Below are 56,164 nucleotides of genomic sequence, written 5' to 3' on the forward strand. Positions count from 1 at the left end.
GGCTGCGCCGTTGGCTGGAAACCCTATCCCCCGTGCACGGGCCGGTGCCCACGCACCGCCATTACCAGTCCGATGCCGGCCAACAGCGAGACCGCCGATGTCCCGCCATAGCTGATCAACGGCATCGGAATGCCCACCACCGGCAGCAGGCCGGAAATCATGCCACCGTTCACCAGTACGTAAACGAAGAACGCCAGCCCCAGGCTGCCGGCCAGCAACCGTGCATGCGTGTCGCGCGCATGCACTGCGATCCACAGGCAGCGTCCGACCACGAACAGGTACAGCGCGAACAGCGTCGCCACACCGATCCAGCCGAATTCCTCGGCCAGCACCGAAAACGCGAAGTCGGTCGTGTACTCGGGCAGGAAATCCAGCGTGGCCTGGGTGCCCTGCCCCCAGCCACGCCCCTGCCAGCCACCAGAACCGATTGCGATGCGTGACTGCAGGATGTTCCAGCCGGTGCCGAGCGGATCTGCCGCCGGATCGAGGAAGGTCAGCACGCGATCTTTCTGGTACTGACGCAACAGACCGAACCACGCCAGTGGTGCGGCCACCGCCAGCCCCGCCGCGCCGATGGCCACCCAGCCCCAGTGCAGGCCCGCGAGCAACAATGCGAATACGCCACTGGCAGTGACCAGGGTGGCAGTGCCGAGGTTCGGCTGCATCAGGATCAGCACCGCCGGCACGCCGATCAGCACTGCGGCGGCCAGCACCGTGCGTGGCGACGGCGGCAACGGCTGCCGGTGCAGGTACCAGGCCATCATCAACGGCAGGCTGAGCTTGAGCAGCTCCGACGGCTGCAGGTAGAACACGCCGAGGTTGAGCCAGCGCTGCCCATATTTGCCGGTGCCGATGACGTACACCGCCATCAGCGGCAGCATCGACAGCGTGTACAACGCCGGAGTCCACGCGCGCAGGCGCAGCAACGAAACACGCGACAGCAGCCACATCGCCACCAGGCCACCGGCAAAGCGCGCCGCCTGCCCGCCCACCGGGCCGGACACGCTGTGCAGCACCGCCAGTCCCGCGGCCATCAGGATCAACAACGCGACCAGCAACGGCAGGTCGATCGTGCGCACCGCCTCACGGCTGCCGCCAAGCATTCGTTTCCATTCCACGTCCGCCACGGTAGCAACGGGCGCTTGCGTGAAGCTGTCATGGTGCTTCTGCGTTTGTAGCGTCGAGCCATGCTCGGCTTGGGGCCGGCACGCGCTGTACGGAAGGCAGTCGAGCATGGCTCGACTCTACAAAGGCTGCGGAGCCGGGCTCAGCCGTAGCCGCCGTGTACGGGGTTGTGGCTACGCACGGCCATCACCAATCCGAAGCCAGCCAGCAGTGACACCGCCGAGGTACCGCCGTAGCTGATCAGCGGCATCGGCACGCCCACCACCGGCAGCAAGCCGGAAATCATCCCGCCGTTCACCAGCACATAGACGAAGAACGCCAGGCCGGTAGCGCCGGCCAGCAGGCGCGAATAGGAATCCCGCGACTGGCTGGCGATCCACAGGCAGCGCCCGATCACCACCAGATACAGTGCCAGCACGGTAGCCACGCCGATCCAGCCGAATTCCTCGCTCAGCACCGAGAACGCGAAGTCGGTGGTCTGTTCGGGAATGAAGTTCAGGTGTGACTGCGAGCCTTCGCCCCACCCCTTGCCATCGAAGCCGCCGGAACCGATCGCGATCTTCGACTGGATGATGTTCCAGCCAGCACCCAGCGCATCCATCTCCGGGTCGAGGAACATCATGATGCGGTCCTTCTGGTAGGGCCGCAGCAGCCAGAACCAGGCCACCGGCGCGACCGCGGCCACGCCGCCCACACCCAGACCGACCCACCACCACGGCAGGCCGGCCAACAACAGCACGAACACGCCACTGGCGGCGATCAGCACACCGGTACCGAAGTCCGGCTGCAACATCACCAGGCCGGTGGGCACGCCGATGATGACCAGGGCCACGAGCACGGTGTTGAAGCGCGGCGGCAGCGGCATCTTGTGCAGGTACCAGGCCACCATCATCGGCAGACTGACCTTCAGCAGCTCGGCCGGCTGCAGGTAGAAGAACTTCAGGTCCAGCCACTGCCGGCCATATTTGCCGGTGCCCAGCACGAACACCGCCAGCAACGGGATCATCGAGATCGCATAGATCATCGGCGTGGCCGAGCGGATGCGCAGGATCGGCACCCGCGAGATGCCCCACAGCGCGGCCATGCCCACTGCGAAGCGCGCGCCCTGGGCCATTACCAGGCCGTCGCCACCGGCACTCTTCAGCGTGGCCAGGCCGATCACCATCAGCGCGCCCAAGGCCAGGCACAGCACCCAGTCCAGCGTGCTGAAGAAGCGGCGCAGCATGTCGCCGGCCCAACGCAGGAACACTCTCATCGTGCGGGCTCCGCGGTGGTCGGGCGCGGCGTGGCCGGCAGCGCGGCGGCCTGCGAACCCGGCTGCGGCGCAGGCGCCGGTTCCGGTGCGGGTACACCGATCAGCACCGGATGTTCTCCAACCTGTGCAGCGGCAAGGTCGCCGGCCTGGCGCGCACCCGCGTCTTCGTTGTCGAACGCCGTGGCGCCGATGGCGGTGGTACCGCGCTCACTGTCCAGCGGCTCCATGCCCTCCGGCATCTTGCCCAGCAGATACGCATCGAACACCTTGCGGGCGATCGGCGCGGCGGCCGAGCCACCATAGCCACCGCCTTCCACCGCCACCGCAATCGCGATTACCGGGTTGTCCGCCGGCGCGAAGCCGACGAACAGCGCGCGGTGGCGCAGATGCATCGGCAGGCTCTTCGGATTCACTGCGGCGGTGCCCTTGCGGCTGATGACCTGTGCAGTACCGGTCTTGCCGGCCATCACGTACGGCGCACCGACCGCCACGCGCCAGCCACTGCCGCCGGGCCGCATGGTGGCCATCATGCCTTCGCGCACGGCCTGCAGGTTGTTGGGGTTGGGGCTGACCGGCTTGGTCTCGCCAGGCGACGTCGCCGCCCAGTCGCTGTCGAAACCTTCGCGCTGCTGGATCACCAGGTGCGGGGTGCGCAGCTGGCCGTCGGCCAGCGCGCTGACGCCGCGCGCCAGCTGCAGCGGGGTGACCTTCCAGTCGCCCTGGCCGATGCTGATGTTGACCGTATCGCCGGGGTACCAGGCTTCCTTGCGGCTCTTCCGCTTGTAGTCGGGCGACGGCAGGATGCCGCCGATCTCGCCGGTGAGGTCGATGCCGGTCGGCTGGCCGAACCCGTAGTACTCCATGTAGTGGTCGAAGCGCTCGATGCCCAGGTCCAGCGCCAGCTTGTAGTAATAGGTGTTGACCGATTCGGCGATCGACTTGCGCAGGTCGGTCCAACCATGGCCGCCACGGTGGGCGTCACCCCAGCCGCGCGAGGTGCCCGGCAGGTAGAACATGCCGGTGGACAGCACCTTGTCTTCCGGGCGACGCACGCCGGAGTCCAGGCCGGCCAGGCCGATCAGCGGCTTGAGCGTGGAACCGGGGGCGACACCGCCAAGTACCAGGCGGTTGAACTGCGGCCGCGACGGGTTTTCGTTCAATGCCTTGAAGTCGGCATGGGAAATGCCGTTGACGAACAGGTTGGGGTCGTAGGACGGCAGGCTGACCATCGCCAGCACTTCGCCGGTGCGCGGGTCCATCGCCACCGCCGAGCCTTCCTGGTCACCGAAGGCGGCCACCATGGCGCGCTGCAGGTCGGCGTCGATCGACAGCCGCAGGTCGGCACCGGACTGCGCGGCGACGCGGCCGATGGTGCGGATCGCACGGCCCTGCACGTTGGTCTCTACCTGTTCGTAACCGACCTTGCCGCGCAGTTGCTGCTCGTAATAGCGCTCCAACCCCGACTTGCCGATGTGGGTCAGTGCTGCGTTGCCCTCGCCGAGGACCTCCAGATCCTTGTCATCGACGCGGCCGACGTAGCCGATGATGTGCGCGAACAGGTCACCGTAGGGGTAGCGCCGGGTCAGGTAGGGTTCCAGCTCGACACCGGGGAACCGCCAGCGGTCGACGGCGAAGCGCGCCATTTCCTCGTCGCTCATGCGCAGCTTCAGCGTGACCGGCAGGAACTTGCGCCGCGCCTTGCGCGACTTGTTGAACGCTTCCAGCTCTTCCGGGCTGATGCTGATGATCTTTGCCAGCCCTTCGAGGGTGGCGTCCATGTCCTTGACCTTGTCCGGGGTCACGTCCAGGCGGAAGGCCGGCACGTTCTCGGCCAGCAGGCGGCCGTTGCGGTCGTAGATCATGCCGCGCCCGGGCACCACCGGCCGTGGCTTGATGCGGTTGGCTTCCGAGCGCGTGGCGTAGACGTCGTGGTCCAGTACCTGCAGCTTGAAGTACCAGCCGCCCAGGCCCAGCAGGCAGACCAGCACGCCCAGGAAGCCCAGCGCCGCGCGGCGGCGGAACTGTTCGGCTTCGGCGTGCGGATTCTTGACCTGGCGACGCGGGATCATGGCTCAGCGCCCACGCTTGCCGAAGCGCACCGCATCCAGCAGCACGAACACCAGCGGCCACAGGCCCATGCCCAACAGCGGTGCCCACCAGTACGACCACGGCAGGGTGGGTTCACCCACCAGGATGTGCACCAGCGCGCTGACGATGCGGTCGTTGAACAGCAGGCCGCCGATGGCCAGCATCTGCTGCGACATCGGGAAGAAGCGGATGCGGGCGCGGAAGCGCTGCAGGATGAAGGCCAGCATCACCAGCCGCAGTGCCTGTTCGCCAAGCACGCCGCCGTACAGCAGGTCGGCGATGACGCCACTGGTGAAAGCGACGCCCAGGCCGACGCGCTCGGGCGCTTCGATCACCCAATAGGCCAGCACCAGCGCCAGCCAGTACGGGCGCAGCGGCTGCAGCAGCGCCGGCAGCGGCAGCAGGCCCAGCAGCAGCGCCACCACCAGGCTGGCCGGCAGCACCCACGGGTTGTCGCGCAGGCGGCTCATCGCTGGGCCTCCGCAGCGGGCGGGGGCGGTTCAGTCGCTTGCGGCACGGTCGACGCGGCTTTGGCTGGCGATGGGGCAGCCGGCGTTGCCGTCGCAGGCGCAGGCGTTGCCGCCACCGAAGCCGGGCCCGCGGCAGGCGAAGTGGCAGGCGGCGCTGTCGGCGCCGGTACAGCGGCACCGGTGGCCGGGCCACCCGGGGCGGTCTCTTCCAGCTGCAGGCGCAGGTTCGGCGGAATACGGATCGCAGCGCCGGGGCGCAGCAGCAGCACGTCGCGGCCGCGGTCCAGCTGGGCGGCCGGCTTCAGTTCGCCAACCAGGAAGGCATGGGTATCGTCCGGGCGCAGGCCGGTGATGGTGCCGACCGGGAAGCCAGCCGGGAAACGGCCCCCGAGGCCGGAGGTGACGATCTCATCGCCCACTTCAACGCCGGCGCTGAGCGGGATGTCGCGCAGTTCCAGCTTGTCGCCGCGGCCGTAGACGATCAGGCGCACGCCGTTGCGGGCCACGGTCACCGGCACCGCGTGGTCGGGGTCGGTCAGCAGCAGCACGGTGGAGGTACCGCCAGTGACGCTGATCACCTGGCCCATCAGGCCGCCGGCATCGATCACCGCCTGGCCGACGTGCACGCCTTCGCGGCTGCCGGCGTCGAGTACCAGGCGCTGCTTCACCGGGTCCAGGTCGATGTCCAGGATCGGCGCCAACTGCACGTCCAGGCCACTGCGCTCGGCCACGTTCAGCAGTTCGCGCAGCTGGGCGTTGTCCAGCGCGGCGGTCTGCAGGCGGGTCAGGCGCGCGTTGGCCAGCAGCAGCTGGTTGCGCAGTTCACGGTTCTCGTTGACCAGCTGGCCGTGGCTGGCCGCCGAATCCTTGACCTGGTTGCCGAGCTTGCCCGGCAGGCCCGCCAGTGCCCATACCGGCTGCACCAGGCTGTTGGCCTGCCCGCGCAGCTGCGCGAGCCAGCCGGCCTGGTCGTCAAGCACGATCAGGGTGATGGCCAGTGCGAGATAAGCCAGCAGACGCAGCGGGCTGGCGGCATCACCGGATCGGGAAGCAACGGGAGGTCCGGCGTAGGGCGGCACGGCAACGATTCAACTGGCAGAAGGCGGAAGGGAAACACGCGGGCGCCCCGCCGGTGCCGGCCCACCCTCGTGGTGGGCCGCACCCCGGAGGGGCGCTGCGGGCGCAGGCAGCCGGGACGGCTTATTCCGGCGCAAAGAACTCGTTGCCGTGCATGTCGACCAGCTCCAGCGCACGGCCACCGCCGCGGGCCACGCAGGTCAGCGGATCGTCCGCCACCTGCACGTGCAGGCCGGTTTCCTCGGAAATCAGGCGGTCCAGGTCACGCAGCAGGGCGCCACCACCGGTCAGCACGATGCCGCGCTCGGCGACGTCGGCGCACAGTTCCGGCGGGGTCTGCTCCAGCGCCAGCTTGACCGCGCTGACGATGCCCGACAGCGGCTCGTGCAGGGCTTCAAGCACCTCGTTGGAGCTGATCTTGATCATCTTCGGCACGCCCTCGGCAAGGTTGCGGCCGGAGATTTCCATCTCGATCACTTCCGCCTGCGGGTAGGCGCAGCCCAGCTCCACCTTGATGCGTTCGGCGGTGGCTTCACCGATCAGCATGCCGTGGTTGCGGCGCACGTAGTTGGTGATCGATTCGTCGAAGCGGTCGCCACCGATGCGCACCGACGCCGAGTAGACGATGCCGTTGAGCGAGATCACCGCCACTTCGGTGGTGCCGCCGCCGATGTCGATGACCATCGAGCCACGCGCTTCGGTAACCGGCATGCCGGCGCCGATCGCGGCGGCCATCGGTTCTTCGATCAGGAACACATCACGGGCACCGGCTTCCTCGGCCGATTCCTTGATCGCGCGGCGCTCGACCTGGGTCGAACCGGCCGGCACGCAGACCAGCACGCGCGGGCTCGGGCGCAGCACGCGCGACTTGTGCACCTTCTTGATGAAGTGCTTGAGCATCGCCTCGGTATAGGTGAAGTCGGCGATGACGCCGTCCTTCATCGGGCGGATGGTGGTGATGTGGCCCGGGGTACGGCCAAGCATCTGCTTGGCTTCGGCGCCTACGGCTGCCACCGAGCGGGTGCCACCGATGGCACGGTCCTGACGCACGGCCACGACCGATGGCTCGTTCAGCACGATCCCCTGCCCGCGCACGTAGATGAGGGTGTTGGCCGTGCCCAGGTCGATGGACAGGTCGTTGGAGAACATGCCACGGAGTTTCTTGAACATCTGAGGAAGGAGTCCTGAGGGGTGTCGTGCCCGCCGCGGGATGGCGAAAAAATGGGCAGAAATCGAGGCCGACAAGCCTAGCAACCCGCCTGCCGCCGAGCAAGGAAAAAACTAGCTGAACCCGCGTCTTCACAGGCTTTCGGCCTGATCGGGTCTCACCCGCTTCTGGCCCTGAGCGGCACCAGCGGGTAACCTTTGCGCCGTCGGGCGCCCAAGGGCGCCGTTTGCTTGCCCGCCGAACCGGGCCGGCCCACCCCAAAATTCACCGCATAGGCTTACATCGATGTCCGCTCTGATCTGTGGTTCTCTTGCCTTCGACACCATCATGGTGTTCCCGGACCAGTTCAAGAATCACATCCTGCCGGACAAGGTGCACATCCTGAACGTGTCCTTCCTGGTGCCGCGCATGCGCCGCGAGTTCGGCGGCTGCGCCGGCAACATCGCCTACAACCTGCACCTGCTGGGCGGCCAGCCGATCCCGATGGGCACCGTGGGTTCGGACTTCGGCCCGTACCGCGAGTACTTCGAAGGCCTGGGCATCGACCTGTCGCGCGTGCGCGTGATCGATGAGCTGTTCACCCCGCAGGCGTTCATCACTACCGACCACGACAACAACCAGATCACCGCCTTCCACCCGGGCGCGATGATGCGTTCCTACGAGAACCACGTGCGTGGCGTGCCGGGCGTGACCCTGGGCCTGGTCGGCCCGGACGGCCGCGAGGGCATGATCCAGAACGCGCAGGAATTCCACGAAGACGGCATCCCGTTCATCTTCGACCCGGGCCAGGCCATGCCGCTGTTCAACGGCCCGGAACTGCGCGAGTTCATCGAGCAGGCCGACTACGTGGTGGTGAACGACTACGAGTCGAACCTGCTGCAGGAACGCACCGGCTGGGACGAGAAGGAGATCGTCAGCCGGGTCAAGGCCTACATCACCACCCGCGGCCCGAAGGGCGCGGTCATCCATACCCCGGAAAAGAGCTACGACATCCCGCCGGCGCACGAGCGCCGCGTGGTCGACCCGACCGGCTGTGGTGACGCCTTCCGCGCCGGCCTGATCTACGGCATCCAGAAGGGCTACGACTGGCTGACCATCGGCCGCATGGGCAACCTGATGGGCGCACTGAAGGTCGAGCACCCGGGCACGCAGAACCAGCGCTTCACCTTCGACGAGTTCAACGAGCAGTTCAAGCAGCAGTTCGGTTACGCGTTGAACGCGTAAACGAACTGCCCGCGCATCCCACCTTATCCCCGCGCCTTCGGCGCGCCCCCTTGAACAACAAGGGGGCTTTCCACCCGATGTGCTGCCGGGAATGCTGTTGGTAGGTGTCGACCTTGGTCGACACGGCCGGCCAGCGGCCGGCACTGCCGGAACCTCCGACCGGCACGTTGCCTGCGCTCTGTAGAGCCGAGCCCATGCTCGGCTTGCACGCGCCAGCGCGATCTGACCGGAGAGCAGCCGAGCGTGGGCTCGGCTCTACATCGTCAGCCGCCCTGCCAGGCCGCCAGCAAGGCGCGGCAATCGGCGAAATGCCAGTCGGCGCTGCCGGGCCACGGGTTCTCCGGCAGGTTGACCAGCACGGTATGGGCGCCCGCGGCACGGCCGCACTCCAGGTCGTAGGCGTGGTCACCGACCATCACCGCCTGCGCAGCCCCGATGCCCCAGCGACGAAGATGCTGCTGCAGGCCATCCGGCGAGGGCTTGGGCACCGCCTCATCGCGGCCGATGATGTCGGCATCGTCGAACAACGCCCCGACCCCGATCGCCTCCAGCGTCAGCTTCGCCAGCGCATGATCGTTGCGGGTCAGGATGCCCAGCCGGCAGCCCGCCGCCGACAGCGCGCGCAGCAGCTTCACCGCACCCGGCGCCGGCAGCGCCTCCTCGGCCAGCGCGCGCTCGTGATCCAACAGCCACTCGCGCTTGGCCTGCGCCGGCGCTTCCGGCAGCGCTGCGATATGGTCGAGGATGTCTTCCTCCGCGGCGATCTCCAGCGCGCGGCGGATCGCGGCGAAATCATGCACGGCCACAGTCAGCGTGCCATCCATGTCGAACACCCAGTGCCGGATCGCGGACAAGGCGTGCACTGCGATGCCCGCCGCAACCTTCACTGCCACCACTGCGGCATGCGGCTGGCGTCGACGCCACCGGTTTCGAAAACGGCGGTGCGGGTACCACCGGCCTTGACCGGGAACTCGATGCTGATCGACTTGCCCTTGCGCGCCAGCTTCCACAGCGCCTTCTGGTCGGTGATGAACAGGGCAATGGCTTCATCGGTCTTCGGGCGCCACGCCGCCATGGAAATCGGCTTGCCGTCGTCCACGGTCACTTTCACCGTGCACTGCGGGCAACGGAAATCGCCGGCCTGCAGCACCAGATACGCATGCCGCTTCCACTCCGGGTGATCGCGGAACACCAGCTGCACCGGCTTGGCGCCGCTGCCATCCACGTCCACCCGTTCCTTGCTGTAGATCTGCGCCGAAACCTGGTTGCCCTTGTTGCCCACCGGAATCTGGTTGTACTGCCACAGCGCCTGCATGCGGCGCAGGTCGCGCGCGGCATCACCCTTGGCTTTGACCTCGTCGAAGCCTGCGGCGATGCGCTCGGCGGCGGCGGTGTCCTTGTACTGGTCCAGCAGCGAGGCGCCATGCAGGCGCGCACGCTCCCAGTCCTGCGCGGCCACGGCCATGTCGTACTGCTTGGCCACGTCTTCGGCCTTGGCCTCCTTCTGCGCCTGCACGGCGGCCGCGGCGGCTTCCTGCGCCTTGCGCTCTTCCTCGGGGTTGCTGCAGGCGGCCAGGGCCAACGTACAGGCGGTGAGCAGGATCAGTCGATTCATGGTGGAGGTCCTTCGTGTATTCGCGATTCTGTAGAGTCGAGCCATGCTCGACTGCTGTTGAAGAGCCAGTCGAGCATGGCTCGACTCTACAAAAAAAGCGCCGGGGGATGCCCGGCGCGTTTTCTTACTTGGCTTCGGCCTTGGCCAGCATGTCCTGGACCGAGGCGGTGGTGATCGGGTGATAGCCCGGCTTGGCCTTTTCGAAGGCCTGCTTGGCCAGCTCCAGCCCCTTCGGAGTCTTCACCAGTTCGGCGTAGATCGGCAGGATCAGCTTGCGACGGCCAACGCGCTCGATGAACGCGGCCGCGCCTTCATTGGCCTGCTCGTAGCCGCTGCGGATCGCCAGCGGGTACCAGCGCATGGCGATCTCGCCATTCGGGGTGCCGGTGAAGTGGAAGGCCTTGTCCAGCGTGGCCAGCTTGTCCAGCGGCTGGGTCGCACCCAGGCCGTCGATGAAGCGCACCCATTCCTGCGTGCTCCAGTCGGCGATGACCTGGCTGCTCGGCACGGTGCCGGCGCTGGCGAAGGCGATGCGCGCGGTATCGACGCTGCTGAAGTTGCGCGACTGCGCCTTGGCCGCGAACGCCGGAATGCCCGGCTCGTCCAGCCATGCCTTCAGCTCGGCCTCGGTCACTGCCGACGGCTTCTTCGGCAGCAGGTTCTTCTTCATGTACGCGACGAACTGGTCGGTATTCGCGCTCTGGAAGGCGTGGTCATCGAACCAGCCACGCAGGAACGGATCGAAGGTCTCGCGGCCGAAGCGCTGTTCCAGGAATTCCAGGAACCATGCACCCTTGACGTAGGCCACCTGGCTGAGGGCTTCGTCGGGGTCGCGCTCGTTCAGCGGCGGCAGCGCCAGCGCCTGGTCGGCCGGGCTCATGTCCTTCACTTCGGCCAGCAGGTCGGTCTGGTCGATCTGCTTCTCCATCTCGGCCATCTCCTTGCCATACAGCGCTTCGGTGATGCGGCCCTGGACGTAGGTGGTGAAGCCTTCATTGAGCCAGATGTCCTTCCAGCTGGCGTTGGTCACCAGGTTGCCCGACCAGCTGTGCGCCAGTTCGTGGGCGACCAGCGAGACCAGCGACTTGTCGCCGACAATCACGGTCGGAGTGGCGAAGGTCAGGCGCGGGTTTTCCATGCCGCCGAACGGGAACGACGGCGGCAGCACCAGCATGTCGTAGCGGCCCCAGCGGTATTCGCCGTACAGCTTCTCGGCGGCACCGATCATCTTCTCGGTGTCTTCGAATTCCTTGGCGGCCTTGTTGACCATGGTCGGCTCGGCCCAGACGCCGGAGCGGCCGGAGATCGGCTCGAACACCAGGTCGCCGGCGGCGATGGCCAGCAGGTAGGACGGAATCGGCTGCGGCATCTTGAAGGTGTAGTCACCATCACGCGCGGCCTTCGGATCGTTGTCGGCGCTCATCAGGACCATTACGTCCGGCCGCGAGACCACGTGCGCGCTGTAGGTGAAGCGCACGCTCGGGGTGTCCTGCAGCGGCACCCAGGAACGGGCATGGATGGCCTGCGACTGGCTGAACATGAAGGGCAGCTTCTTGCCTTCGGTCATCGACGGCGCCAGCCACTGCAGGCCCGAGGCGGTCGGTGCGGTGTGGTAGGTCACTTCCACCTTGGCCGGCTGTTCCGGGGTCTCGATGGTCAGCTTGCTGCCGAACACCTTGTCGACCGGGGCCAGCGCGAACTGCAGCGGGCTGCGCGCGCCATCGGCACCGACGGCCTCGACCTTGGACACGGTCAGCTCGCGGGTGTCGAGCACCAGCTGCTTGGCGTCCTTCTGCTTCCATTCCAGGGTGTAGGTGGCGGTGCCGCCGATCTGCTTCTGGTCGAAATCCAGCTTCAGATCCAGCGCGATGTCCTTGATGACGACCTTGTCCGGCTCGGCGTACGAGCTTTCGTCGTGGCTGCGGTTCTCGGCGTTCACGGGGGCGGTGGGGGCCTTTGCGGCAGTCGGGGCGGCGGCGGGCGCGGCCGCCTCCTGGGAGCAGCCGGCGGCCAGGGCCACGGCCAGCGGAAGGAGCATCAGCGGATTACGCATGAATCGGGACCGTTACGGGGATCAAACCCCAATGGTACCTCCCTCCGGCCCCGCAGGCGTTGCGCGGTGCGGGGTAATGGCGGACACAGCGCCGGTAGTGCCGGCCGCTGGCCGGCAACCCCGTCGCCCGGTGATTGGCCGCGCAGATGCCGGCCAGCGGCCGGCACTACCGGAACAACGGGCTTACAGCTTGTAGCCGGAGTGGATCGAAACGATGCCGCCGGTCAGGTTCTTGTAGTGGCAGCGCTCGAACCCGGCCTGCCCCATCATCGCCTTCAGTTCATCCTGCGGCGGGTGCTTGCGGATGCTCTCGGCCAGGTACTGGTAGCTGTCCGAGTCATTGGCGAACAGCTTGCCCAGCTTCGGCAGGATCTTGAACGAGTGGAAGTCGTAGATCGGCTTGAACCAGTCTGCGGTGACTTCGGAGAACTCCAGCACGCGGGCCTGGCCGCCGACCTTCAGCACGCGGTACATCTCGCGCAGGCCGGCGTCCTTGTCGGTCACGTTGCGCAGGCCGAAGGCGATGGTGACCAGGTCGAAGCTGTTGTCCGGGAACGGCAGGGCCTCGGCGTTGCACTGCACGTAGTCCAGGCCGAGCACCAGGCCGCGGTTGGTCAGGCGATCACGGCCGACCGACAGCATGCCGGCGTTGATGTCGCCCAGCACCACCGAGCCCTCGGCGCCAACGCGCTCCTTCAGCAGGGCGGCGATGTCGCCGGTGCCGCCCGCCAGATCGAGCACGCGGTCGCCCGGCTTCACCTGCGCGGTGGCCACGTAGTAGCGCTTCCACGCCCGGTGCACGCCCAGGCTCATCAGGTCGTTCATCAGGTCGTAGTTGCGCGCGACCGAGGTGAACACCTGGCCGACCAGCTTCTGCTTGTCCTTGGCGGCGACGTCGCGGAACCCGAAATGGGTGGTACCGGCTTTGTAGGGGGATTCGCTCATGACCCCGATTATCGCACCGCCGGGGGCCAGCGGCACCCCCTGCCCGTATCATGGCGGGCCACGACTTACCGGAGCCCCGCATGATCACCACGCCCGACTACCAGGCCCTGCTGCAGACCGCCATCGCCGAAGCCCGCCAGGGACTGGCCGAGGGCGGCGTGCCGATCGGCGCGGCCCTGTACCACAACGACGGCCGCCTGCTTGGCTGCGGCCACAACCGCCGCGTGCAGGAAGGCGACCCGTCCGTGCACGGCGAAACCGATGCGTTCCGCAAGGCCGGCCGCCAGCGCCGTTACCAGGACACGATCATGGTCACCACCCTGGCACCGTGCTGGTACTGCTCGGGCCTGGTGCGCCAGTTCAACATCGGCACCGTGGTGGTGGGCGAATCGCGCACCTTCCAGGGCGGCATTGACTGGTTGCGGGAAAACGGCGTCAACGTGATCGACCTGGACAGCCAGGAATGCGTGGACCTGCTGGGCGGCTTCATTGCGCAGCACCCGGAGATCTGGAATGAAGACATCGGTGAATGATCACCACGCAGTGTCCTGTTGAACCCGTTTAATGAACGCTTCAGTGCCGGCACGCCCTAGTGCCGGCAGCGTTTGCGGCCATTGCCGTGAACCCGTGCACAGTCAGCTGCGCAGCGTGCACACGCTGCGGTAACACCCCGCCCGGCTGCCGCGCCTAGGGTGGGGTTACCGGGACTTCTTTCCCCGGCGGAGCCAGCCATGTGCGCGCACGCCGTACGACCCACGCCAGACTCGATCCTCGATCCGATCCGCGAACGCCTGCAGCGGCAATATGCACTGCACCGGCGCGGCGCCTTGTTCTGGACCGCCTACCAGCGCATGCAGCTGGAGCTGGTCCATCACCATCCGCTCGACCACGAGCGTCTGTGCAACGCGATGGCCAACCTGGCCGAAGATCTCGGTGCCGTCGAGCATGCGCAGTTGATCGGCCATGCCAACGCCAGCTCCACATCCCGCTGACGCGGCATGCACCGCCACATACGCCACACTCCGATGAACCCCCACTCCCTTTCCACTCAACCGAACTGGATTGTCATGCACGCTGAAGTCCCCACCATTCCTCCGGTCATCAACGTTGACGCCGAGCTGGATCACTGGCGCCGCCAACATGCCGAAGGCGCACTGCCGCACAACTCGTTCGGCTCGTACGTGCCGTGGATCAAGTTCGCCTGCGATTCGCTGATCACCCAGCCGCGCGCCAGCGAGGCCGAACGTGACGAGATGTTCCAGACCCAGTACGCCCTGCAGATCATGCCGCGGCTGAGCGAAGCCCAGGCCCGCGAGTTCGTCGACCGTTGCTGGCAGCACGTCTACCAGAGCAGTCCGGTGCGCAGCCTGCAGGCACCGCGGCTGCAGCGCATGCGGGCCTGACCGCCGCTGCACGGCGCCTGCACGGGCCACTGCCGATCATCTTCGTCACCTGAGTGGGACGACGACGATGAAAGTACGAAACCTGTTCAATACGATCGCCAAGAAGGCCGCGGCCGCCACCGGCTCGCCGTGGACCTTCCTGGCTGCAGTAACGATCGTGGTGATCTGGGGCATCAGTGGTCCGGTGTTCGGCTTCAACGACACCTGGCAGCTGGTGATCAACACCGGCACCACCATCATCACCTTCCTGATGGTGTTCCTGATCCAGCACACGCAGAACGCGGACACCGCCGCGATGCAGATCAAGCTGGACGAGCTGATCCGGGCGACCGCCGAAGCCAACAACGAACTGTTGGATCTGGAAGAACTGGACGAAGCGCGCCTGGAAGAGATCCGCGCGGAGTACGAGCAGATGGCGCGCGAAGCCGGCGATGCGCTGGCGCGCGTTCGCGCCTGCCATGCGGCGCGGCGCGACGATGAAGCGGTGTAGCGGGCCCCGGAATGACAATGCCGGCCAGCGGCCGGCACTACCATCGATCATCAGGCAGGTGCCAACCTTGGTTGGCACGGATGCGTCCGTGCAGGCGCCTGGCCCTGTGCCAACCAAGGTTGGCACCTACAAGAAGAAGCGCGGACTAGCCGCGCTCGTGCCAGCCGCCACCCAGCACCTTGTACAGGGTGATGCGGTTGGCCTGCTGCGCCAGCTGCGCCTGCAGCTGGGTCTGCTGCGCGTTGTAGGCGGTACGCCGCGCATCGAGCAGGGTGACGAAGCTGTCCAGCCCCGCGTCGTAGCGGGCCTGTGACAGGCGGTTGGCCTGTTCGGCCGCTTCCACCAGGCGCTGCTGTGAACTGACCTGCTCGTCCAGGCTGACGTTCAATGCCAACGCATCGGCGGTTTCGCGGAAGCCCACCTGGATCGACTTCTCGTACTGCGCCAGTGCGATATCACGATCGGCGTTGGCGATGGCCAGGTTGGCGCGCAGCTTGCCGCCCTGGAAGATCGGAAGGGTGATCTTCGGCAGGAAACTCCACACCCGCGTTCCACTGTCGAACAGGTTGGACAGTTCACTCGAGCCACTGCCGATGCTGCCGGTCAGCGAGATGCTCGGGAAGAACGCTGCGCGTGCCGCACCGATGTTGGCGTTGGCGGCCAGCAGCTGGTGTTCGGCGGCCATGATGTCCGGGCGCTGCAGCAGCACGTCGCTGGGCAGGCCAGCCGGCGGCGGTGCCAGCGCCAGCAGCTGCGGTTCGATGCTGTCCGGCAGCAGTGCCGGATCCAGCTGGCCACCCGCCAGCAGCGCCAGCGCGTTGCGGTCCTGGGCCAACTGGCCCCGCAGGCGTGCCGCATCCGTCCGTGCGGTCTCGACCAGGGTACGGGTCTGGGTGAGTTCCAACGCCGAACTGCCACCACGCTCGTGGCGGGCCTCGGCCAGGCGCAGCGAATCCTCGTAGGTCTTCAGCGTTGCATCGGCGATCTTCAGCCGCTGCGCGTCGGCACCATAGGTCAACCACGCCGTCGCGGTCTCGGCCACCAGGCTCAACTGCGCGTTGCGGCGGTTGGCGGCCACGGCGAAGTACTGCTGCAGCGCCGCTTCACTGAGATTGCGCACGCGGCCGAACAGATCCAGCTCGAACTCGGCCACGCCGACACCGGCGGTGAACTGCTCGGTGACACCGGCGTCGGTACCACGGCGGTCCATCTGGCCGGTGACGGCCACGCCGGGTACGCGATCGGCGCGCTGCACGCGGTACTGGCCGCGCGCGCGTTCAACATTGAGCACGGCCACACGCAGGTCGCGGTTGTTCTGCAGCGACTGGTCGATCACCTGCTGCAGGCGCGCATCGGTGAAGAAATCGCGCCAGCCGACGGCGGCGACATCGGCCACCTCGCCCTGCGCGGCCTCGGCCGGCCACTGCGCCGGAATCGCCGGAGCGACAGCGGTGTTCTTCGGCACCAGGGTGGAGCAGCCGGCGAGCACGAGCGCTGCGGTAATGGAAAGGAACAGGGATGTACTTTTCATGGGGATGACTTCCATCGGTACTGCCGGATGGCAGGAGGTAGTGCCGGCCGCTGGCCGGCAACCTCGTTAGACTCACATCAAGCGAGCAGTAGGTGCCGGCCAGCGGCCGGCACTACCGTTTCAGGTCACGTCGCGGATTTGCGCTTGAACACGCGCTGCACCACCACGAAGAACAGCGGCACGAAGAACACGCCGAGCACGGTGCCGACGATCATGCCGCCGAGCACGCCGGTGCCGATCGCCTGCTTGGCGCCGGAGCCCGCACCGGTGGAGATCGCCAGCGGTACCACGCCCATGCCGAAGGCCAGCGAGGTCATCACGATCGGGCGCAGGCGGTCGCGCACGGCGTGCATGATCGATTCGATCAGGCTGGCGCCCTTCTCCAGGTTTTCCTTGGCGAACTCGACGATCAGGATCGCGTTCTTGCTGGTCAGGCCCACCGTGGTCAGCATCGCCACCTGGAAGTAGATGTCGCGTTCCAGGCCCTTGAAGGTGTTGGCCAGCACCGCGCCGAGGATGCCCAGCGGGGCCGCCAGCAGCACTGCGGTCGGCACGCTCCAGCTTTCGTACATCGCGGCCAGGCACAGGAATACGATCATCAGCGACAGCGTATACAGCAGTGGCGTCTGCGAGCCAGCCTGGCGCTCCTGGTACGACATCGCCGTCCACTCGATGCCGAAGCCCGCCGGCAGCTGCTTGGCCAGCTGCTCGATCTCGGCCATGGCGTCACCGGAGGCGACACCCGGGGCCGGCTCGCCCTGGATTTCCATGGCCGACACACCGTTGTAGCGCTCCAGGCGCGGCGAACCGTAATCCCAATGCTTGGTAGCGAAGGCACTGAACGGCACCATCTCACCCTTGTCGTTCTTCACGGACCAGAGGTCGAAGTCCTCCGGCACCATGCGGAACGGCTGGTCGGCCTGCACGAACACGCGCTTGACGCGGCCACGATCGACGAAGTCGTCGATGTACGAGCTGCCCCATGCGGCAGCCAGCGTGCCGTTGATCTGGTCGATCGACAGCCCCAGCGAGGTCGCCTTGGCCGCGTCGATGTCGATGCGGAACTGCGGCGTGTCTTCCTGGCCGTTCGGGCGCACGTTGGCCAGCTTCTTGCTGCCGGCAGCGAGGCCCAGCAACTGGTTGCGTGCAGCCACCAGTGCCTCGTGGCCCTGGCCGCTGTTGTCCTTCAGGAAGAAGGTGTAGCCCGATGCGGTACCCAGCTCCGGAATGGCCGGCGGCGGGAAGGCGAAGATGAAGGCATCCTTGATCTGGCCCAGCGCTGCCATGGCGCGGCCAGTGATCGGCATCACGCCATTGTCGGTGTCACGCTCGCTCCAGTCCTTCAGCTTGACGAACGCCATGCCGGCGTTCTGGCCCATGCCGGCGAAGCTGAAGCCCTGCACCGAGAACACCGAGTCCACCGCATCCTTTTCGTTCTGCAGGAAGTGGTTTTCCAGTGCTGCGATCGATTCCAGCGTACGTTCCTGGGTGGCACCGACCGGGGCCTGCACCAGCGCCATCAGCACGCCCTGGTCTTCGTTGGGCAGGAACGAGCTGGGCAGGCGCACGAACAGCACGCCCATCAGCACGAACAGCGCTGCCACGATGCCCATGAAGCGCCACGGACGGTGGATGATGCCGCGCACGCCGCGCTGGTAGCTTTCGCTGGTGCGGTCGAAACCGCGGTTGAAGCCATTGAAGAAGCGACCGGCCAGGCCGCGATGGGCGACGTGGTGCTCGCCCTTCTTCAGCGGCTTGAGCATGGTCGCGCACAGCGCCGGGGTCAGCACGATCGCGACCAGCACCGACAGTGCCATCGCCGAAACGATCGTGGCCGAGAACTGGCGATAGATCACGCCGGTGGAACCGCTCATGAAGGCCATCGGCACGAACACGGCCGACAGCACCAAGCCGATGCCGACCAGTGCGCCGGTGATCTGGCCCATCGACTTGCGGGTTGCTTCAAGCGGCGACAGCCCCTCCTCGGACATGATGCGCTCGACGTTCTCCACCACTACGATGGCATCGTCCACCAGCAGGCCGATCGCCAGCACCATCGCGAACATGGTCAGCATGTTCACCGAGAAGCCCAGCATCGACAGCACGCCGAAGGTACCCAGCAGCACCACCGGCACGGCGATGGTCGGGATCAGGGTGGCGCGGAAGTTCTGCAGGAACAGGTACATCACCACGAACACCAGCACGATCGCTTCGATCAGGGTCTGCACCACACCCTTGATCGACACGCGCACGAACGGGGTGGTGTCGTACGGGACCTCGGCCTTCAGCCCGGCCGGGAAGAAGCTCTTCATGTCCTCCAGCGCGGCATTCACGCCAGCGGCGGTATCCAGCGCGTTGGCGCCGGTGGCCAGGGTGACCGCCAGGCCGCTGGCCGGCTGGCCGTTGTAGCGGGTGACGAAGTCGTACGATTCCGCACCCAGTTCGACGCGGGCGACATCACCCAGGCGCAGCTCGGCACCGTCCTGCGCACCGCGCACGATGATGTTGCGGAACTGTTCCGGGGTCTGCAGGCGCGACTGCGCGTTGATGGTGGCGTTGAGCTGCTGGCCCTTGATCGACGGCGCACCGCCGAGCTGGCCGATGGCGACCTGGGCGTTCTGTGCCTTGACCGCTGCGGTCACTTCCGCAACCGACAGGCCATAGGTATGCAGCTTGTTCGGATCCAGCCAGATACGCATGGCGTACTTGCCACCGAACACCTGGATGTTGCCCACGCCCGGCACGCGGCTCAGACGGTCGACGACATTGGATCCGACGTAGTCGGCGATGTCGTTGGCGTCCATGCTGCCGTTCTCGGACACGAACGCGATGACGTTCAGGAAGCCCGAGCTGGACTTGGCCACGTTGATGCCCTGCCGCTGCACTTCCTGCGGCAGCAGCGGCATGGCCAGCTGCAGCTTGTTCTGCACCTGCACCTGGGCGATGTCCGGGTTGGTGCCGCTCTCGAAGGTCAGGGTGATGGTGGCCTGACCGTTGGACGAGCTGTTGGAGGAGAAGTAGATCAGGCCATCAAGGCCCTTCATGTTCTGCTCGATGATCTGCGTCACCGAGTCCTCGACCACCTTGGCCGATGCACCCGGGTAGGTGGCGCTGATTTCCACCGCCGGCGGTGCGACGTTGGGGTACATCGAGACCGGCAGCTTGAACAGGGCCAGGCCGCCGGCGAGCATAATGATGATGGCGATCACCCATGCAAAGATGGGTCGATCGATGAAAAAGCGTGCCATGGGGTTCTCCGCTTACTTCGCGTCGCCGGCCGGGGCGGCAGGCTGGGCGGCGGCGTCCGGCTTGACCGGAGCAGCGCCCTTCTCGGTGGCCTTGACCGGCATGCCGGGGCCGATCTTCTGCAGGCCTTCGACGATGACCTTGTCGCCGGCCTTCAGACCGTCCTCGACCAGCCACTTGTCGCCAACCGTGCGGCTGACCTTGACCGGGCGCACTTCAACCTTGCTGTCCTTGCCGACCACCATCGCGGTGGTGTCGCCCTTCGGATCGCGGGCGATGCCTTGCATCGGCACCAGCACTGCATCGCTGCGCACGCCGCCGCCGATCACCGCGCGCACGTAGGTGCCCGGCATCAGCAGGCCATCCGGGTTGTCCACCTTCACGCGCAGGCCGAAGCTGCCGGTGGCCGGATCGACGCTGACTTCGGAGAACTCCAGCGTGCCCTTGTGCTCGAAGGTGCTGCCGTCTTCCATCAGGATGCTGACCGGCAGCGTCTGGTTATCCTGCAGGCGGCCAGCGGCCAGCTCACGGCGCAGCTGCAGCAGCTCGGCCGAGGACTGGGTCAGGTCGACGTAGATCGGGTCCAGCTGCTGCACGGTGGCCAGTGCATTGGCCTGGCCGGCGCTGACCAGCGCACCCTGGGTAACGCTGGACTTGCCGATGCGGCCGCTGATCGGCGCGGTGATGCGGGCGTAGCCCAGGGTGACGTTGGCCGCATCCAGCGAGGCCTTGGCGGCACCGACGTCGGCCTCGGCCTGCTTCTGCGCGGCGACGGCGTTTTCCAGGTCCTGCTGGCTGACCGCGTCGACCTTGGCCAGTTCGGTGATGCGCTTTGCACTCAGGCGGGCGGCGTTGGCCGTGGCTTCGGCGCGGGCCAACTGCGCGCGAGCGCTGTTGGCCTGGGCACGGTAGCTGGCGTCCTCGATCTGGTACAGCGGCTCGCCGGCCTTGACCATGCCGCCTTCGGTGAACAGGCGCTTGGCGACGATGCCATTGACCTGCGGGCGCACTTCGGCAACCAGGAAGGCATTGGTGCGGCCCGGCAGTTCGCGGGTCAGGCCCACGGTCTCGGACTTCAGCGTGACCACAGTGACGTCACCCGGGCCCTGTTCGGGGGCCTCGGGTTGGCCGCCACAGGCAGCCACGGTCGCGGCGATGGCCAGCGACAGCGCGATGGGTCGGATTCGGCTCAGCAACATGACGGAAAGGCTCTTAGGGGAAGGAATCTCAAAACGCTCTGATACAGGCTGAAAGCGCCAGCAGGCAACGCTCACCGGCGGGGAGCAGCAGCCGGCGACGGCCTGCCACGCACGCGGCGGGAATGATGGGACGGAAATATACATACATGCGTGTTTGTTTGTAAACCGGTACAATTCAGCCACGTTTCACCCGCACTCGTACCCATCCATGGCCCGCAAGACCAAAGAGGACACCCAGGCAACCCGGGAAGGCATCCTTGACGCCGCCGAAGCCTGTTTCCATGAACACGGCGTGGCCCGTACCACGCTGGAGATGATCGGCGCCCGCGCCGGCTATACCCGTGGCGCGGTGTACTGGCACTTCAAGAACAAGAGCGAGGTGCTGGCCGCGATCGTCGAGCGCGTGCACCTGCCCTTCATGCAGGAACTGGAGCGCACCTCCACCGACCAGCGCGACACCCCGGTGCACGACCTGCGCGCGGTGATGATCCACTCGTTCATCGAGCTGTCCGAGGACGAGCGCCTGCGCAAGACCATGGAGATCATGCTGCGCAGCGATGCGTCGGCTGACACCAAGGTGCTGACCGAGATGCAGCAGGCTGGTTTCCGCGATGCGCTGGACCGGATGGAGCGCGCCCTGCGCCGTGCCCGCGATCTGGGCCAGCTGCGCGAAGGCGCCGACCCCAAGATCGCCGCGCGCATGCTGCACGCCACCGTGCTGGGCGTGCTGCACGGGGCGATGGTCGAACCGGAACTGATGGACCTCAAGCGCGACGGCATGCTCGCACTGGACATGACCCTGGCCGCCTACGTGAAGGACGGCGTGTTCGTGCCCGGCACCGTGCCCGAGCCGCTGCCCGAAGCGTGAGTGGCGCTGCCGCCGCCACCCTGGCACCCATGTGAGGACAGCCCCATGATCCTGGACAACGTGGTGTGGGGCTTCATCGGTTGCGGCAGTGTCACCGAGAAGAAGAGCGGCCCCGCCCTGGCCAGTACACCCGGCTCACGGGTGGCAGCGGTCATGCGCCGCAATGCGGCGTTGGCCGAAGATTACGCAAGGCGCCATGCCATTCCTCGGTGGTACGCGGACGCCGATGCGCTCATCGCCGATCCGGAAGTGAACGCGGTGTACGTCGCAACGCCGCCCTCGACGCACATGCAGTACGCGCTGCAGGCGATCGCCGCGGGCAAGCCGGTCTACATCGAAAAGCCCATGGCCATGGATCACGCGGAATGCGAACGCGTGCTGGAGGCCAGCGCACGCCGTGGCGTGCCCGTGTTCGTGGCCTATTACCGCCGCGCCCTGCCTCGCTTCGCACAGGTGAAGCAGCTGCTGGACAGCGGTGCGATCGGCACGCCGCGCAGCGTGCGCGCGTCCCTGCATCGGCCGCATTCGGCGAATGCCGCATCGCCGGACTTCTGGCGGACCAACCCGGCGATCGCCGGCGGCGGGCTGTTCGTCGATCTGGGCTCGCATACCCTGGACCTGCTCGACCATCTAATGGGCCCGCTGAGCGATGTGCGTGGCCTGGCCAGCTCGTTGACCGGCGCCTACGCCGCCGAGGACAGCGTTTCGATGTGCTTCCGCACTGGAATGGGCGCGCACGGCATCACGCACTGGAGTTTCTGCGCGTTCCGCCGCCAGGATGAGATCGAGATCACCGGCGACCGCGGGCAGCTGCGCTTTGCCATCTTCGAGGATGTTCCAGTCGTTCTGGAGACCGAAGCGGGCGTGCAGATGTTCGATATCCCGAACCCGCCATCGGTGCAGCAGCCGTTGATCGCCTCCCTCGTCGAAGAACTGCGTGGCAACGGCCGTTCACCTTCGACCGGCCTCAGTGCCGCCCGCACCAGTGCAGTGATCGACCAGGTGCTGCAGGACTATCGCACCCGGCACCCGCACTGACCGCCAACAAAAAAGGCCGCCTTTCGGCGGCCTCTTCTGTTGCAGTGGGCGGGGCAGAGTCATCGCCAGGGCGAGGGATCCGACCCCAACGGGCATTACAGGATGTAGCGGCTCAGGTCCGGGTCCTGCACCAGCTCGCCCAGGTGCTTGTCAACGTAGGCGCTGTCGATGGCCAGGCTTTCACCATCGCGGTCCGGCGCCTCGTAGCTGAGCGAATCCAGCAGGCGTTCCAGCACGGTGTGCAGGCGGCGGGCACCGATGTTCTCCTGGCGCTCGTTCACCTGGAAGGCGATCTCGGCCAGACGATCAATGGCGTCGGCGGTAAAGCTGACCTTGACGCCCTCGGTGGCCAACAACGCTTCGTACTGCTTGGTCAGCGCGGCCTTCGGCTCGGTCAGGATCCGTACGAAATCACCCTTGCTCAGCGCGCCCAGTTCCACGCGGATCGGGAAGCGGCCCTGCAGTTCCGGAATCAGATCGCTGGGCTTGGCCAAATGGAACGCGCCCGAGGCGATGAACAGGATGTGGTCGGTCTTGATCGTGCCGTACTTGGTCGACACGTTGGAGCCTTCCACCAGCGGCAGCAGGTCGCGCTGCACGCCTTCGCGGGAGACATCGCCACCACCCACGTTATCGCCACGCTTGGCGACCTTGTCGATCTCGTCGATGAAGACGATGCCGTGCTGCTCGCAGGCCTCGATCGCCGCGGTGCGGATGTCGTCCTCGTTGACCAGCTTGCCGGCTTCTTCCTCGATCAGCAGCGGACGCGCAGCCTTGATGGTCAGCGTGCGCTTGTGCGCCTTGGCCCCACCGCCGAGGTTGGCGAACATCGACTTCAGCTGCTGGCCCATTTCCTCCATGCCCGGCGGGGTCATGATGTCCATGCTGACGTTGGCGGCCAGGTCGAGCTCGATCTCGCGCTCGTCCAGCTCCCCGTTGCGCAGCATCTTGCGGAACTTGATGCGGGTCTCGTTGTCCTGCGCCGACGGCTCGTTGCGCGCGACTTCCGGATCGAAACCGATGCCGCCACTACGGCGCGGCAGCAGTGCATCGAGGATGCGGTCTTCGGCGCGCTCTTCGGCCTGGGTACGCACGCGCACCTTGGCCTGTTCGCGATAGAGCTTGACGGCGGTATCTGCCAGGTCGCGGATGATCTGCTCGACGTCCTTGCCGACGTAGCCGACTTCGGTGAAGCGGGTGGCTTCAACCTTCACGAACGGTGCGTTGGCCAACGTGGCCAGGCGGCGCGCGATCTCGGTCTTGCCGACGCCGGTCGGGCCGATCATCAGGATGTTCTTCGGCATCACTTCATTGCGCAGCTCAGGCACCAGCTGCATGCGGCGCCAGCGGTTGCGCAGGGCGATGGCCACGGCGCGCTTGGCGTCGTGCTGGCCCACGATATGCCGGTCCAGTTCCTGCACGATCTCGCGCGGGGTCATGGTGGCGGAGGAAACTTCGATCTTCGACATGGATGTGCTCACGAATTCAGATGCATGTAGAGCCGAGCCATGCTCGGCTGACGGGCAGCCCTGCCGAGCATGGCTCGGCACTACAGAAGAGCGATCACAGCTCCTCGACCACCACGTTGCGGTTGGTGTAGATGCAGATGTCGCCGGCGATGCCGATGGCTTCGCTGGCAATGGTGCGCGCATCCAGTTCGGTGTGCGCCATCAGCGCGCGTGCGGCCGACAGTGCATAGGAACCACCGGAGCCGATGGCGATGATGCCGTCCTCCGGTTCGATCACATCACCGGTGCCGCTGATGATCAGCGAGGTTTCCTTGTCGGCCACCGCCAACAGGGCCTCAAGCTTGCCGAGGCGACGCTCGGTGCGCCAGTCCTTGGCCAGCTCGACCGCCGCACGTTGCAGCTGGCCGTGCTTTTCCAGCTTGGCCTCGAACAGCTCGAACAGGGTGAACGCATCGGCGGCGGCACCGGCGAAGCCGGCCAGCACCTGGCCATCACGGCCAAGGCGGCGCACCTTGCGCGCATTGCCCTTCATCACGGTGTGGCCCAGCGTGACCTGGCCGTCGCCGGCAATGGCCACGTGCTCGCCGCGACGGACGCAGACGATGGTGGTGGCGTGGAAAACGTTGGGGTTCTGACTGGGGTCCATGATGCCTCCGGGGTGACAGAACCAGAGGTGGGGACTGCCCTGCGCCCTTCAAGACACCCGCGACCGGCTGCCGCAGGGGCAACGTTCAGCTTTCTCCGCTGCCCTTGTTGCCGTTTCGACGCTTCGCGCGCGGATGCGCGGCGTCGTAGACCTTGGCCAGGTGCTGGAAATCCAGGTGGGTATAGATCTGCGTGGTAGCGATGTCGGCATGGCCCAGCAGCTCCTGCACGCCACGCAGATCACCGGACGATTCCAGGATATGGCTGGCGAAACTGTGCCGCAGCATGTGCGGGTGCACGTGCTTGAACAGGCCCTGGCGCTGCGCCAGCTGGCGGATGCGGATCTGCACCGCGCGTTGGCTGATCGGCCCGTTGCGGCCGGGAAATACCGGCGAGGCCGGTCCACCACCACTTTCCGCGCGCCACGCCTGCAGTGCTTCGCGCGCTGGCCTGCCGAACGGCACGCGGCGCTGGCGATTGCCCTTGCCCAGTACGTTGACCAGGCCGCTGGCGAAATCCAGGTCACGCCAGGTCAGTGCGCAGACTTCGCTCAGGCGCAGGCCGGAGGAATAGAACAGTTCCAGCAGCGCGCGGTCACGGCGGCCAAGCTCGCCTTCCGGCTCCAGCTCGACCAGCTGCACGGCTTCGTCGGCGTCAAGCACCTGCGGCAACCGGCGCGGCGCACGCGGCGCCTTCAGCGTCGCCGCCGGACTGACCTCGATGAGCCCGTGCTTGAGCAGCCAGGCATAGAAGCTGCGGCAGGCGGACAAGCGGCGCTGCAGGCTCTTGGCCGACAGGCCGCGGCGATGCTCATCGGCGACGAACTGGCGCACCGCATCAGCATCAAGCGCCTCCACCGCTACACCACGTGGCTCCGCCCAGACCGACAGCGCGTCCAGGTCGCGGCGGTAGGCATCGAGCGTATGCGCCGACATCCGCCGCTCTACCTGCAGGTGCTGCAGGAACGCCTGTACCGCGCTCATCGTCGTGTCCTGCTCAGCCCGGGAAGCGCTTCAGGCCGGCGACCAACGCCTCGCCCATCATGCGCAGGAACAACGTCCCCATGCCCGGATAGAAGCGGTTCGGATCGTGGCTGCCGACCGCAATCAGGCCCACGCCCGGCAACGGCAGCAGTGCGGTGGTCTGCACTTCCTCGCTGCGCACGCCATACAGCACGGCATTCTTTTCCGGCTGCAGGCGGCCGCAGATCGGCTCGCCGTCCTTCAGGCAGTCGCGGAACGGGCCCAGCTGAGGGTCATCGGCGGCGATCACCTGCAGCCAGTCGGCCTGTTCCAACCCGGCCACCGGCGTGTGCACCACCAACCGTACCAGGTCGCCGGCGAAATCTTCCTGCAGCGATGCGGCCATCGCGCGCAGGGTGTCGGCGGCATTGTCCTGCTTCATCAGCGCCAGGGTCAGCTGGTGCGTGCGCACCGCCAGGCGTTCATTGACCTGGGCGGTGGCGCCCAGATCGGCCAACCGTCGTGCCAGCTCGCGGTTCTTCTCGCGCAGCACTTCCAGCTGGTAGCTGGCCAGCGACGCGGTCGGGCCGTCATCACGCGGCACCACCAGGGTCAGGGCCAGGTCCGGGAACTGCTTGAGGAAGCCCGGATGGCGCCGCAACCAGGCAGCGACTTCATGGGCCCCGAGCTTGTCGACGGTTTCGGTCATGCCATCCACTCCCCTTCGAAGACGAATGCGGTCGGGCCGGCCATCACCACCGGCTGGCCATCGCCCGGCCACTGGATGCGCAGGTCCCCCCCGGGCAGGCTGATGCGCGCATCGCGCTGCAGGCGGCCGCGCTGCATCAGGGTCACCGCAGCGGCACAGGCACCGCTGCCGCAGGCCAGGGTTTCACCGACACCGCGCTCGAACACGCGCAGGCGCGCATGCGCCGGGCCCATCACCTGGGCGAAGCCCACGTTCACCGAGCGCGGGAACGACGCGTGCTGCTGCAGCAGCGAACCCACGCGCTCGACCGGTGCAGCATCGATCAGGCCCACTTCGATCACCGCATGCGGGTTGCCCATCGACACCGCGGCGAAGCGAACACTCTCGCCCTGCAGTGGCAGAAGGTATTCCTCGCGCGCGTGGGCAAAACCCACCAGCGGCACGTTGGCCGGCTCGAACGCGGGCACGCCCATGGTCACCGCGAACTGGCCATCGCCCAGCACTTCCACGTCATGGCTTGCCAACGGACTGTCGATGACGAAACGGTCGCCCTGCGCACTGCCTTCGCGCACCAGCCAGGCGGCGATGCAGCGCGCGCCGTTGCCGCACTGCTCGGAGTTGGAACCATCGGCATTCCAGATGCGGTACGACGCCACCGAGCCTTCCGCGCGCGGCGCTTCGATGGTCAGGATCTGATCGCAGCCGACGCCGGTGTGGCGGTCGGCCAGCTGCGCGGCCAGTTCAGGCGTGGGCGGCGCGGTGCCGTCACGCAGGTCGATCACTACGAAATCATTGCCCGCGCCATGCATCTTGCTGAAGCGCAGGGCCCTGGAACCGGCCTTACTCATTCCCGCTGCCCGCCTTCTTCGCAGGCGCAGGCGCCGGTTGCGTGGTCGGTGCAGCCGGGTCCACGGTCGTGGCCGGGGTGCCGCTGCCTTCGGTCTGCGCCGGGGTCGCTTCGGTAGCGGGCTCGGCAACCGGCTCGACGGTTTCTTCCACCGGCACCGGCTTCTGCGGCAGTACCAGCGGGCCCTTGTTGCCGCAGGCGGCGAGGAGCAGCAGCGAGGCCGCTGCCAGCGGAATCAGGAGGGTGTTTCGATGGGGGATGTTCATGCCCCGAGTATAGCCATTGGCGGCTGAGCGGTTGGTAGAGTCGACTACCGCGCGCAGCGCGGGGTTTCGCGGCCGTTGGAAGAGCAGTCGAGTAACAGTCGGCGCTACCCCCTGACCGCCCCCACGGGCCGCCCAGGGCGGGCCATGTTCAGCCTTCCGGCGGTGGCAACGGACGGGTCCACAGCCAGATCGCCACCACGGTCATGCTGCCGATCGAGAACCACTTCACCCAGGCAATCGGCACGCACCACAGCATGATGCCAGCGCATGCCGCCATGGTGATCGTGGCCATCCACTTGCCGTAGCGGCTGACAGCACCGTGCGCCTGCCAGTTGGCGATGGCCGGGCCGAAGCGCGGGTGCTGCAGCAGCCAGGTATGCAGGCGCTCGGAACCGCGCGAGGCGGCCCAGGCCGAAATCAGGATGAATACGGTGGTCGGCAGACCCGGCACGAAGATGCCGACGATGCCGGTGCCGAGGCTGGCATACGCCAGCAGCCACCATGCCCAGCGGAAACGCACCACGCGCGGTGGCGTGGCGCTATCGCGCGGTGCAGATGGTTCGGGCAGGCTCATGGCCGCAAGGATACCGGTTCGGGGTGCCAGGCTACGCCCGGCCCCCCTGTGCCATTACGGCTGGGCGATGCCCAGCTGCTGCAGCACGAACGCGTACGACTCGGACAGCTCGCGGTAGCGCTGGAAGCGCCCGGACTTGCCGCCGTGGCCGGCTTCCATGTTGGTGCGGAACAGGATCGGGTAGTGGCCGGTGTTGTCGTCACGCAGCTTGGCCACCCACTTGGCCGGCTCCCAGTACTGCACCTGCGAATCCCACAGGCCGGTGCCCACGAACAGCGCCGGGTAGGCCTGCCTGCTGACGTTGTCGTAGGGCGAGTAGGACAGCATGTAGTCGTAGTACGGCTTCTGCTCCGGATTGCCCCACTCGTCGTACTCGTTGGTGGTCAACGGGATGGTCGGGTCGAGCATGGTGGTGACCACATCGACGAACGGCACCTGCGCCACCATCACGCGGTAGTCCTGCGGCGCCTGGTTGGCCACCGCGCCCATCAGCAGGCCACCGGCGCTGCCGCCGGAGGCGGCCACGCGATCCTTCGCCGCCCAGCCCTGCGCCACCAGGCCACGGGTGACGTCGATGAAGTCGTTGAAAGTGTTCTGCTTGTGCAGCAGTTTGCCGTTCTCGTACCAGTCGCGGCCCATCTCCTGGCCACCACGGATGTGGGCGATGGCATACACCACGCCTCGGTCGAGCAGGCTCACCGCGGTCTGGTTGAAGTACGGATCCATCGACATGCCGTAGCTGCCATACGCGTACTGGAACAGCGCGCCCTTGCCGTCCTTCTGGTAGCCCTTGCGGTAGACCAGCGACACCGGCACCTTCACGCCATCGCGCGCGGTGATCCAGACGCGGTCGGTTTCGTACTTCGAGGCGTCATAGCCGATCACCGGCTGCACCTTCAGCTGGCGGCGCTCACCGGTGGCGGTGTTCAGTTCGAACACGGTGGTCGGGGTCGTCATCGAGGTGTAGACGTAGCGCAGCCACGGCGTACCGGCCTCGGTGTTGTCGCCCAGGCCCATCGAATAGGCCGGCTCATCAGCCTTCACGTAGTCGCTGCGGCCATCCTTGAACAGCAGGCGGATGCGCTCCAGGCCTTCGGAACGTTCGGCGATGGCGGTGTACGCATCGAACAGCTCGAAGCCTTCGATGAACACCGCATCGTCGTGCGCGATCCAGTCCTTCCACTGCGCACGCGAGGTGGCATCGGTCGGTGCGGTGACCAGCTTGAAGTTCTTCGCACCATCGTTGGTGCGGATCACCCAGCGGCCATCGTAGTGGTCGGCGTCGTACTCCACATCGCGCTGGCGCGGGGCCAGCACGGTGAACGTGGTCGGGTCGCTGGCCGGCGCGTAACGCTCTTCCGAGGACACGGTGCTGTGCACGCCGATGGTAATGAAGCGATCGTCGCGGGTGCGGCCGATGCCCATGTAGAAGCTGTCGTCCTTCTCTTCGTAGACGACGGTGTCGGCGCTGGCCGGGGTGCCCAGCACGTGCTTCTTCACGCGCACGGTCAGCAGCGTTTCCGGATCGTTCTCGACGTACAGCACCGTGCGGTTGTCGTCAGCCCAGACCAGGTCGCCGGAGCTGCCGGTGATCACGTCGGGCAGCACCTGGCCGGTGCGCAGGTCCTTGAAGCGGATCGTGTACTGGCGGCGGCCCACATCATCATCGGCCCAGGCCAGCAGCTGGTTGTCCTGGCTCACTTCCATCGAGCCGACGCTGAAGTAGCCCTTGCCGGCAGCCATCGTGTTGACGTCCAGCAGGATCTCTTCGGCCGCGTCCATGCTGCCCTTGCGGCGGGCGTGGATCGGGTAGTCCTGGCCGGTCTCGAAGCGGCTGTAGTACCAGTAGCCGCGCTCGCGCGCCGGCACGCTGGAATCGTCCTGCTTGATGCGGCCGACGATCTCCTTGTACAGGGTGTCTTCCAGCGGCTTGAGCGGCGCCAGCAGCTGGTCGGCATAGGCATTCTCGGCCTGCAGGTAGGCCAGCATGTCCTTGTTCTCGCGCTTGTCGTCGCGCAGCCAGTAATAGTCGTCGTTGCGGGTGGCGCCGAACGGCGCCTTGACCACGTGCGGGTGCTTGGCGGCATCCGGCGGAACGGGCGGGATGGCGGCGGTAACGGTGCTGGTCATCAGGCTGGCAAGCAACAGGCAGAGGGTGGATTTCATGAGATAAGGGTCCTGGTGCGGTTACGCAATGGCGTCCGTGGCGTAGGTAGAGTCGAGCTTGCTCGACTGACCGCAACTGCAGTCGAGCAAGCTCGACTCTACCACCGCTGCGGCGCACCCTTGCTGCCCGGCGTACCATGGACACATGAGTACCCTGCCCCACACGCCGGGCTACAGCCGGCGCAGCCATGAAATCGCTCCGTTCCACGTGATGTCCCTGCTGGCCCGCGCGCAGGCGCTGGAACAGGCCGGCCATGATGTGATCCACCTGGAAATCGGTGAGCCGGACTTCACCACGGCAGAACCGGTCGTGCGTGCCGGCCAGGCCGCATTGGCCGCCGGCCATACCCGCTACACCGCCGCACGTGGCCTGCCAGCCCTGCGCCAGGCGATCAGCGGCTTCTATCGCAGCCACTATGGGCTGGACATCAACCCCGAACGCATCCTGGTCACCCCCGGTGGCTCCGGTGCGCTGCTGCTGGCCAGCAGCCTGCTGGTCGACCCGGGCCGCCACTGGCTGCTGGCCGACCCCGGCTATCCCTGCAACCGCCACTTCCTGCGCCTGGTGGAAGGCGGCGCGCAGCTGGTGCCGGTGGGGCCTGACACGGCCTATCAGCTCACCCCCTCGCTGGTGCAGCAGCACTGGAACGCCGACAGCGTCGGCGCGCTGGTGGCATCACCGGCCAATCCGACCGGCACCGTGCTGTCGGCCGACGAACTGGCGGCGCTGTCCAAGACGCTGCACGCCCGCGGCGGCCACCTGGTGGTGGACGAGATCTACCACGGCCTGACCTATGGCCTGGATGCGCCCAGCGTCCTGCAGGTGGATGACAGCGCCTTCGTGCTGAACAGCTTCTCCAAGTACTTCGGCATGACCGGCTGGCGGCTCGGCTGGCTGGTGGCACCGCCGGCGGCCGTGCCTGATCTGGAGAAGCTGGCGCAGAACCTGTACATCAGCGCGTCAAGCATCGCCCAGCACGCGGCCCTGGCGTGTTTCAGCGAGGCGTCCATGGCGATCTTCGAGCAACGCCGCGAAGCGTTCCGCCAGCGCCGCGACTTCCTGTTGCCCGCGCTGCGCGAGCTGGGTTTCCGCATCGAAATCGAGCCGCAGGGTGCGTTCTACCTGTACGCCGATGTCAGCGCATTCACCGACGACGCGCAGGCATTCTGCGCGCACTTCCTGGAAACCGAGCACGTGGCATTCACCCCCGGGCTGGATTTCGGCTTCCATCGCGCCAACCAGCATGTGCGGCTGGCGTACACGCAAGAAGTGCCGCGGCTGCAGGAGGCGGTGGCGCGGATCGCGCGGGGATTGAAGCGCTGGAACGGCTGATAGTCCGCGCGAACGGCATCCACGCATGGCGTTCATGGGTAGATCCACGCCATGCGTGGATAGGTGGAACCCAAAGGAAAACGCCGCCCTGAGGCGGCGTTTTCCGTTCTGCTTACTTGCCGCCCAACCGCTCCCACAGGAAGCTGTAGGCCAGCGCCGACATGTGCGCGGCCTGCGCGTTGTTGGCTGCGCCGCCGTGGCCACCTTCGATGTTCTCGTAGTAGGTCACGTCCTTGCCGGCGTCGATCATCTTCGCCGCCATCTTGCGCGCATGGCCCGGATGCACGCGGTCATCGCGGGTGGAGGTGGTGAACAGCACCGGCGGGTAGTTCTTCTTCGCGTCGAACAGGTGGTACGGCGAGAAGGTCTTGATGAAGTCCCAGTCACTGGTGTCCGGGTTGCCGTACTCGGCCATCCACGACGCACCGGCCAGCAGGTGGCTGTAGCGCTTCATGTCCAGCAGCGGCACCTGCACGACCACTGCGCCGAACAGTTCCGGGTACTGGGTCAGCATGTTGCCGGTCAGCAGGCCACCGTTGCTGCCGCCCTGCACGCCCAGGTGCTTGGCGGTGGTGATCTTGCGCTTGACCAGATCGCGTGCCACTGCGGCCATGTCTTCATAGGCCTTGTGACGGTTCTGCTTCAGCGCCGCCTGGTGCCAGCGCGGGCCGTACTCGCCGCCACCACGGATGTTGGCAACGACGTACACACCGCCCTTCTCCAGCCAGGCGCGGCCCATGCCACCGGAATAGTTCGGCGTCAGCGAGATCTCGAAACCACCGTAGCCGTACAGCAGGGTCGGATTGGAGCCGTCCAGCTTCATCGCCTTGTCGTGCACCACGAAGTACGGCACGCGGGTACCGTCCTTGCTGGTGGCGAAGTGCTGCTCGATCACCTTGCCCTTGGCATCGAAGAAGGCCGGCATGGTCTTCAGCGTTTCCGGCGCTTGGCCGATTTCGGCCAGTGCCAGCGTGGTCGGGGTCAGGTAGTCGGTGGCGGTCAGCCACACCGCGTCGCTGTCGTTGCTGTCCACTGCGGCCACGCCCAGCGTGCCGAAGGCAGGCGCGCCGACGAAGCGGCTGGTCTGCCAGCCATCGGCACCCGGGGTCAGCACCGACAGCCGGTTCTTGACGTCGTCCAGCACGTTCAGCACCAGATGGCTCTTGGTCCAGGTGGCGCTGGCCAGCGAGGTGGTCGCGGTCGGGGTGAACAGCACCTCGAAGTCGCGCTTGCCGGCCAGGAAATCATCCAGCTTGGTGGCCAGCAGCGAACCGGAGGCATAGGTCTTGCCGCCCACGGTCCACGGGTCGCGCAGTTCCAGGGTCAGCCACTGCTTGTGCAGGCCCTTCTCGGCCGAGTTCGGCGCATCGATCTTGGTCAGCGTGCCATCGTCGCCACGCAGGTAGATCTCGTTGTTGTAGAAGGCCAGGGTGCGGCTGACCAGGTTGCGCTCGAAACCCGGGGTGTCATCGTGCATCGCCGCGATGTACATGTCTTCCGGCTTGCCTTCGTACACCAGGGTGGCCGAGGTCATCGGCGTGCCACGCTTCCACAGCTTGGCCACGCGCGGGTAGCCCGACGTGGTCATCGAGCCGGCACCGAAGTCGGTGTAGACAAACACGGCATCGCGGTCGACCCAGTTCAGGCCGCCCTTGGACTCGGGACGGAAGAAGCCATCCTTGATCCAGGTCTTGTTGGCCAGGTCGAACTCGCGGGTGACGTCGGCATCCGCACCGCCACGCGACAGCGCGATCAGGCAGCGGCTGTAGTCCGGGCGCAGGCAGTCGGCACCATGCCAGACCCAGTTCTCACCTTCGGCCTTGTTCAACGCATCCAGATCGAGCACGGTCTCCCACTGCGGCGAGGCCTTGCGGTATTCGGCCAGCGTGGTGCGCCGCCACAGGCCGCGCTCGTGCTGCTGGTCCTTCCAGAAGTTGTAGTAGTAGTCGCCGATCTTCTGCACGGCGGGAATCTTGGCATCGGAGTCGAGCACCTCGCGGATGCTGGCCTCCATCTGCTTGAAGACCGGGCTCTGCGCCAGGCGCGCCTCGGACTTGGCGTTCTGTTCCTTGACCCAGGTCAGCGGCTTGTCGCCGGTGACGTCTTCGAGCCAGGCATAACGGTCGGTGTCTTCAGCGGCCACGGCGGTCCCCACCGAGGCAGCGGTCATCATGCCAGCCAGCAGGCAGGCGGAAGCGAGTCGTGACATTGCAGCTCCAGGCAGTCATAAGCCGTGGAACGCTAGCATGGATCGCTGCGGCCGCCCCCGTGTCGAAGGTCAGGCCGTGGTGGGCGAGCCGCGACGGCCACGCACCGCCCCACCGCTGCGGCGGCGGGCCTGTCCACCGGTACGACGCGCCAGTCGCAGCCACGACAGGCGCGGCAACGGGAAGCGCAGCAGCGCCCACCAGGCCACCAGCGGCATGCCCACCAGCCACATCGGCAACCAACCGAGCCAGGCGTTGCTGCCGCGCGCGGCTGGCCAGACCAGGACCAGCGCCACACCGGCCAGGGCCAGCTGCTGCACGGTGCGCAGCAGGTGCGGGTGGGCACGTTCGACGCTGACGCGTTCAGCTGCAGGGCGACGGACGGAACGTATGTTCATGGGGCTTCTCCGGTGGACAATGCAACGCAGCTTGGACAAGGCCCTTCTCACAGGTTGCGACACCATTGACGGATCGCGCACGCTCAGTCGACCATGCTCAGGCAAAGCCCTCCTGAGCCCGCTCCCGCATGACTTCGATCCGCCCGCTCTGCGCCGTGCTGTTGGCCCTGTCCCTGGCGGCCCCCGCCGTGGCCGCCAGTGAGCCGCCATCGCCCCGTGCCAGCGCCCTGCGCGCGGCCGACCCGGACGCGCCGATCGACCTGAAGCGTTTCATGGGTACCTGGTATGTGATCGGCCGCGTGCCGAATTTCATCGAACGTGGCCATGTAGCCAGCGTCAACGAGTACGAACTCCGCGACGAGCACAAGGTCGGCATCACCTACCGCTATCGCGATGGCTTCGGCGAACCGCTGCAGGAAGTCCGCGCGCGCGCCAGCGTCGATCCGGACAGCGGCAACCACGGCTGGCGCACCTGGTTCTACCGCGTCGTGCCTACGCACTCGAGAGTGCTGGAAGTGGCGCCGGACTACTCGTGGGCGCTGATCGGCTACCCGGGCCGTGAAATGGCCTGGATCTTCTCGCGTACGCCGGACATGGACAAAGCCCTGTACAAGGAGCTGGCCGAGCGCCTGCGTGACGAGTACGGGGTGAACACCGACAAGCTCAAGCGCGTGCCGCAGCACCCTGAGCAGGTCGGCAAGCTGGGCTACGAAGTACCGAACGTGCGTTGACTGGGCCTGCGCGCGCCGATTGGATCCACACGGCCGGTGTTCACGCTGCCCGCGGCTGCACTCGTCGCTCGATCTCGTTGCGCGTTGGTAATGTCTTGAGATCGTAAGCCGCCTGCATCGCAAGCCAGGATGCGGCATCCCCACCGAAATGCCGCGCCAGCCGCGCGGCCGTGTCCGCCGAGATGCCGCGTTCGCCATGCACGATGGCGTGCAGCCGCGTTGCGGGAACGTCCAAGGCCCTTGCAAGCGCGTTCACGCTCAACGCAAGCGGCAGCAGGAACTCTTCGCGCAGGATCTCGCCAGGATGAATGGCGCGCATGCCGTTGTGGGGATGCTTCATGGCGGCACCTCAGTGGTAGTCAACAATTTCCACGGCATCGGCGCCGTTGTCGGTCCAGGTAAAGCAGAGTCGCCACTGATCGTTGATTCGAAGGCTGTACTGCCCCTTCCGGTCACCTGACAGTGCTTCGAGCCGGTTTCCGGGCGGGCTGCGCAGGAACGCCAACGTCTGCGCCGAGTCGAGCAGTTGGAGTTTTCGTTCGGCAGCGCGTCGTATCGGGCGCCAGGCGCGAGCGCAGGTTCCTTCAAACAGGGCACGGGTCTGCTTGCAGCGGAATGAACGAATCATTCCGCTCAGCGTATTACGCCAAACGGAACATACCAAGTAATGGGACGTGCTGCCAGTCCCAGTCTGGCGATATTGATTCCTGATCGGCCTGAGCGGTTCCAAAGGCGAACGCTATTGGGCCGCCGGGTGAACATCCCGATGGTGCCGGCCGCTGGCCGGCAAACCCACCACATCCGGGCGCATCGCGAGTCTGCCGGCCATGGGCCGGCCCTACGTGATGCGCCCGGGGCGCCTCGTCATTTGCGGCTGTAATGCGCGACCAGGCGGTCGCCGAGCATCTGCAGCAGCTGCACCAGGACCAGCAGCAGGACCACGGTGACCAGGGCCACGTCGGTGTGCGAGCGCTGGTAGCCATCGCGGAAGGCCAGGTCGCCGAGGCCACCGGAACCAATCGCACCGCCCATCGCGGTGAAGCCGATCAGCGCCACGGTGGTGACCGTTGCGCCAGCGATCAGGCCCGGACGCGCCTCCGGCAGCAGCACGCGGGTGACCAGCTGCCAGGTGGTGGCACCCATCGACTGGGTCGCTTCGATCACGCCACGGTCCACTTCGCGCAGCGCGGTCTCGACCAGGCGCGCGTAGAACGGCGCGGCACCGATCACCAGCGGCACGATCGCGCCGCGCACACCCAGCGACGTCCCCATCAGGAACAGCGTGACCGGGATCAGCACGATCATCAGGATGATGAAAGGCACCGAGCGCAGCAGGTTCACCACCAGCGCCAGCACGCCATACGCGAATGGCCGGCGCTTCATCTGCGGTGCGCCGAACAGGTACAGCAGCACGCCCAGGGGCAGGCCGATGGCCAGCGTCAGCGGCAGCGAACCGAGCAGCATCAGCAGGGTGTCGATGGTGGCCTGGCCGATGTCGGCCCACTTGCCCGCATCCAGGTGGCGGAAGAAGCCGCCGGCAGTGGCGATGATCATCGACGCAGTTCCTCAACATGCACGCCGGCGGCCACGAACGCGGCCTGCGCAGCGGACTGGTCACCGCCCACCAGGGCGACCACCAGCTGGCCATACGGGGTGTCCTTGATCCGGTCGATACGGCCGGACAGGATGTTGTAGTCGACCCCGGTCTGCCGCGCGACGCTGCCGAGCAGGGGTTCGTAGGTGTCTCCGCCAAGGAAGGTCAGGCGCACGATGCGGCCACCGACGGCATCGAAATCGCGGTGCAGCGCACCTTCGTCCACCTGCTCCGATTCACTCACGAAACGGCGCGTGGTCGGGTGCTGCGGGTGCAGGAACACGCGGGTGACCGGTCCGGTCTCGACCATCTGGCCAGCATCCAGGACGGCGACGCGGTCGCAGACGCGGCGGATCACGTCCATCTCGTGGGTGATCAGCACAATCGTCAGGCCGAGCTCGCGATTGATCTTCGACAGCAGCGACAGCACCGAGGCGGTGGTCTGCGGGTCGAGCGCACTGGTGGCCTCGTCGCACAGCAGGATCTGCGGGCGGGTGGCCAGCGCGCGGGCGATGCCGACGCGCTGTTTCTGGCCACCGGACAGCTGTGCCGGGTACTTCTGCGCATGCGCCTCCAGGCCCACGGTCTGCAGCAGCTCGGCCACGCGCGCGTCGATCTCCGCCTTCGGCATGCCAGCCAGCTCCAGCGGGAAGGCGACGTTGCCGGCCACCGTGCGCGACGACAGCAGATTGAAGTGCTGGAAGATCATGCCGATGCGCCGGCGCAGTGCGCGCAGGCCGTCCGCGTCCAGTGCGGTGACATCCTCGCCACCGATCAGCAGGCGACCACCGCTGGGTTCTTCCAGGCGGTTGATCATGCGGATCAGGGTCGACTTGCCGGCACCGGAATGGCCGATGATGCCGAATACCTCACCGGCCTCGATGGTCAGGTCCAGCGGTTGCAGCGCGCTGACTGCGCGGCCGGCAACGGCATAGGATTTGTGCAGGCGCTGGAACTCGATCACGGGCGTGGCTCACCGGCTGGGTGACGGAAGGGGGCGTGCAGCCTACCAGCGCAGGCGGTCGCGCGCCCGCGCCATGGGCCAGAATGTTATTCCTTTTGGTTCTAAGCCGCTTTCCCCGGTAGTGCTGACCGCTGGCCTGCACCTGCAGCGGTCCCTCCGGCGCAAGGGGTTGCCGGCCAGCAGCCCGCACTCCCCCGGCTCAGGGATGGTCCAGCGGCTTCGGCGGTTCCTGCCGGTTCACCCGCTCACGGTGCAGCAGGTACAGGCCCGAGGCGACGATGATCGCCGCACCCACCCAGGTATAGCTGTCGGGCAGCTGGCCCCAGAACGCCAGATCCCAGCCGATCACCCAGACCAGGCCGCTGTACTCCAGCGGTGCGATCATCGAGGCCTCGCCCAGCTGGAAGGCCTTGGTCAGGGCGATCTGGCCCAGCGCCCCGGCCAGACCCATGCCGGCGATAAGCGGCGCATGCGCCAATTGCAGAGGTACCCAGCCGGGAATGGCCAGCAGGCCGGCGCCGATGGCCATGATGACCAGGAACCAGACCACCATCGACTGCGAGGTATCGGTGCGGGTCAGCAGGCTGACCGTGATCGCAGCCACGGCATAGGCCGTTGCCGCCGCCAGCACCATCAGGCCGGGCACCGAAATGAAGCCGTCCACACCCGGCCGCAGCACCACCAGCACGCCCACCAGGCCGATGCCGATGGCGACCCAGCGCCGCGGCCCGACGCGCTCGCCCAGCAACGGCACCGAGAGCGCGGCGATCAGCAGCGGGGCAACGAAATAGATGGTGTAGGCAGTGGACAGCGGCAGGTCGCGCAGGGCGAACACGAAGCAGCCGATCATCGCCATGCCCAGCCCGCCACGCAGCAGGTGCAGGCCCCAGCGGCGCGGCACCAGCGAACGCGGGCCAGCGCTGACCAGCACCCAGACCAGCACGAACGGCAACGAGGCCGCACCACGCAGGAAGGTCACTTCCAGCGTGGGATAGCTGGCCGACAGCTGCTTCATGCCGGCGTCCATCAGCGAGAAGCAGGCGACCGCAGCGACCATCCAGGCCACCGCACGCGAAGGGGAGCGTTGCAGGTTCATGGCCCATTATCGCCGACCGCACCGGATTGTAGAGTCGGGCCATGCTCGACTGGCCGTCTTGTAGAGTCGAGCCATGCTCGACTGCTCTTAACAAAGCAGCCGAGCATGGCTCGGCTCTACAGAAGGGCGGCAGCCGAGCATGGCTCGACTCCACGCAAAGCGGGCATGCGGGCCGGCGCGATAGAATGGCCGCCACTGAATTCTGCGGAGCCTCGCCCATGCCTTCCTTCGACGTCGTGTCCGAAGTCGACACCCACGAGCTGACCAACGCCATCGACCAGGCCAACCGCGAACTGGCCACCCGTTTCGACTTCAAGGGCGTGGACGCCAAGTTCGAGCGCGATGGCGATGTCATCAACCAGACTGCGCCGACCGAGTTCCAGCTCAAGCAGATGAACGACATCCTGCGTGCACGCCTGGCCGCGCGCGGCATCGACGTGCTCAGCCTGGAGTTCGGCGACATCGAGACCAACCTGGCCCAGGCCCGGCAGAAGATCACCGTCAAGCAGGGCATCGAGCAGAAGATCGCCAAGAAGATCGCGGCGGCACTGAAGGACGCCAAGCTGAAGGTGGAAAGCCAGATCAACGGCGACAAGCTGCGCGTGCAGGGCAAGAAGCGCGATGACCTGCAGGACGCCATTGCCGTACTCAAGGCCGGCAAGTTCGAGCTGCCGCTGCAGTTCAACAATTTCCGCGACTGATGCCCCGCCGGGCCATGCCCGGCGGACTACGCGGTCAATCGCGCAGCAGCTTGTACAGCGTGGTGCGCGAGATCCCCAACTGGCGCGCGGCCAGGCTGAGGTTGCCGTCAGCGGCCTGGGCCGCGCGGCACGCGGCCTCACGCTGCTGGTCACGCAGCAGCGGCGCGACCGGATCTGCCGGGGTGCTCCGCTGAGCAGACCGATGCGCCCCGCCCCGCGGCCCCTGCAGACGCTGCAGGTAGACCGCGCTGCCCTCGCCCAACCGGACCCGATGCGCTGCGCCCGGTTGCAGCAGGCGACGCCGTTGCGCCGCACTGGCGCCAGCAAACAGCGCCTCCAGATCCAGCAGCGGCAACGGCCCCCGCCGTGGCAGGCCCAGCAGGCGCCGTGCAACGCGGTTGGCTGCACGCAGCTGGCCATCCTCCTGCACCGCCAGCAGTCCCTGCAGCGGTGACGCCAGCCAGCGCGGATCATGTTGCACAGCCAGCAGGTGCACGTCGGTGAGACTGTGGAACAAGCGATTTTCGCTGGCCAGCGCAGCCTGCCGGAAATAGCCCTGCAGCAGGGCCGGATCTCGCTCGCCAAGACCGGTGATGTCGATCACCCCGCAGACCCGGCCGTCGAGATCGTGCAGTGGCTCGCTCAGGCAGAACACCGGCGCGAACCGCTGCAGGTAGTGTTCGTTGCCGCGCACCAGTGCCGGCACGTCGTCAGCCAGGCTGACCGCCGGCGCGGTGGTGCCGATCTCGGTCTCGCCCAGCTGTCGCCCGACCTGGATCGGCCGCAGCAGGGGCGCATCTTCCAGGCCGTGGGCCTGCTGCGCGATCACCATGCCGTCGCGGTTGGCGCAGAACATCGTCCAGCCACGCCCACCGAAGGCCGCCCAGAGCTGTTCCAGCTCCGGCTGCACGCAACGTGCCAGGCGCCGGTCATCGGGATGCGGGAGACGCTGTCCGCGCCCCAGCAGCGGTCGATAGTCCGGCTCCTGCCCCGGTTGCAGGCCCGCCGCGCGCGAACGCAGCCATGACTGCTGCAGCGGCAGCGGCAACACGCCCAATGAGCGCGCATCGCCCTCGGCGAAAGCGGCACGTGCCGCCACCAGTTGTTGCTGCCCGACTGTCGTGGCCATCATGAATGCAGCGTACACCCGCCAGCGGCAACGCCATGTTACGTCTCCACAACGGAGCGTTTCCGTTTCAAGACGCGTTCAAACAAGGGGTCGGAGCCGCCTTCTCCTGGAAAACGGATCCGACCCCATGCCGGCCAGCGGCCGGCGCTACCGACGGTGGACGTTACGCTGCGATGCGCAGCACCGGCTTCAGGGTGATGCCGCGGGTGCTGTCCTCCGCCGCCTGGTTGATCTGTTCCAGCGGATAGAACTTCACCAGCTTGTCGAACGGGAAGCGCCCCTGCTGGAACAGGGTCACCAGCTGCGGAATGAACACCTGCGGCACGCTGTCACCCTCGACGATGCCGCGGATGCTGCGTCCGCCGAGCAGCAGGTTGTTCACATCGAAACTGGCGGTGGTGCCCAGCTTCGGCGCACCGACCACGCCCATCATGCCCAGCCCCCCCAGCGCCTCGATGCCGGCGGACAGCACGTCCGGACGACCGGTCGATTCCAGCGCGAAGTCAGCACCTCCCCCCGTGATCGCGCGCACTGCCTCGACCACATCGGTCTCCCGGCTGTTGACCACGTGGGTGGCCCCCAGCTCCAGGGCAAGCTCCAGGCGCGAGGGCACCACGTCGATGGCGATGATGGTGGTGGCGCCAGCCACCTTGGCCGCCATCACCGCACTCAGGCCCACCGCGCCGGCACCATAGCTTGCAAAGCTGCTGCCCGACCGCACCTGCAGCGAGTTGAGCACCGCACCGGCACCGGTCTGGATGCCGCACCCCAGCGGGCCCAGCAGTTCCAGCGGCGCGTCGTCAGGTACCTTGATCGCATTGATCTCGCGGGCCAGCGCGAAGGTGGCAAACGAAGACTGCGCGAAGAAGTGGTCGTGCAGCGGCTGGCCCTGCGCATCGGTGATCGCGGTATGTCCGTGGCCATCATCGCCACCGAAGTTCAGTGCGAAGAAATCCCTGCAATAGGCACCGTGGCCGCCCCGGCACGGATTGCAGTGCCCACAGGCACCATAGGTCAGCACCACATGGTCGCCCACCTTGAGGTCGCGTACGTTGGGGCCAACCGCTTCCACGATGCCGGCACCTTCGTGGCCGAGCACCGCGGGCAAGGGCACCGGGTAGTACTGATCGCGCACGATCAGGTCGGTATGGCACAGGCCGGTGGCCACCACCTTCACCCGCACCTCATCGTCCTGCGGGCCGCGCAGCGTCGCCTGCTCGATGACGAAGGGCTGCTCCTTGCCGCGTACCACGGCGGCGGTGATCTCACGCGTTGCGTTGTTGTCGTTCATCGTGATGGTTCCTTCGATCAGATCGGGTAAGCGGGCGCTTCGCCCTTGACGGTCAACCACTGCCACTGGGTGAACTCCTCGCCGTTGGCCGGGCCACCGATGCTGGTGCCGTTGCCGGACGCGCCGACGCCGCCGAAGGGGTTGATCACCTCGTCATTCACGGTCTGGTCGTTGATGTGCAGCAGGCCGGTACGCAGGCGCTCGCCGATCTTCAGCGCGCGGCCGACATTGCTGGACACGATCGCCATCGACAGCCCGTACTCGCTGTCGTTGGCCAGGCGCACGGCTTCGTCGTCATCGTCGAACGGCACCACGACCGCTACCGGCGCGAAGATCTCCTCGTTGAAGGCCGGATTGTCGGCCGCAACATTGCCGAGCACGGTGGGCGCGAAGAACAGGTCCCGATGCGTGCCTCCCGCTTCCAGCGTGGCACCGGCCTGCACGGCCTGCTCGACCACGCGTGCGGCATGGTCGCGCTGGCCGGCATTGATCAGCGGGCCGATGGCCACGTCCTCACGTGCCGGGTCGCCCACCTTCAGCGCGTTGGCCTTGGCCACCAGTTTCTGCAGGAACGTGTCGTGGATCTTCCGGTGCACCAGCACGCGGCCGGTCGCCATGCAGATCTGGCCCTGGTGCAGGTAGACGCCCCACGCGGTGTTGGCCACCGCCAGATCCAGGTCTGCATCATCAAGGATGATCAACGAATTCTTGCCGCCCAGTTCCAGCGAGACCTTCTTCAGATGCCGGCCGGCCGCCTCTCCGACCTTGCGGCCAGCGGCGGTGGAACCGGTGAACTGGATCATCGCCACGTGCGGGTCACTGGTCAGTGCGGCCCCGACCGCGCCATCGCCGGGCAGCATGTGCAGCACGCCTGCCGGCAGGCCCGCCTGCTCGAACACGCGTGCGATCACCGCGCCGCCACATACCGCCGTACGCGGGTCCGGCTTGAGGACCACAGCGTTGCCCAGCGCAATCGCCGGGGCCACCGCGCGCATCGCCAGGTAGAGCGGAAAATTGAACGGCGAGATGACCCCGACCACGCCCAGCGGACGTCGGCGCGCCAGGTTCAGCCTGCCCGGTTCGGACGGCAGGATCTCACCTGTGCTGCGCGACGGCAGCGCCGCAGCTTCATGCAGTGCCTTGATGGTCACCTTGGCTTCGAAGCCCGCCTTCAGGCGGGTCGAGCCGCTTTCGCGCACCAGCCACTCGACCAGGGTCTCGATGTTTTCTTCGGCCAGACGCGCGGCCTTGCGCAGCACCTCGGCACGCTGTTCGTAGGGTGCCGCCGCCCACGCCTGCTGCGCCTGTGCAGCGGCGGCCGCCGAACGCGCGACCTGGGCCGGGTCGGCCAGACCGATCTCGCCGAGCTGCTGGCCGGTGGCCGGTTCAATCACCGGGTGCCGTTGTGGGGCAGCCTGCCAGTGGCCATCAAAGAAGGCGCCGGCCCAGAGGGCGTCCGGCAGCCACGGGAAAGATGCAGTCATGGGTGTCCTCCTGTGTCGTGCATCCATTCCACGCCTGTCGCCCCGGGCTGGCAATCGGCCATCCATCGGTAGCGCGCAACGGATTGAATCATCAGGAGTTTCCCGCTTCGCCACTGTCCAGTTCCTGCACAGTGGACAGCGCAGCACTGGCACACTGCCTACAATGGCGGCCCCGCCAGCCGACGTGCCCGCCATGACCGATTCCCACCTGCCCACCGATGACCCGATCGCCGCCACCCGCCTGTGGCTGGAGCGCATCGTCATCGGCCTGAACCTGTGCCCGTTCGCCAAGGCGGTGTACGTGAAGGACCAGGTCCGCATCGTGCTCAGCGATGCGACCACGCCGGAAGCGCTGGTTGAACAACTGGCCGAGGAGCTGGTGCTGCTGCGCGACACGCCGGCCGAGCAGATCGACACCACGCTGATCGTGCATCCGCAGGTGCTGACCGACTTCCTCGACTACAACGACTTCCTCGACAACGCCGACGCGGCCATCGAAGCGCTGGACCTGCAGGGCATCCTGCAGGTAGCCAGCTTCCACCCGGACTACCAGTTCGACGGCGTGGCCGCAGACGACGCCAGCAACTACACCAACCGCGCGCCCTTCCCCACCCTGCACCTGCTGCGCGAAGACAGCGTGGCGCGCGCGGTGGATGTCTATCCGGACCCGGACGTGATCGTCGAGCGCAACATCCAGACCCTGGACCGCATCGGTGTGGACGGCTGGCATCGTCGCCTGCGTGGGGACGACCTGTCATGAGCCGCGTGCCGCCGATTGCCGCATGGCCGGCCGCACCGCTGTCGGGCAAAGTGGTGTTGGTCACCGGCGGCGCCAACGGCATCGGTCGCGGTATTGCCCAGGCCGTGCTCGGTGCCGGTGGCCGCGTGCTGATCGGCGATCTGGATACGGAAGCCGGCCACGCCTGCCTGGCCGAATGGCAGCGCGATGACGATGCGGCGTTCCAGCCCTTGGACATCACCGACGAAGCCAGCGTGCGCGCGTTCATCGCCACGGCGGTGCAGCGGTTTGGCGGCATCGATGGCCTGGTCAACAATGCCGGCATCGCCGGTGCGCACGGTACGCCGCTGCAGGACATGGCGTGGGATGAGTGGCAGCGCCGCCTGTCCTCGCTGCATGGCGCCTTCCTTTGCAGCAAGCACGCGCTGCCCGTGCTGTCGGCCAGTGCCACCGGCACGATCATCAACATCGCTTCGACCCGTGCTTGGCAATCGGAGGCGCACAGCGAGGCCTATGCAGCGGCCAAGGGTGGGCTGGTGGCCTTCACCCATGCGCTGGCGATCAGCAGCGGCCCGGCGGTGCGGGTGAACAGCATCAGCCCCGGCTGGATCGGTACCACGGCCTGGCAGGCACCCTCGCGCCGCCACGAGCCCGATTACTCGGCCACCGACCACGCCCAGCATCCGGTCGGCCGGGTCGGCCGCCCTGAAGATATCGGTGCACTGGCGGTATATCTGCTGTCATCGCTGTCCGGTTTCACCACCGGCCAGGACTTCATCGTGGACGGCGGCATGACCCGGAAGATGATCTACGCCGAATGACCCGTCTTCGGTAGTGCCGGCCGCTGGCCGGCATGTGCGTGGATGGGGGCGACGTGCCAACCAAGGTTGGCACCTACCAGGGCATGTTCCAGTAGATCCACGCCATGCGTGGATGGCGGTGAAGTGCCAACCAAGGTTGGCACCTACCAAACGGTTTACGCCATGCCCGAGTGACGCAGCAGCGCATCGATCTGCGGTGCGCGCCCACGGAAGGCCTTGAAGTTTTCCGCCGCCGGACGGCTGCCACCGCGCGACAGGATCTCATCGCGGAAGCGTGCACCGGTTTCAGCCAGTGCCTGCGGCGCTTCCTCGAACGCGGCGTATGCATCGGCACTGAGCACTTCAGCCCACTTGTAGCTGTAGTAACCGGCCGCGTAGCCGCCGGCGAAGATATGGCTGAACTGGTGCGGGAAACGGTTCCAGACCGGCGGGTGGTTCACCGCCACCTCCGCACGCACGCGATCCAGCAGCGCCAGCACGCTGTCCTGCGCCGGTTCGAACTGGCTGTGCAGCAGCATGTCGAACAGGCCGAACTCCAGCTGGCGCACGGTCGCCATGCCGCTGTGGAAGTTGCGTGCTGCCAGCATGCGCTCGTACAGCCCGCGTGGCAGCGGCTCGCCACTGTCCACGTGCGCGGTCATGCCCTGCAGGTGGTCCCATTCCCAGCAGAAGTTCTCCATGAACTGGCTGGGCAGCTCCACCGCATCCCACTCCACGCCGTTGATGCCAGCCACGCCCAGCTCACCGATGCGGGTCAGCAGCTGGTGCAGGCCGTGGCCCATCTCATGGAACAGGGTGGTCACCTCGTTGTGACTGAAGGTGGCCGGCTTGCCGTTGGCACCGCGGCCGAAGTTGCACACCAGGTAGACCAGCGGCGTCTGGATGCTGCCATCGGCACGCTCGCGGCGGTTGCGGCAATCATCCATCCACGCACCACCACGCTTGCCCTCGCGCGCATACAGATCCAGATAGAACTGGCCGACCAGCGCGCCCTGCGCATCGACCAGACGGAAGAAGCGCACATCCTCGTGCCATACCGGCGCGCTGTCCTCCTGCACGCGCAGGCCGTACAGCTGCTCGATCACCGAGAACAGGCCGCCCAGCACCTTCGGTTCGGTGAAATACTGCTTCACTTCCTGCTCGGAATAGCTGTAGCGCGCCTGCTTGAGGCGGTCGGCGGCGAACGCCAGGTCCCAGGCCTGCAGGCTGTCGATGCCGAGCTGTTCGCGTGCGAACTGCTCCAGCTCGGCCCGATCCTTGGCGGCGAACGGCTTGGCGCGCGAGGCCAGGTCACGCAGGAAACCGAGCACCTCGGCCGGGTCCTGCGCCATCTTGGTCGCCACCGAATAATCGCCATACGAACCGAAGCCGAGCAGCGCCGCCAGTTCCGCGCGCAGGGCCAGGATGCGGTCGATGTTGCCGCTGTTGTCCAGCGCGTCGTCGCCGAATTCGGACGCACGCTGTGCACTGGCCCGGTACAGGATCTCGCGCAGGTCGCGGTCCTCGCCCCAGGTCTGCACCGGCAGGTAGCACGGCATCTGCAGGGTCAGTTTCCAGCCGGCCTTGCCGTCCTTCTGTGCTGCGGCATGTGCAGCGGCCTTCACGTCTTCCGGCACGCCCTTCAGTCGCGCTTCGTCCTCGATGATCAGCGACCACGCGTCGGTAGCGTCGAGCACGTTCTGCGAGAACTTCGCCGACAGCGCCGACAGCTCCTCCTTGATCGCCGCAAAGCGCTGCTGCGCCTCTGGCGCCAGCTCGGCACCACCGAGGCGGAAATCGCGCAGGGTGTTGTCCAGCACCTTGCGCTGGGCGTCGTCGAACGTCGCGGCCTCCGCGCTGGCAGCCAGTGCCTGGTACTGACGGTACAGCGCCAGGTTCTGGCCCAGCGCGCTGGCAAAGCGGGTCACCCGCGGCAGGTTGCTGTTGTAGGCCTCGCGCAGTTCCGGGGTGTTGACCACGCCCTGCAGGTGGCCGACCACCCCCCAGGCGCGCCACAGGCGCTCGGTGGCATCGTCAAGCGGGGCCACGAAGGTCTGCCAGCGCACCGGCTGCACCTGCTCGGCCGTGCTGACGGCGGCCTCGGCCTCGGCCAGCAGCACGTCCAGCGCCGGCGCCACGTGCTCGGGGCGGATGGCCTCGAAGCGCGGCAGGCCGGAAAAATCGAGCAGGGGGTTGGCAACGGTCACGGCAGATCTCCAGGGTACGGGCCCGGCAGGCGGGCAGCATGCAGGATATGGCGCTGGCAGGCGGGGCTGACAAGGGGGCACGGCCCGGCATTCACGTCGGCCTTACGGTCGCGCACCAAAGCTCTGGCTGCGGGGGAGTCCGCGGCGATACGCACCAAACGAGGCCCTACATGGAAGGTCTGGCTGCAGTTGCATCCGCCTCACCGGCCCGGTCACTGGCATTGTCCGCCAGCCCGGCCGAACTGACCTGGATCGCCGCATTGTGCGATGCCAGCGACGACGCCCCACGTCACCTGCATCAGCTGCAGGCAGTGCTACAGCAGGGCGGCACGTTCAACGATGCCCAGGAGTGGTATCCGTTCGAAGTGGTCGAACGCGGCGCCAGCCAGCTGCGGCTGGGCCATGAGCGCGAGTTCGTGATCTGCGTGCTGCTGTGGCTGCAGGCGCTGGCCCAGGGACGCACCAGCATCCTGGACCCGGGCCTGCATCTGGATGATCGCGCGATGGACATCGAGGCATTGCCCGATGCGCTGCGCGATGCCGTGCTGGACGCGTTCACCGCAGCGGGATATTGAGACGCCCCGCCGATCGGGTAGAGTCGACTGTCAGTCGACTTTCGCGCGCAGCGCGGGATTTTCGCGACCTGGACGTAGAGCAGTCGACTAACAGTCGACTCTACCCAGCCGATGCACATCCGGCCGTGCGTTGCCGTGCTACAGCGCTTCCAGGCTGCACCACGGCAGTTCCGGCAGCCCCTGCCCGGCCACCGCTGCGGCCAGCTGTGCATCGGCACCGTCGACATCGATGCCCTGGCGCGCGTACCACGCCGGGTCGTAGTAGCTCTGCGCATAGCGCTCGCCGCTGTCGCACAGGATGCTGACGATGCTGCCCTGGTGGCCGGCCTCACGCATCCACTGCGCGGCCTGCAGCACGCCGATGAAATTGGTGCCGGTGGATCCGCCGACACGACGGCCGAGCTGGCGGCTGACATGGCGCATGGCGGCCAGGCTCAGCGCGTCGGGTACCTTCACCATCGCATCCACACTGGTCGGAATGAAGCTCGGCTCCACCCGCGGGCGGCCGATGCCTTCCACACGCGAACCACCACTGCAGGTCAGGCCACGCCAGTCCTGCTCACCGGCCACGGCGGCCTGGTAACCGTCGAAGAACACCGACACTTCCGGGTCCGCGCACAGGATGCGGGTGTCGTGCCGGCGGTAGCTGACATAGCGGCCCAGCGTCGCTGCGGTACCGCCGGTACCGGGGCTGCACACGATCCATTCCGGAACCGGGCTCGGCTCCTCGGCCATCTGCTTGAAGATGGACTCGGCAATGTTGTTGTTGGCCCGCCAGTCGGTCGCCCGCTCGGCATAGGTGAACTGGTCCATGAAGTGACCACCGGTTTCGCGGGCCAGCTTCTCCGATTCACCGTTGAGTTCGCAGGCGCGCTCGACCAGGTGGCAGCGGCCCCCGTGGAACTCGATGGCGGCAATCTTCTCCGGCGAGGTCGTGGCCGGGATCACCGCAATGAACGGCAGACCGAGCAGCCGCGCGAAGTAAGCTTCGGACACCGCGGTCGAGCCACTGGACGCCTCGATCACCGGCCGTCCTTCGCGCAACCAGCCGTTGGTCAACGCGTACAGGAACAGCGAGCGTGCCAGCCGGTGCTTGAGGCTGCCGGTGGGATGGCTCGACTCATCCTTCAGGTACACATCGATGCCCTCGAACCCGGGCAGCGCCAGCGGGATCAGATGGGTATCGGCGGAACGGTTGAAATCGGCTTCGATCTTGCGGATGGCCGCAGCCACCCAAGCGCGCTGGGACATGGAACGCCACTTCGGTGAGTACAGCCGCGCATTCTACTCCGCCTGCAGGCCACAGGCGGGCACCGTGGTCCCCCCGCAACCACGGTGCCCTCCGCGTCAGATCTTGAAGTCGTCGTACGCGATCCGCTCCTCCGTCACACCCAGCCGGCGCAGCAGCTGCCGGGTCGCTGCCAGCATCGGCGGTGGACCACACAGATAGAACTCGCACGCGGACAGGTCCGGGTGCTGCCGCAGCAGGTCCTCGTGGATGGCGTCATGCACCCGCCTGCCCTCCCCTTCCTGCGAGCACACCGGGTGCCAGCTGAAGTTCGCGTGCGCTGCCGCCAAGGCCTGCATCCGTGCCCCATAGGGACAGTCGCGAGGACTGCGGGCGCCGTACCAGTAATGAATGCGTTCATCGCCGCCCTCGGCCAGGCGCTGTTCGATCATCGCCCGCAGCGGTGCCATGCCGGCACCGGCGCCGATGAAGATCTTCTCCCGGGCCACACCGCTGAGCGCGAAATCGCCGAATGGTCCGCTGTAGCGGACGCGGTCTCCGGGCCGCAGGGTGTATAGATACGTGGAGCCCTTGCCCGGAGGATGCCGCTTTGCATCCTGCCAACCTGGACTGAACCGGGCCAGCAGCACCAACTGCCCATCCGCAGCGGCAACCGGCATCGCCAGCGAGTACGAGCGCCGAACGGCGGCCTTGTTGTGCAGGGTCGCCGGCAACGGCAGCGGCCCCCAATCCAGGCGATGCTCGTCCGGGTGCCAGAGTGCGCTGCGCGGTACGTCATATTCGGGTACGTGCACCTGCAGATAGCAACCCGGTTGGTACAGCGTGTCGGCTGCATTATCAGGGCGCAGGTGGACCTCGCGCAGGAACGGCGTCACCGCCTCGACCCGTTCCACGGTTGCCCAATGTTCGGTCCACAGGCTCGGACCGCCGGCGACTTCGATCTCCAGATCCGAGTCCACCGGCAGATTGCAGGCCAACCGGCATCCCACCTTCAAGCGCGATCCGGCCAGATGTGCACGATCCGCAGCAGTAGGTACACCCGCATCCCCTCGAACCCGCACTTCGCACAAGCCACAGCTCTGGCCGCCGCCACAGTTGGAAGGCAGGTTCACGCCCTCGCGTGCCAGCGCCAGATAGACACTGTCACCACGGGCCGCGGCGACAGTGCGCAGATGGACACCGCCCTGCGCAAATACCCTCAACTGCCGATGACCGCGCCACCGCCGCGGAACGAACTCGTGCAGGCGGAAGCTCGCCAGCAGGAGCCAGACCCCGCTCAAGGCCATCCATAGCCCCCCTACTCCCATGCCGACTACCAACGGATTGTTGAAGTTCACCCGTGCGGCGTAGTCCATGATGTGCAGCATCCAGAACACGTCGAACAACCGCCACGTTGCAGTACGGTGCTCCAGCACCTGGCCACTGTCGGCGGAGACGTAGATCGTGGTGTCCTGTGCATCGGCGAAGTCCACCCGCCAGACTGGATCGGGGTGGGCCCGGGTTTCCAGGCTGTGCGGCAGATGTACCGGCGCAGCCGCTGCTCCTTCGCCGCGATAGGCGGCCTGCGCCACACGCAGGGCGATTGCCGGATCGATGATGATGCGCCGGCCATCACGCGCGTCGATCACTTCGGTTCCTTGCGGCGACTGCAAGCGATACACCGGCTGCTGCAGCAGCCAACCACTGTCCAGGGTCGCCGTCGACCGCCCTGCAGCACGAAGCGCATCGACCGGCGACACGGTGCCCGCCGGCCAGGCCGGTGCTTCCAACGGCCCCGCCCGTTGCGACGTGCCAGCGATCCGATCCGGGTCGAGCAGGCTCATGCCCAGCCCGCTGCCAAGCCAGACCAGGAACTGCAGCCCGACCAGCACTCCGATCCATTTGTGCATTCGGCGCAACCAGGGCGTCATGCGCGCCTCCTCTGGCCAAAGCTGTAGAACAGCAACCACAGGCCACTGAGCCCGAACCCGAGCCCGATCACTGATGCGGCACGCAGCAGGGTGTTGTTGACGTCGGTGCGATGCTCGTAGTCCATGATGTGGAACATCCACAGGAAATCGAACCAGCGCCATAGGCTGTGCCGGCGCGCCAGCAGTTCGCCACTGTCCGGTGACAGGTACAGCGTGGTGCTTCCACGATCAGCGAAATGGATCGCCCACATCGGTACTGGCCGGGTCTTCACCTCGGAAGGTGCATCGATCAGCCAGTCGACCCGCGCGACCTTGCCCGTGCCCTGGTACAGCGACTGCGCCAGCGCGACGGCCGCCGCGCGGTCCAGCCGCGGCAGGCGCTCTCCACTGACGGCATCGACCAGGAAGCGCTCCTTTCCGCGCCTGACGTCATAGACCTCACGCTCCAGCACCTTTTTGAGGCGGAACGACTGCAGCCCCGGATAGCGCGTGACCAGCACATCGGCGCCGACACGCTCACGCTGAGGTGTCAACGATTCGCCACGCACATGAGCGAGGTGATCGCCATGGATCACCTCCAGCGGCACCACGGTCATGTAGACACCACTGAGCATCCACAGCAATGCCTGCACACCGATCACCAGGCCGATCCACTTGTGGGCGCGACGCGCCCAGAATGCGGGTTTCATCTACTTCTTCTCCCTTGCAGGGCGCCCCGCCGCAGACGGCGGGGCGCTGCGTTCACCAGCGATAGCCAATGCGTGCGTACCAGCGACGACCCAGCAGGTCGTACGTCATGGTGTCGGTGTTGGCGTCGGTGTAGCTCTGGATGAAAGGCGCGGAACGATCGAATACGTTGTCCACGCCGATCGCCACATCCAGTGCCTTGCTGACCGCATACCTGAGCTGGAGGTTGTGATAGAACACCGAAGGCGCATGATCACCAATATCACCGCGTGCAGCATTGATGTCGTCGGCCCGGCCGATGTACTGGGTGGTCCAGGTGCCTGACCATTGCCCGCGTGCGGCGTTCAGCGACAGCAGACCGCGCCAGCGGGCATAGCTGCCACGACCGCCGGTGATCCGGCCCGCATAGGTGATCACTTCCGCCCCTGCGTATGGACGCACGTCATAGCGCTGCAGGTAGGAGACGTCAGCGCTGACGCTGGCATCCATGCCCCACGGCTTGAACTCGTACAGGGCTCCCAGGTCGATGCCACTGACTTCCTCATCGGCCGTGTTCACCGGCTGCGACGACAGGTAGTCCACTTCGCCGGTACGCGCATTGCGGGTGAAGTTGCTGGCATTGCAGAACGGGTGCGCCAATGCCGGCGTGTTGTAGCAGATGGCCAGCTTGGTGGATCCGGCGATGCGCTGGATCGCGTTCTCGATGCGGATGCGGTAGTAGTCCAGGGTCAGGGTCAGCCCTGGCGCGAACGTGGGCGTCCACACCACGCCTGCGGTAAAGGAGGTAGCGTCTTCGGGTTCGAGATCCGCGTTGCCACCAGAGGTGGTGAGGATGGTGTTGCCAGGCTGCACATAGCCCGCCGGTATGCCATGCGCCTGGCAGTTCGCACGTACCACCGAGTCGGCCGGGAGGCTGCTCCAGCCACTGCAGGGATCGGTGGTGGTGAGATTGCCTTCGGCCACGCCACCGAACAGTTCGGGAATGTTGGGGATGCGGAATGCGGTGGCATAGGTACTGCGCAGCTTCAATGAAGGGCTGACCTGCCAGTCCAGGCCGACCTTGTAGTTGAAGTCGCGGCCGAACAGATCATAGTCGGACACGCGGCCGGCCAGGTTCAGGTACAGGGAATCGGCAATGGCCGCGTCCTGCAGCAACGGCACTGCCAGCTCCACGTAAGCCTCCTTGGCCGTGTATCGCCCGGCGATCGGATCCTGCTGGTTGGTGTTGCCGATTCCGAGCACGGTCAGCGGGTCAGGATCGCGCCAACCGCGCTCCCTGCGCACCTCGACGCCAGCGGCGAAACCCACCCAGCCCGCAGGCAGCTCGAAGATCTGCCCGCTGAGGTTGGCAGTGAAGCTCTTCTGCTCGTTGCCGCCGGTATCGCGTGAGGTGTACAGGATGTAGTCGAGCACCTCGCGGCTCAGGTCGCCATAGCCCAGATAGTCGCCGCAAGGAATGGCGGCACCAGGCGCAGTGCTGCACAGCGCGCGGTCCAGGGTCTGGTCGACGCGATCAAGATTGGCAACGTTGTCCGAGCCATCCACGCCTGTGTTGCGTCCCCAGTTGAGGGCCACCGACCAGTCCCAGCTGCTGCCGAGCTGGCCTTTCAGGCCCGCCACCACGCGGTAGGTATCGGTCTCCTGGAAGAAGTGCCGTGGGCCGGCTTCTTCCAGGCGCCGGCGCTGCAGCAGCAGATCCTGCCCGGTGGGATTGGTTGGATGATCGGCGGCGATGTTGATCGGCCGGTACACGCCCAGCCCGCCCGACGTAGCCAGCTGCCTGGATTGGCGATTGGTGTACATCGCCTCGATGAAAACGCGCGTGCTGTCATTGAGCTGGCTGTCGCCGAACACGCTCAGGCTGAGCCGCTCGATGGGATTGACCGCATTGAGCGTGGGATTGCCGTTGTAGTTGTGCTTGGCTGCCGAGTACGGCTCGTAGAAATCGCCGTCGCCGCCAGCCACCTGGTTGAAGTTGACGCGCTGCCCGTCGGCCAGCAATGCACGGCCGCCGATCGTGCTCGAGCTGCCGGAACAGACCAACCGGCCATCGGATTCGATCAGGCCGCAGGGTGCGCGCGAGGCCATGTTGACGGCACCACTGTCGAAATAGCTGACCGCGGCCATCAGGGAGCCGTGCTCTCCGCGGATGCCCCAACTGATGTCGACCGAGGTTTCCTCGCCGTCGCCCTGGCTGGTCTGGCCATAACGCACCGCCGCTTCGGCACCGTCGAAGCCCTGCTTGGTGATGATGTTGACCACACCGGCCACCGCATCGGCGCCATAGATTGCCGAGGCTCCATCCTTGAGTACTTCCACCCGCTCGATCAACGACACCGGGATGACGTTGAGATCGACCGAGCTGTTGGCGCCGGTACCACCGTTGACCATGCGCCGGCCATTGAGCAGGACCAGAGTCCGGTTGATACCCAGGCCGCGCAGATTGACCTGGGTGGTGCCGTAACCGTTCTCGGCCCAGTAGGCATTGCTCTGGCTGCCGGCGAACCCGGCCGATGCCGGCAGGCGCTGCAGCAGGGTCTCCACCGAGGTGGCGCCGGAGCGCTCGATGGCCTCGGCATCGACCACGCTCACCGGGCCGACACCTGACAACTGAGCGCGCTTGATGTGGCTGCCGGTCACCTGCACGGTATCGAGCGTGCGTGCGCTTCCATCGGTGGGTTGCGCGTCCTGCGCGGCGGCGGAGTGAATGACGGAGAAACACAACAGGCTGCCGATGGCCGCAGCCAGGGCATTGGACTTGAGGTACATGCTCTCTCTCCCGCAGGGGTACTGTCTCTGGGTGCCCTCGCCACGCTGCGGGCAAGGGACACGATGGCGTCCTGTGGACGCAGGGACAGCCGCTCAGGCGATGGGAGGTCGGAATACCCGTGAGAGTTTGCTGGCGGGCAGGATCAGCGATGGCAACGCCAGATCCAACGTGATGCGCGGATGGGCCGTCGCCAACAGCAACGGTGGCATCGGCGGATACAGGCTCAACAGGCAACGACAGTCACAACTGCTGGCGTCAACGCAGGTGCAGTGATCTTCATGCCCGGAGCCGGCGGCAGCCGGGGCCTGCTCATGGGAGGCATGTGCCGCCGCAGGTGCCTCCACTGTCGTGCGAGGCGTAACCTGGCATCCCACTGCCGCGCGAGCAGATGAATGCTGGCCGCCTGCGCCATGCAGGGCCATGCGCGTCCCCGCCCAGGCTCCGAAGATGCCTTCGAAGAGGAGCACGGCCATCAGCAGCAGCGGCAGCCATCGGCGGTACGGCATGGGAGCTCTGGAGACCCTCGGTTATTTGTATATACATACAAGCAATAGCGTGGCCAGTGAAACGCTGTCAACCATCATTGACGAAGTACCTGCGCATCGCCTTCCGTGCCGAACTCCTGAACACCGCTTTCCCGCCCTGCAATGCCATCGTTGCAGGCATTTCTCCCAGCGTTGCAGCAGCGCGGATCCCATTGCGGGTGCACAACGATTATCCTGCGTTGCAGCATGACCCGCCGATCCATGAACGGCTGGGAGGATGCAATGGCAGCGCTCGCTCCGGCAACTACCGGTTTCAGATGCAACTTCCAGGCACGCCTTCCGCGGGTTGTTTTCCCTTCCCCCTGACAAGGATGCGATCCATGAGCTTCCATTCCCTCCAACAGGTCCCCGGCGTCGCCGCCCAGGCCCCGGCCGAAACCACCGGCTTCGTGTTCAACCACACCATGCTGCGGGTGAAGGACATCACCGCCTCGCTGGACTTCTACACCCGCGTGCTCGGCTACCAGCTGATCGACAAGCGCGACTTCCCCGAGGCCCAGTTCAGCCTGTACTTCCTGGCCTACGTACCGGCCGGCGCGGTGGTGCCGGAAGACGACGCCCAGCGCCGCGTGTGGATGGCTGGCCTGCCGGGCGTGCTGGAACTGACCCACAACCATGGCACCGAAACCCAGGACGGCGCGGTCTACCACGATGGCAACAGCGACCCGCGCGGCTTTGGCCACATCTGCGTGTCGGTGCCGGACATCGAGGCCGCCTGCCAGCGCTTCGAGGACCTCGGCGTGACCTTCCAGAAGCGCCTGACCGACGGCCGCATGAAGAACCTGGCCTTCATCAAGGACCCGGACGGCTACTGGGTCGAGATCATCGCCAACTGACAAAAAGGGGACGGAGGGGATTAAGTCGTTTCTGGCACTATTGGCCGGAAGCGACTTAATCCCCTCCGTCCCCTTTTTTGCGAGGTTCGTATGGAAACGATGGAACTGCACCGTGGCCGCCTGATCGACCACATCCAGCTGGTGGTGCGTGACCTGGCGGCCAGCCGCCGCTTCTACCAGGCGGTGTTCGATACGATCGGCATCCCGATCGCCGGCGAAGGCGATGATTACTTCTGGGCAGATGAGCTGTTCATTTCCAGCGCCAACAGCGAGGCCGCCGCCGGCCAGCTGACCGGCCGCCACCACCTGGCGTTCCAGGCGCGCGACAGCGCTACCGTCGATGCCTTCCACACTGAAGCCATCGCCGCCGGCGGCACCGACAACGGTGCACCGGGCGAACGCCCCTACCATCCGGGCTACTACGGCGCCTTCGTGCTCGATCCGGATGGCAACAACATCGAGGTGGTCTACCACGGCCCGGCAAA

Annotated in this window: 52 protein-coding genes (1 of these 52 cut by a window edge); 15 read left to right on the top strand and 37 right to left on the bottom strand. The window is 66.6% G+C overall.

Annotated features, from left to right (window positions below):
- Positions 1–23 precede the first annotated feature (23 nt).
- The 6 genes from rodA (N5J73_RS06825) to N5J73_RS06850 all read right to left on the bottom strand — a co-directional run bounded on the left by rodA (N5J73_RS06825) (position 24) and on the right by N5J73_RS06850 (position 7,185).
- Positions 24–1,103: a rod shape-determining protein RodA gene (gene rodA / locus N5J73_RS06825; protein ID WP_049443993.1), complete on the bottom strand. Its 1,080-nt coding sequence runs from the start codon at positions 1,101–1,103 to the stop codon at positions 24–26.
- A gap of 164 nt (positions 1,104–1,267) precedes the next feature.
- On the bottom strand, positions 1,268–2,380 hold the full coding sequence (gene rodA, locus N5J73_RS06830) for a rod shape-determining protein RodA (protein WP_010481418.1): 1,113 nt from the start codon (positions 2,378–2,380) through the stop codon (positions 1,268–1,270).
- A complete protein-coding gene (gene mrdA / locus N5J73_RS06835; RefSeq protein WP_049443991.1) occupies positions 2,377–4,449 on the bottom strand; it encodes a penicillin-binding protein 2 in 2,073 nt (690 codons plus the stop codon). The genes rodA (N5J73_RS06830) and mrdA overlap by 4 nt, the downstream gene beginning before the upstream one ends.
- A 3-nt stretch (positions 4,450–4,452) precedes the next feature.
- Positions 4,453–4,938, bottom strand: coding sequence for a rod shape-determining protein MreD (gene mreD / locus N5J73_RS06840; protein WP_049443989.1), 486 nt, complete (start codon positions 4,936–4,938; stop codon positions 4,453–4,455).
- The gene (mreC, locus tag N5J73_RS06845) at positions 4,935–6,017 is read right to left on the bottom strand and encodes a rod shape-determining protein MreC (RefSeq protein WP_049443987.1); all 1,083 of its coding nucleotides are present in this window, start codon (positions 6,015–6,017) and stop codon (positions 4,935–4,937) included. Before mreC ends, mreD begins: the two co-directional genes overlap by 4 nt.
- 121 nt (positions 6,018–6,138) lie before the next feature.
- Positions 6,139–7,185, bottom strand: a complete 1,047-nt coding sequence (locus tag N5J73_RS06850) for a rod shape-determining protein (RefSeq protein WP_005419402.1) — start codon at positions 7,183–7,185, stop codon at positions 6,139–6,141.
- A gap of 283 nt (positions 7,186–7,468) precedes the next feature.
- Here N5J73_RS06850 and N5J73_RS06855 point away from each other — a divergent pair, with 283 nt between their 5' ends.
- Positions 7,469–8,407 carry a carbohydrate kinase family protein gene (locus tag N5J73_RS06855; RefSeq protein WP_049443985.1) on the top strand — a complete coding sequence of 313 codons (939 nt, stop codon included), beginning with the start codon at positions 7,469–7,471 and terminating at the stop codon, positions 8,405–8,407.
- Positions 8,408–8,670: 263 nt separating this feature from the next.
- Here N5J73_RS06855 and N5J73_RS06860 read toward each other — a convergent pair whose 3' ends face one another.
- The 4 genes from N5J73_RS06860 to ubiE form a co-directional block, all read right to left on the bottom strand.
- The gene (locus N5J73_RS06860; RefSeq protein WP_049443983.1) at positions 8,671–9,303 is read right to left on the bottom strand and encodes an HAD family hydrolase; all 633 of its coding nucleotides are present in this window, start codon (positions 9,301–9,303) and stop codon (positions 8,671–8,673) included.
- Positions 9,291–10,022: a hypothetical protein gene (locus tag N5J73_RS06865; protein ID WP_049443981.1), complete on the bottom strand. Its 732-nt coding sequence runs from the start codon at positions 10,020–10,022 to the stop codon at positions 9,291–9,293. Before N5J73_RS06865 ends, N5J73_RS06860 begins: the two co-directional genes overlap by 13 nt.
- Positions 10,023–10,146: 124 nt before the next feature.
- On the bottom strand, positions 10,147–12,075 hold the full coding sequence (locus N5J73_RS06870; RefSeq protein WP_049443979.1) for a M1 family metallopeptidase: 1,929 nt from the start codon (positions 12,073–12,075) through the stop codon (positions 10,147–10,149).
- A 183-nt stretch (positions 12,076–12,258) separates the two neighbouring features.
- Positions 12,259–13,020: a bifunctional demethylmenaquinone methyltransferase/2-methoxy-6-polyprenyl-1,4-benzoquinol methylase UbiE gene (ubiE, locus tag N5J73_RS06875; RefSeq protein WP_005411082.1), complete on the bottom strand. Its 762-nt coding sequence runs from the start codon at positions 13,018–13,020 to the stop codon at positions 12,259–12,261.
- Between the two features lie 80 nt (positions 13,021–13,100).
- Here ubiE and N5J73_RS06880 point away from each other — a divergent pair, with 80 nt between their 5' ends.
- From N5J73_RS06880 to N5J73_RS06895, 4 genes are all read left to right on the top strand, one after another.
- A complete protein-coding gene (locus N5J73_RS06880) occupies positions 13,101–13,553 on the top strand; it encodes a nucleoside deaminase (protein ID WP_005411083.1) in 453 nt (150 codons plus the stop codon).
- A 198-nt stretch (positions 13,554–13,751) separates the two neighbouring features.
- Positions 13,752–14,012: a hypothetical protein gene (locus N5J73_RS06885; protein WP_049443978.1), complete on the top strand. Its 261-nt coding sequence runs from the start codon at positions 13,752–13,754 to the stop codon at positions 14,010–14,012.
- Positions 14,013–14,087: 75 nt separating this feature from the next.
- On the top strand, positions 14,088–14,423 hold the full coding sequence (locus N5J73_RS06890; RefSeq protein ID WP_005411085.1) for a hypothetical protein: 336 nt from the start codon (positions 14,088–14,090) through the stop codon (positions 14,421–14,423).
- A 67-nt stretch (positions 14,424–14,490) separates the two neighbouring features.
- Positions 14,491–14,913: a low affinity iron permease family protein gene (locus N5J73_RS06895; RefSeq protein WP_049443977.1), complete on the top strand. Its 423-nt coding sequence runs from the start codon at positions 14,491–14,493 to the stop codon at positions 14,911–14,913.
- Positions 14,914–15,058: 145 nt separating this feature from the next.
- On the opposite strand, the gene smeF is transcribed toward N5J73_RS06895, so the two are convergent.
- The 3 genes from smeF to smeD form a co-directional block, all read right to left on the bottom strand.
- Positions 15,059–16,459 carry a multidrug efflux RND transporter outer membrane subunit SmeF gene (smeF, locus tag N5J73_RS06900; protein ID WP_141097625.1) on the bottom strand — a complete coding sequence of 467 codons (1,401 nt, stop codon included), beginning with the start codon at positions 16,457–16,459 and terminating at the stop codon, positions 15,059–15,061.
- A gap of 110 nt (positions 16,460–16,569) precedes the next feature.
- Positions 16,570–19,692 carry a multidrug efflux RND transporter permease subunit SmeE gene (gene smeE, locus N5J73_RS06905; protein ID WP_049443975.1) on the bottom strand — a complete coding sequence of 1,041 codons (3,123 nt, stop codon included), beginning with the start codon at positions 19,690–19,692 and terminating at the stop codon, positions 16,570–16,572.
- Between the two features lie 12 nt (positions 19,693–19,704).
- The gene (gene smeD / locus N5J73_RS06910) at positions 19,705–20,889 is read right to left on the bottom strand and encodes a multidrug efflux RND transporter periplasmic adaptor subunit SmeD (protein ID WP_049443973.1); all 1,185 of its coding nucleotides are present in this window, start codon (positions 20,887–20,889) and stop codon (positions 19,705–19,707) included.
- Between the two features lie 208 nt (positions 20,890–21,097).
- Here smeD and smeT point away from each other — a divergent pair, with 208 nt between their 5' ends.
- Both smeT and N5J73_RS06920 read left to right on the top strand, forming a co-directional pair.
- Positions 21,098–21,757 carry an efflux transporter SmeDEF transcriptional repressor SmeT gene (gene smeT, locus N5J73_RS06915; RefSeq protein ID WP_005419430.1) on the top strand — a complete coding sequence of 220 codons (660 nt, stop codon included), beginning with the start codon at positions 21,098–21,100 and terminating at the stop codon, positions 21,755–21,757.
- Positions 21,758–21,802: 45 nt separating this feature from the next.
- A complete protein-coding gene (locus N5J73_RS06920) occupies positions 21,803–22,795 on the top strand; it encodes a Gfo/Idh/MocA family oxidoreductase (RefSeq protein WP_049443971.1) in 993 nt (330 codons plus the stop codon).
- Positions 22,796–22,890: 95 nt separating this feature from the next.
- Here the strand turns inward: N5J73_RS06920 and hslU are convergent, their stop codons facing one another.
- The 8 genes from hslU to N5J73_RS06960 form a co-directional block, all read right to left on the bottom strand.
- Positions 22,891–24,264 carry an ATP-dependent protease ATPase subunit HslU gene (gene hslU / locus N5J73_RS06925; protein ID WP_049443969.1) on the bottom strand — a complete coding sequence of 458 codons (1,374 nt, stop codon included), beginning with the start codon at positions 24,262–24,264 and terminating at the stop codon, positions 22,891–22,893.
- 94 nt (positions 24,265–24,358) lie between these two features.
- The gene (gene hslV, locus N5J73_RS06930; protein WP_005411093.1) at positions 24,359–24,910 is read right to left on the bottom strand and encodes an ATP-dependent protease subunit HslV; all 552 of its coding nucleotides are present in this window, start codon (positions 24,908–24,910) and stop codon (positions 24,359–24,361) included.
- Positions 24,911–24,995: 85 nt separating this feature from the next.
- The gene (gene xerC, locus N5J73_RS06935) at positions 24,996–25,892 is read right to left on the bottom strand and encodes a tyrosine recombinase XerC (RefSeq protein WP_049443967.1); all 897 of its coding nucleotides are present in this window, start codon (positions 25,890–25,892) and stop codon (positions 24,996–24,998) included.
- 13 nt (positions 25,893–25,905) lie between these two features.
- A complete protein-coding gene (locus N5J73_RS06940; protein WP_049443965.1) occupies positions 25,906–26,580 on the bottom strand; it encodes a DUF484 family protein in 675 nt (224 codons plus the stop codon).
- Positions 26,577–27,428: a diaminopimelate epimerase gene (gene dapF, locus N5J73_RS06945; RefSeq protein WP_049443963.1), complete on the bottom strand. Its 852-nt coding sequence runs from the start codon at positions 27,426–27,428 to the stop codon at positions 26,577–26,579. The genes N5J73_RS06940 and dapF overlap by 4 nt, the downstream gene beginning before the upstream one ends.
- Positions 27,421–27,693: a lipoprotein gene (locus N5J73_RS06950; RefSeq protein ID WP_049443961.1), complete on the bottom strand. Its 273-nt coding sequence runs from the start codon at positions 27,691–27,693 to the stop codon at positions 27,421–27,423. Before N5J73_RS06950 ends, dapF begins: the two co-directional genes overlap by 8 nt.
- A 148-nt stretch (positions 27,694–27,841) precedes the next feature.
- Positions 27,842–28,267 (bottom strand): YbaN family protein, encoded by a 426-nt coding sequence (locus N5J73_RS06955; protein WP_049443960.1) that lies wholly within the window; start codon positions 28,265–28,267, stop codon positions 27,842–27,844.
- A 54-nt stretch (positions 28,268–28,321) separates the two neighbouring features.
- Positions 28,322–30,433: a S9 family peptidase gene (locus N5J73_RS06960; RefSeq protein ID WP_088479128.1), complete on the bottom strand. Its 2,112-nt coding sequence runs from the start codon at positions 30,431–30,433 to the stop codon at positions 28,322–28,324.
- A 145-nt stretch (positions 30,434–30,578) separates the two neighbouring features.
- On the opposite strand from N5J73_RS06960, the gene N5J73_RS06965 reads away from it, so the two are divergent.
- The gene (locus N5J73_RS06965) at positions 30,579–31,766 is read left to right on the top strand and encodes a pyridoxal phosphate-dependent aminotransferase (RefSeq protein WP_049443957.1); all 1,188 of its coding nucleotides are present in this window, start codon (positions 30,579–30,581) and stop codon (positions 31,764–31,766) included.
- 112 nt (positions 31,767–31,878) lie between these two features.
- On the opposite strand, the gene N5J73_RS06970 is transcribed toward N5J73_RS06965, so the two are convergent.
- Complete coding sequence (locus N5J73_RS06970; protein WP_049443954.1) at positions 31,879–33,975, bottom strand: prolyl oligopeptidase family serine peptidase; 2,097 nt, start codon at positions 33,973–33,975, stop codon at positions 31,879–31,881.
- Between the two features lie 69 nt (positions 33,976–34,044).
- Positions 34,045–34,371: a hypothetical protein gene (locus N5J73_RS06975; RefSeq protein ID WP_049443953.1), complete on the bottom strand. Its 327-nt coding sequence runs from the start codon at positions 34,369–34,371 to the stop codon at positions 34,045–34,047.
- A 128-nt stretch (positions 34,372–34,499) separates the two neighbouring features.
- Between N5J73_RS06975 and N5J73_RS06980 the strand changes: the two genes are divergently transcribed.
- Entirely contained in the window at positions 34,500–35,102 is a 603-nt protein-coding gene (locus N5J73_RS06980) for a lipocalin family protein (RefSeq protein ID WP_049443951.1), read from the top strand.
- Between the two features lie 40 nt (positions 35,103–35,142).
- Here the strand turns inward: N5J73_RS06980 and N5J73_RS06985 are convergent, their stop codons facing one another.
- From N5J73_RS06985 to N5J73_RS07005, 5 genes are all read right to left on the bottom strand, one after another.
- Positions 35,143–35,442 carry a HigA family addiction module antitoxin gene (locus tag N5J73_RS06985; RefSeq protein WP_049443949.1) on the bottom strand — a complete coding sequence of 100 codons (300 nt, stop codon included), beginning with the start codon at positions 35,440–35,442 and terminating at the stop codon, positions 35,143–35,145.
- A 9-nt stretch (positions 35,443–35,451) separates the two neighbouring features.
- Positions 35,452–35,730 carry a type II toxin-antitoxin system RelE/ParE family toxin gene (locus N5J73_RS06990; protein WP_080354792.1) on the bottom strand — a complete coding sequence of 93 codons (279 nt, stop codon included), beginning with the start codon at positions 35,728–35,730 and terminating at the stop codon, positions 35,452–35,454.
- Between the two features lie 236 nt (positions 35,731–35,966).
- Positions 35,967–36,656 carry a methionine ABC transporter permease gene (locus N5J73_RS06995; protein ID WP_032129021.1) on the bottom strand — a complete coding sequence of 230 codons (690 nt, stop codon included), beginning with the start codon at positions 36,654–36,656 and terminating at the stop codon, positions 35,967–35,969.
- Positions 36,653–37,660, bottom strand: a complete 1,008-nt coding sequence (locus tag N5J73_RS07000) for a methionine ABC transporter ATP-binding protein (RefSeq protein ID WP_049443947.1) — start codon at positions 37,658–37,660, stop codon at positions 36,653–36,655. The genes N5J73_RS06995 and N5J73_RS07000 overlap by 4 nt, the downstream gene beginning before the upstream one ends.
- A gap of 199 nt (positions 37,661–37,859) precedes the next feature.
- Positions 37,860–38,756, bottom strand: a complete 897-nt coding sequence (locus N5J73_RS07005) for a DMT family transporter (RefSeq protein WP_049443945.1) — start codon at positions 38,754–38,756, stop codon at positions 37,860–37,862.
- Between the two features lie 218 nt (positions 38,757–38,974).
- Here N5J73_RS07005 and N5J73_RS07010 point away from each other — a divergent pair, with 218 nt between their 5' ends.
- Entirely contained in the window at positions 38,975–39,457 is a 483-nt protein-coding gene (locus N5J73_RS07010; RefSeq protein ID WP_006471121.1) for a YajQ family cyclic di-GMP-binding protein, read from the top strand.
- Between the two features lie 34 nt (positions 39,458–39,491).
- Here N5J73_RS07010 and N5J73_RS07015 read toward each other — a convergent pair whose 3' ends face one another.
- The 3 genes from N5J73_RS07015 to N5J73_RS07025 form a co-directional block, all read right to left on the bottom strand.
- Positions 39,492–40,586: a helix-turn-helix domain-containing protein gene (locus N5J73_RS07015; protein WP_239508868.1), complete on the bottom strand. Its 1,095-nt coding sequence runs from the start codon at positions 40,584–40,586 to the stop codon at positions 39,492–39,494.
- Positions 40,587–40,749: 163 nt separating this feature from the next.
- Positions 40,750–41,877 (bottom strand): NAD(P)-dependent alcohol dehydrogenase, encoded by a 1,128-nt coding sequence (locus N5J73_RS07020; RefSeq protein ID WP_049443943.1) that lies wholly within the window; start codon positions 41,875–41,877, stop codon positions 40,750–40,752.
- Between the two features lie 17 nt (positions 41,878–41,894).
- A complete protein-coding gene (locus tag N5J73_RS07025; protein WP_049443941.1) occupies positions 41,895–43,361 on the bottom strand; it encodes a benzaldehyde dehydrogenase in 1,467 nt (488 codons plus the stop codon).
- A gap of 193 nt (positions 43,362–43,554) precedes the next feature.
- Between N5J73_RS07025 and N5J73_RS07030 the strand changes: the two genes are divergently transcribed.
- The gene (locus tag N5J73_RS07030) at positions 43,555–44,121 is read left to right on the top strand and encodes a DUF1415 domain-containing protein (RefSeq protein ID WP_049443995.1); all 567 of its coding nucleotides are present in this window, start codon (positions 43,555–43,557) and stop codon (positions 44,119–44,121) included.
- Complete coding sequence (locus N5J73_RS07035) at positions 44,118–44,921, top strand: SDR family oxidoreductase (protein WP_049443939.1); 804 nt, start codon at positions 44,118–44,120, stop codon at positions 44,919–44,921. The genes N5J73_RS07030 and N5J73_RS07035 overlap by 4 nt, the downstream gene beginning before the upstream one ends.
- A gap of 155 nt (positions 44,922–45,076) precedes the next feature.
- Here the strand turns inward: N5J73_RS07035 and N5J73_RS07040 are convergent, their stop codons facing one another.
- Positions 45,077–47,107, bottom strand: coding sequence for a M3 family metallopeptidase (locus N5J73_RS07040; protein WP_049443938.1), 2,031 nt, complete (start codon positions 47,105–47,107; stop codon positions 45,077–45,079).
- Between the two features lie 170 nt (positions 47,108–47,277).
- On the opposite strand from N5J73_RS07040, the gene N5J73_RS07045 reads away from it, so the two are divergent.
- Positions 47,278–47,682 (top strand): hypothetical protein, encoded by a 405-nt coding sequence (locus N5J73_RS07045; RefSeq protein WP_049443936.1) that lies wholly within the window; start codon positions 47,278–47,280, stop codon positions 47,680–47,682.
- Positions 47,683–47,820: 138 nt separating this feature from the next.
- Here the strand turns inward: N5J73_RS07045 and N5J73_RS07050 are convergent, their stop codons facing one another.
- From N5J73_RS07050 to N5J73_RS07070, 5 genes are all read right to left on the bottom strand, one after another.
- Positions 47,821–48,933: a PLP-dependent cysteine synthase family protein gene (locus N5J73_RS07050; RefSeq protein ID WP_049443934.1), complete on the bottom strand. Its 1,113-nt coding sequence runs from the start codon at positions 48,931–48,933 to the stop codon at positions 47,821–47,823.
- Positions 48,934–49,029: 96 nt separating this feature from the next.
- Complete coding sequence (locus N5J73_RS07055) at positions 49,030–50,841, bottom strand: 2Fe-2S iron-sulfur cluster-binding protein (RefSeq protein ID WP_080354791.1); 1,812 nt, start codon at positions 50,839–50,841, stop codon at positions 49,030–49,032.
- A complete protein-coding gene (locus tag N5J73_RS07060; protein WP_049443931.1) occupies positions 50,838–51,530 on the bottom strand; it encodes a PepSY domain-containing protein in 693 nt (230 codons plus the stop codon). Before N5J73_RS07060 ends, N5J73_RS07055 begins: the two co-directional genes overlap by 4 nt.
- 52 nt (positions 51,531–51,582) lie before the next feature.
- Entirely contained in the window at positions 51,583–54,297 is a 2,715-nt protein-coding gene (locus N5J73_RS07065) for a TonB-dependent receptor (RefSeq protein WP_049443930.1), read from the bottom strand.
- Between the two features lie 93 nt (positions 54,298–54,390).
- Complete coding sequence (locus tag N5J73_RS07070; RefSeq protein ID WP_152906636.1) at positions 54,391–54,804, bottom strand: CopL family metal-binding regulatory protein; 414 nt, start codon at positions 54,802–54,804, stop codon at positions 54,391–54,393.
- Positions 54,805–55,163: 359 nt separating this feature from the next.
- Between N5J73_RS07070 and gloA the strand changes: the two genes are divergently transcribed.
- Positions 55,164–55,679 (top strand): lactoylglutathione lyase, encoded by a 516-nt coding sequence (gloA, locus tag N5J73_RS07075; RefSeq protein ID WP_049443928.1) that lies wholly within the window; start codon positions 55,164–55,166, stop codon positions 55,677–55,679.
- A gap of 90 nt (positions 55,680–55,769) precedes the next feature.
- A protein-coding gene (locus N5J73_RS07080) for a VOC family protein (RefSeq protein ID WP_049443926.1) crosses the window boundary here: on the top strand, positions 55,770–56,164 show its 5' portion. The gene runs 34 nt beyond the window's last position; the window shows 395 of its 429 coding nt (coding positions 1–395); the start codon lies at positions 55,770–55,772; the stop codon falls past the right edge of the window.

The sequence above is a fragment of the Stenotrophomonas sp. GD03654 genome, assembly GCF_029845105.1.
GTDB classification, from domain to species: Bacteria; Pseudomonadota; Gammaproteobacteria; order Xanthomonadales; family Xanthomonadaceae; genus Stenotrophomonas; species Stenotrophomonas africana.

Bases quoted from the DNA above. Each gene is read 5' to 3' on its own strand.
- dapF (WP_049443963.1), bottom strand. From the start codon at position 27,428: ATGAGTAAGGCCGGTTCCAGGGCCCTGCGCTTCAGCAAGATGCATGGC.
- N5J73_RS06960 (WP_088479128.1), bottom strand. From the start codon at position 30,433: ATGAAATCCACCCTCTGCCTGTTGCTTGCCAGCCTGATGACCAGCACC.
- N5J73_RS06865 (WP_049443981.1), bottom strand. From the start codon at position 10,022: ATGAATCGACTGATCCTGCTCACCGCCTGTACGTTGGCCCTGGCCGCC.
- N5J73_RS07030 (WP_049443995.1), top strand. From the start codon at position 43,555: ATGACCGATTCCCACCTGCCCACCGATGACCCGATCGCCGCCACCCGC.
- hslU (WP_049443969.1), bottom strand. From the start codon at position 24,264: ATGTCGAAGATCGAAGTTTCCTCCGCCACCATGACCCCGCGCGAGATC.
- N5J73_RS06975 (WP_049443953.1), bottom strand. From the start codon at position 34,371: ATGAACATACGTTCCGTCCGTCGCCCTGCAGCTGAACGCGTCAGCGTC.
- N5J73_RS07045 (WP_049443936.1), top strand. From the start codon at position 47,278: ATGGAAGGTCTGGCTGCAGTTGCATCCGCCTCACCGGCCCGGTCACTG.
- smeT (WP_005419430.1), top strand. From the start codon at position 21,098: ATGGCCCGCAAGACCAAAGAGGACACCCAGGCAACCCGGGAAGGCATC.
- N5J73_RS07070 (WP_152906636.1), bottom strand. From the start codon at position 54,804: ATGCCGTACCGCCGATGGCTGCCGCTGCTGCTGATGGCCGTGCTCCTC.
- N5J73_RS06940 (WP_049443965.1), bottom strand. From the start codon at position 26,580: ATGACCGAAACCGTCGACAAGCTCGGGGCCCATGAAGTCGCTGCCTGG.
- N5J73_RS07015 (WP_239508868.1), bottom strand. From the start codon at position 40,586: ATGGCCACGACAGTCGGGCAGCAACAACTGGTGGCGGCACGTGCCGCT.
- rodA (WP_010481418.1), bottom strand. From the start codon at position 2,380: ATGAGAGTGTTCCTGCGTTGGGCCGGCGACATGCTGCGCCGCTTCTTC.
- N5J73_RS06890 (WP_005411085.1), top strand. From the start codon at position 14,088: ATGCACGCTGAAGTCCCCACCATTCCTCCGGTCATCAACGTTGACGCC.
- N5J73_RS07055 (WP_080354791.1), bottom strand. From the start codon at position 50,841: ATGACGCCCTGGTTGCGCCGAATGCACAAATGGATCGGAGTGCTGGTC.
- N5J73_RS06885 (WP_049443978.1), top strand. From the start codon at position 13,752: ATGTGCGCGCACGCCGTACGACCCACGCCAGACTCGATCCTCGATCCG.
- N5J73_RS06895 (WP_049443977.1), top strand. From the start codon at position 14,491: ATGAAAGTACGAAACCTGTTCAATACGATCGCCAAGAAGGCCGCGGCC.
- smeD (WP_049443973.1), bottom strand. From the start codon at position 20,889: ATGTTGCTGAGCCGAATCCGACCCATCGCGCTGTCGCTGGCCATCGCC.
- N5J73_RS06985 (WP_049443949.1), bottom strand. From the start codon at position 35,442: ATGAAGCATCCCCACAACGGCATGCGCGCCATTCATCCTGGCGAGATC.
- N5J73_RS07060 (WP_049443931.1), bottom strand. From the start codon at position 51,530: ATGAAACCCGCATTCTGGGCGCGTCGCGCCCACAAGTGGATCGGCCTG.
- N5J73_RS06870 (WP_049443979.1), bottom strand. From the start codon at position 12,075: ATGCGTAATCCGCTGATGCTCCTTCCGCTGGCCGTGGCCCTGGCCGCC.
- hslV (WP_005411093.1), bottom strand. From the start codon at position 24,910: ATGGACCCCAGTCAGAACCCCAACGTTTTCCACGCCACCACCATCGTC.
- mrdA (WP_049443991.1), bottom strand. From the start codon at position 4,449: ATGATCCCGCGTCGCCAGGTCAAGAATCCGCACGCCGAAGCCGAACAG.
- N5J73_RS07035 (WP_049443939.1), top strand. From the start codon at position 44,118: ATGAGCCGCGTGCCGCCGATTGCCGCATGGCCGGCCGCACCGCTGTCG.
- N5J73_RS07005 (WP_049443945.1), bottom strand. From the start codon at position 38,756: ATGAACCTGCAACGCTCCCCTTCGCGTGCGGTGGCCTGGATGGTCGCT.
- N5J73_RS06950 (WP_049443961.1), bottom strand. From the start codon at position 27,693: ATGAACATCCCCCATCGAAACACCCTCCTGATTCCGCTGGCAGCGGCC.
- N5J73_RS07010 (WP_006471121.1), top strand. From the start codon at position 38,975: ATGCCTTCCTTCGACGTCGTGTCCGAAGTCGACACCCACGAGCTGACC.
- N5J73_RS06920 (WP_049443971.1), top strand. From the start codon at position 21,803: ATGATCCTGGACAACGTGGTGTGGGGCTTCATCGGTTGCGGCAGTGTC.
- N5J73_RS07050 (WP_049443934.1), bottom strand. From the start codon at position 48,933: ATGTCCCAGCGCGCTTGGGTGGCTGCGGCCATCCGCAAGATCGAAGCC.
- N5J73_RS07065 (WP_049443930.1), bottom strand. From the start codon at position 54,297: ATGTACCTCAAGTCCAATGCCCTGGCTGCGGCCATCGGCAGCCTGTTG.
- xerC (WP_049443967.1), bottom strand. From the start codon at position 25,892: ATGAGCGCGGTACAGGCGTTCCTGCAGCACCTGCAGGTAGAGCGGCGG.
- N5J73_RS06980 (WP_049443951.1), top strand. From the start codon at position 34,500: ATGACTTCGATCCGCCCGCTCTGCGCCGTGCTGTTGGCCCTGTCCCTG.
- ubiE (WP_005411082.1), bottom strand. From the start codon at position 13,020: ATGAGCGAATCCCCCTACAAAGCCGGTACCACCCATTTCGGGTTCCGC.
- smeF (WP_141097625.1), bottom strand. From the start codon at position 16,459: ATGGAAGTCATCCCCATGAAAAGTACATCCCTGTTCCTTTCCATTACC.
- N5J73_RS06965 (WP_049443957.1), top strand. From the start codon at position 30,579: ATGAGTACCCTGCCCCACACGCCGGGCTACAGCCGGCGCAGCCATGAA.
- N5J73_RS06995 (WP_032129021.1), bottom strand. From the start codon at position 36,656: ATGATCATCGCCACTGCCGGCGGCTTCTTCCGCCACCTGGATGCGGGC.
- N5J73_RS06970 (WP_049443954.1), bottom strand. From the start codon at position 33,975: ATGTCACGACTCGCTTCCGCCTGCCTGCTGGCTGGCATGATGACCGCT.
- N5J73_RS06880 (WP_005411083.1), top strand. From the start codon at position 13,101: ATGATCACCACGCCCGACTACCAGGCCCTGCTGCAGACCGCCATCGCC.
- gloA (WP_049443928.1), top strand. From the start codon at position 55,164: ATGAGCTTCCATTCCCTCCAACAGGTCCCCGGCGTCGCCGCCCAGGCC.
- smeE (WP_049443975.1), bottom strand. From the start codon at position 19,692: ATGGCACGCTTTTTCATCGATCGACCCATCTTTGCATGGGTGATCGCC.
- N5J73_RS06850 (WP_005419402.1), bottom strand. From the start codon at position 7,185: ATGTTCAAGAAACTCCGTGGCATGTTCTCCAACGACCTGTCCATCGAC.
- N5J73_RS06955 (WP_049443960.1), bottom strand. From the start codon at position 28,267: ATGAGCCTGCCCGAACCATCTGCACCGCGCGATAGCGCCACGCCACCG.
- N5J73_RS06855 (WP_049443985.1), top strand. From the start codon at position 7,469: ATGTCCGCTCTGATCTGTGGTTCTCTTGCCTTCGACACCATCATGGTG.
- N5J73_RS06990 (WP_080354792.1), bottom strand. From the start codon at position 35,730: ATGATTCGTTCATTCCGCTGCAAGCAGACCCGTGCCCTGTTTGAAGGA.
- N5J73_RS07020 (WP_049443943.1), bottom strand. From the start codon at position 41,877: ATGAACGACAACAACGCAACGCGTGAGATCACCGCCGCCGTGGTACGC.
- mreD (WP_049443989.1), bottom strand. From the start codon at position 4,938: ATGAGCCGCCTGCGCGACAACCCGTGGGTGCTGCCGGCCAGCCTGGTG.
- rodA (WP_049443993.1), bottom strand. From the start codon at position 1,103: ATGCTTGGCGGCAGCCGTGAGGCGGTGCGCACGATCGACCTGCCGTTG.
- N5J73_RS07025 (WP_049443941.1), bottom strand. From the start codon at position 43,361: ATGACTGCATCTTTCCCGTGGCTGCCGGACGCCCTCTGGGCCGGCGCC.